The 44,481-nt window shown below is 58.8% G+C and carries 37 protein-coding genes, 1 other RNA gene and 4 pseudogenes (1 of these 42 cut by a window edge); 18 read left to right on the forward strand and 24 right to left on the reverse strand.

The features are described from left to right. Together ACIQV9_RS19385 and ACIQV9_RS19390 are read right to left on the reverse strand one after the other, a co-directional pair. On the reverse strand, window positions 1-534 hold the beginning of the coding sequence (locus ACIQV9_RS19385) for a Tc toxin subunit A (protein WP_403104569.1). It extends 2,886 nt beyond the left edge of the window; 534 of the gene's 3,420 nt are visible here — the first part of the coding sequence; its start codon is at window positions 532-534; its stop codon lies off the left edge, out of view. Between the two features lie 210 nt (window positions 535-744). Beyond that, the gene (locus ACIQV9_RS19390; RefSeq protein ID WP_403104571.1) at window positions 745-2,664 is read right to left on the reverse strand and encodes a methyl-accepting chemotaxis protein; all 1,920 of its coding nucleotides are present in this window, start codon (window positions 2,662-2,664) and stop codon (window positions 745-747) included. Window positions 2,665-2,926: 262 nt separating this feature from the next. On the opposite strand from ACIQV9_RS19390, the gene ACIQV9_RS19395 reads away from it, so the two are divergent. Together ACIQV9_RS19395 and ACIQV9_RS19400 are read left to right on the forward strand one after the other, a co-directional pair. Beyond that, on the forward strand, window positions 2,927-3,598 hold the full coding sequence (locus tag ACIQV9_RS19395) for a histidine phosphatase family protein (protein WP_403104573.1): 672 nt from the start codon (window positions 2,927-2,929) through the stop codon (window positions 3,596-3,598). A gap of 26 nt (window positions 3,599-3,624) precedes the next feature. Then, window positions 3,625-4,488 (forward strand): phosphatase PAP2 family protein, encoded by an 864-nt coding sequence (locus ACIQV9_RS19400; protein WP_403104575.1) that lies wholly within the window; start codon window positions 3,625-3,627, stop codon window positions 4,486-4,488. 220 nt (window positions 4,489-4,708) lie between these two features. On the opposite strand, the gene rimJ is transcribed toward ACIQV9_RS19400, so the two are convergent. From rimJ to ACIQV9_RS19440, 8 genes and pseudogenes are all read right to left on the reverse strand, one after another. Then, window positions 4,709-5,296 carry a ribosomal protein S5-alanine N-acetyltransferase gene (rimJ, locus tag ACIQV9_RS19405; RefSeq protein WP_403104577.1) on the reverse strand — a complete coding sequence of 196 codons (588 nt, stop codon included), beginning with the start codon at window positions 5,294-5,296 and terminating at the stop codon, window positions 4,709-4,711. Window positions 5,297-5,353: 57 nt separating this feature from the next. Beyond that, window positions 5,354-6,376, reverse strand: a complete 1,023-nt coding sequence (locus tag ACIQV9_RS19410; RefSeq protein ID WP_403104579.1) for a sensor histidine kinase — start codon at window positions 6,374-6,376, stop codon at window positions 5,354-5,356. Between the two features lie 9 nt (window positions 6,377-6,385). Then, the gene (locus ACIQV9_RS19415; RefSeq protein ID WP_403104581.1) at window positions 6,386-7,846 is read right to left on the reverse strand and encodes an RAD55 family ATPase; all 1,461 of its coding nucleotides are present in this window, start codon (window positions 7,844-7,846) and stop codon (window positions 6,386-6,388) included. Continuing rightward, window positions 7,843-8,277 (reverse strand): hypothetical protein, encoded by a 435-nt coding sequence (locus ACIQV9_RS19420; RefSeq protein WP_403104583.1) that lies wholly within the window; start codon window positions 8,275-8,277, stop codon window positions 7,843-7,845. Before ACIQV9_RS19420 ends, ACIQV9_RS19415 begins: the two co-directional genes overlap by 4 nt. Window positions 8,278-8,518: 241 nt before the next feature. Next, window positions 8,519-8,796 (reverse strand): annotated as a pseudogene (locus ACIQV9_RS19425) (TonB-dependent siderophore receptor); the annotation flags it as partial. Window positions 8,797-8,829: 33 nt separating this feature from the next. Further along, window positions 8,830-10,236 (reverse strand): DUF2252 domain-containing protein, encoded by a 1,407-nt coding sequence (locus ACIQV9_RS19430; protein WP_403104585.1) that lies wholly within the window; start codon window positions 10,234-10,236, stop codon window positions 8,830-8,832. A 134-nt stretch (window positions 10,237-10,370) separates the two neighbouring features. Then, a pseudogene (locus ACIQV9_RS19435) lies at window positions 10,371-10,595 on the reverse strand (DUF433 domain-containing protein); the annotation flags it as partial. Then, window positions 10,561-10,854 (reverse strand): DUF6124 family protein, encoded by a 294-nt coding sequence (locus tag ACIQV9_RS19440; protein ID WP_403104587.1) that lies wholly within the window; start codon window positions 10,852-10,854, stop codon window positions 10,561-10,563. The gene ACIQV9_RS19440 and the pseudogene ACIQV9_RS19435, both read right to left, overlap by 35 nt. Window positions 10,855-11,474: 620 nt before the next feature. On the opposite strand from ACIQV9_RS19440, the gene ACIQV9_RS19445 reads away from it, so the two are divergent. Together ACIQV9_RS19445 and ACIQV9_RS19450 are read left to right on the forward strand one after the other, a co-directional pair. Beyond that, window positions 11,475-13,091 (forward strand): anti-phage dCTP deaminase, encoded by a 1,617-nt coding sequence (locus ACIQV9_RS19445; protein WP_403104589.1) that lies wholly within the window; start codon window positions 11,475-11,477, stop codon window positions 13,089-13,091. Between the two features lie 2 nt (window positions 13,092-13,093). Further along, the gene (locus ACIQV9_RS19450; RefSeq protein ID WP_403104591.1) at window positions 13,094-13,330 is read left to right on the forward strand and encodes a hypothetical protein; all 237 of its coding nucleotides are present in this window, start codon (window positions 13,094-13,096) and stop codon (window positions 13,328-13,330) included. Between the two features lie 75 nt (window positions 13,331-13,405). Here ACIQV9_RS19450 and ACIQV9_RS19455 read toward each other — a convergent pair whose 3' ends face one another. Continuing rightward, window positions 13,406-14,329 carry a hypothetical protein gene (locus ACIQV9_RS19455; protein ID WP_403104593.1) on the reverse strand — a complete coding sequence of 308 codons (924 nt, stop codon included), beginning with the start codon at window positions 14,327-14,329 and terminating at the stop codon, window positions 13,406-13,408. 50 nt (window positions 14,330-14,379) lie between these two features. Next, window positions 14,380-14,472 (reverse strand): annotated as a pseudogene (locus tag ACIQV9_RS19460) (hydrolase); the annotation flags it as partial. Between the two features lie 296 nt (window positions 14,473-14,768). On the opposite strand from ACIQV9_RS19460, the gene ACIQV9_RS19465 reads away from it, so the two are divergent. From ACIQV9_RS19465 to ACIQV9_RS19510, 10 genes are all read left to right on the forward strand, one after another. After that, complete coding sequence (locus ACIQV9_RS19465; RefSeq protein ID WP_403104595.1) at window positions 14,769-15,701, forward strand: NAD-dependent epimerase/dehydratase family protein; 933 nt, start codon at window positions 14,769-14,771, stop codon at window positions 15,699-15,701. Between the two features lie 62 nt (window positions 15,702-15,763). Beyond that, the gene (locus ACIQV9_RS19470) at window positions 15,764-18,577 is read left to right on the forward strand and encodes an endo alpha-1,4 polygalactosaminidase (RefSeq protein ID WP_403104597.1); all 2,814 of its coding nucleotides are present in this window, start codon (window positions 15,764-15,766) and stop codon (window positions 18,575-18,577) included. Continuing rightward, entirely contained in the window at window positions 18,555-22,148 is a 3,594-nt protein-coding gene (locus ACIQV9_RS19475) for a tetratricopeptide repeat protein (RefSeq protein ID WP_403104599.1), read from the forward strand. The genes ACIQV9_RS19470 and ACIQV9_RS19475 overlap by 23 nt, the downstream gene beginning before the upstream one ends. 28 nt (window positions 22,149-22,176) lie before the next feature. Then, entirely contained in the window at window positions 22,177-22,695 is a 519-nt protein-coding gene (locus tag ACIQV9_RS19480; protein WP_403104601.1) for a penicillin-binding protein activator LpoB, read from the forward strand. A 5-nt stretch (window positions 22,696-22,700) separates the two neighbouring features. After that, window positions 22,701-24,068 carry a PelD GGDEF domain-containing protein gene (locus ACIQV9_RS19485; protein ID WP_403104603.1) on the forward strand — a complete coding sequence of 456 codons (1,368 nt, stop codon included), beginning with the start codon at window positions 22,701-22,703 and terminating at the stop codon, window positions 24,066-24,068. Further along, entirely contained in the window at window positions 24,046-25,035 is a 990-nt protein-coding gene (locus ACIQV9_RS19490) for a HEAT repeat domain-containing protein (RefSeq protein ID WP_403104605.1), read from the forward strand. The genes ACIQV9_RS19485 and ACIQV9_RS19490 overlap by 23 nt, the downstream gene beginning before the upstream one ends. After that, on the forward strand, window positions 25,032-26,546 hold the full coding sequence (gene pelF, locus ACIQV9_RS19495; protein ID WP_403104607.1) for a GT4 family glycosyltransferase PelF: 1,515 nt from the start codon (window positions 25,032-25,034) through the stop codon (window positions 26,544-26,546). Before ACIQV9_RS19490 ends, pelF begins: the two co-directional genes overlap by 4 nt. Next, a complete protein-coding gene (gene pelG, locus ACIQV9_RS19500; RefSeq protein WP_403104609.1) occupies window positions 26,547-27,917 on the forward strand; it encodes an exopolysaccharide Pel transporter PelG in 1,371 nt (456 codons plus the stop codon). Window positions 27,918-28,109: 192 nt separating this feature from the next. Beyond that, window positions 28,110-29,069: an enoyl-CoA hydratase/isomerase family protein gene (locus ACIQV9_RS19505; protein WP_403104611.1), complete on the forward strand. Its 960-nt coding sequence runs from the start codon at window positions 28,110-28,112 to the stop codon at window positions 29,067-29,069. 37 nt (window positions 29,070-29,106) lie between these two features. Further along, on the forward strand, window positions 29,107-29,529 hold the full coding sequence (locus tag ACIQV9_RS19510) for an organic hydroperoxide resistance protein (RefSeq protein WP_403104612.1): 423 nt from the start codon (window positions 29,107-29,109) through the stop codon (window positions 29,527-29,529). Window positions 29,530-29,662: 133 nt separating this feature from the next. Here the strand turns inward: ACIQV9_RS19510 and ACIQV9_RS19515 are convergent, their stop codons facing one another. From ACIQV9_RS19515 to ACIQV9_RS19560, 10 genes are all read right to left on the reverse strand, one after another. Next, window positions 29,663-30,028 (reverse strand): DUF6124 family protein, encoded by a 366-nt coding sequence (locus ACIQV9_RS19515; protein WP_403104614.1) that lies wholly within the window; start codon window positions 30,026-30,028, stop codon window positions 29,663-29,665. Window positions 30,029-30,416: 388 nt separating this feature from the next. Then, window positions 30,417-30,620 (reverse strand): hypothetical protein, encoded by a 204-nt coding sequence (locus tag ACIQV9_RS19520; RefSeq protein ID WP_403104616.1) that lies wholly within the window; start codon window positions 30,618-30,620, stop codon window positions 30,417-30,419. A gap of 114 nt (window positions 30,621-30,734) precedes the next feature. Further along, window positions 30,735-31,132, reverse strand: a transfer-messenger RNA (tmRNA) gene (gene ssrA / locus ACIQV9_RS19525). A 95-nt stretch (window positions 31,133-31,227) separates the two neighbouring features. Then, window positions 31,228-31,506 (reverse strand): hypothetical protein, encoded by a 279-nt coding sequence (locus ACIQV9_RS19530; protein ID WP_403104618.1) that lies wholly within the window; start codon window positions 31,504-31,506, stop codon window positions 31,228-31,230. Window positions 31,507-31,945: 439 nt separating this feature from the next. Then, complete coding sequence (locus ACIQV9_RS19535; protein WP_403104620.1) at window positions 31,946-32,221, reverse strand: hypothetical protein; 276 nt, start codon at window positions 32,219-32,221, stop codon at window positions 31,946-31,948. 119 nt (window positions 32,222-32,340) lie between these two features. Continuing rightward, a complete protein-coding gene (locus ACIQV9_RS19540; RefSeq protein WP_403104622.1) occupies window positions 32,341-35,160 on the reverse strand; it encodes an FAD-binding and (Fe-S)-binding domain-containing protein in 2,820 nt (939 codons plus the stop codon). Further along, window positions 35,157-35,828 carry a lactate utilization protein C gene (locus ACIQV9_RS19545; RefSeq protein ID WP_403104624.1) on the reverse strand — a complete coding sequence of 224 codons (672 nt, stop codon included), beginning with the start codon at window positions 35,826-35,828 and terminating at the stop codon, window positions 35,157-35,159. Before ACIQV9_RS19545 ends, ACIQV9_RS19540 begins: the two co-directional genes overlap by 4 nt. Then, window positions 35,828-37,282, reverse strand: a complete 1,455-nt coding sequence (locus tag ACIQV9_RS19550; protein ID WP_403104626.1) for a LutB/LldF family L-lactate oxidation iron-sulfur protein — start codon at window positions 37,280-37,282, stop codon at window positions 35,828-35,830. The genes ACIQV9_RS19545 and ACIQV9_RS19550 overlap by 1 nt, the downstream gene beginning before the upstream one ends. Then, the gene (locus ACIQV9_RS19555) at window positions 37,279-38,103 is read right to left on the reverse strand and encodes a (Fe-S)-binding protein (protein ID WP_403104628.1); all 825 of its coding nucleotides are present in this window, start codon (window positions 38,101-38,103) and stop codon (window positions 37,279-37,281) included. The genes ACIQV9_RS19550 and ACIQV9_RS19555 overlap by 4 nt, the downstream gene beginning before the upstream one ends. A gap of 151 nt (window positions 38,104-38,254) precedes the next feature. Next, the gene (locus tag ACIQV9_RS19560; protein ID WP_403104630.1) at window positions 38,255-39,949 is read right to left on the reverse strand and encodes a lactate permease LctP family transporter; all 1,695 of its coding nucleotides are present in this window, start codon (window positions 39,947-39,949) and stop codon (window positions 38,255-38,257) included. Between the two features lie 262 nt (window positions 39,950-40,211). On the opposite strand from ACIQV9_RS19560, the gene ACIQV9_RS19565 reads away from it, so the two are divergent. Beyond that, window positions 40,212-40,979: a GntR family transcriptional regulator gene (locus tag ACIQV9_RS19565; RefSeq protein ID WP_403104632.1), complete on the forward strand. Its 768-nt coding sequence runs from the start codon at window positions 40,212-40,214 to the stop codon at window positions 40,977-40,979. Between the two features lie 143 nt (window positions 40,980-41,122). Here ACIQV9_RS19565 and smpB read toward each other — a convergent pair whose 3' ends face one another. After that, entirely contained in the window at window positions 41,123-41,605 is a 483-nt protein-coding gene (gene smpB / locus ACIQV9_RS19570) for an SsrA-binding protein SmpB (protein WP_109627898.1), read from the reverse strand. A gap of 118 nt (window positions 41,606-41,723) precedes the next feature. Between smpB and ACIQV9_RS19575 the strand changes: the two genes are divergently transcribed. The 3 genes from ACIQV9_RS19575 to ACIQV9_RS19585 are packed head-to-tail and all read left to right on the forward strand — an operon-like array spanning window position 41,724 to window position 43,876. After that, complete coding sequence (locus ACIQV9_RS19575) at window positions 41,724-43,127, forward strand: sodium-dependent transporter (RefSeq protein WP_403104634.1); 1,404 nt, start codon at window positions 41,724-41,726, stop codon at window positions 43,125-43,127. 7 nt (window positions 43,128-43,134) lie between these two features. Continuing rightward, entirely contained in the window at window positions 43,135-43,569 is a 435-nt protein-coding gene (locus tag ACIQV9_RS19580; protein ID WP_403104636.1) for a type II toxin-antitoxin system RatA family toxin, read from the forward strand. Continuing rightward, window positions 43,562-43,876 (forward strand): RnfH family protein, encoded by a 315-nt coding sequence (locus ACIQV9_RS19585; RefSeq protein WP_403104638.1) that lies wholly within the window; start codon window positions 43,562-43,564, stop codon window positions 43,874-43,876. The genes ACIQV9_RS19580 and ACIQV9_RS19585 overlap by 8 nt, the downstream gene beginning before the upstream one ends. Before the next feature lie 61 nt (window positions 43,877-43,937). Here ACIQV9_RS19585 and ACIQV9_RS19590 read toward each other — a convergent pair. Next, window positions 43,938-44,452: pseudogene (locus tag ACIQV9_RS19590) on the reverse strand (outer membrane protein assembly factor BamE). Window positions 44,453-44,481 lie beyond the last annotated feature (29 nt).

A 44,481-nucleotide genomic window follows, 5' to 3' on the forward strand; every position in this document is an offset into this window, starting at 1 on the left:
GGCTTTTTCTTTCGCTGATGACGACGCGCTGGATTCCAGTTGCAAGGCAAACCGGTACAACGCTCGAAGGTAGGCGACCGGTGAATCGATGGCGGCGATCGAATCGTTCTTGCAAGCGTCGTCCCAGTTTTCTTTGAACAGATGGGTGTAGGTAGGGCCCTGTTTTTCGACGGCGCGAATGCCTAACGGATGCCACTGGTCCTGCGCCGTTCCGTCCGACGTCCGCTGTTCCCGGTAAAGGTGGCTGATCTGGGCGGCGTAACATTTGGCGTCTTTGTAAAGCGCCCCGGTGTCGATGCTGGCTCCGTGCGTTTTGAGGCTCTCGTCACCATTGATCGCGGTGTCCAGACGACCCTTGAATGCCGCTTTGGTCATCACGGTGATGTCGAACACCGAGGTGATTGCCGGTGCTGCCTTGAGTAGCTCCGCCCATTCTTTTGATTTGCCGTCCGGGGCGTAGGCCTCGATCAACGTATCGAGCAGGGATTTTTTTGTGTTATCGGCAGGTGTGCTGACGACGGAATTATCGACCATGTCGATGAGCCTCCAATGAGTGGAGATGTCGACATTACGTCTTAGGAGGCGGGGACGCTGTCAGCTCTTCCGTTCAGAGAAGGCTGGAAGTTTCGTCGCTGGGCAACGGAAGAGGGGCCGGAAGGCCGTAGGATTTTGAAGGGAGGTAATGGAATTGGCCGATAAACCCCTGACCCGCCAGAAAGGCACTGGAGGGTCAGGATCGCGGCATTACACCCTGAAATGACTCACCATCATCTGCAACTGATTCCCCAACCGCGCCAGTTCAACACTGGACGCCGCGGTTTCGTCGCTGGCGGCGGCGGTCTGTTCCGACACGTCGCGCACGTTGATGATGCTGCGGCTGATTTCTTCGGCCACGGCGCTTTGTTGCTCGGCAGCGGCAGCGATCTGCTGGTTCATCGACTGGATGTTGGACACCGTGCGGGTGATGTTTTCCAGCGACACGCCAGCCTTGCGGGTCAGGGCGACGCTGCTGTCGGTCAGGGCGCGGCTGTTGTTCATCACGTTCGACACTTGTTGAGTGCCATTCTGCAGGCCGGCCACCAGGCCTTCGATTTCTTCGGTGGATTTCTGTGTGCGCTGGGCCAGGCCACGCACTTCGTCGGCGACCACGGCAAAACCACGACCGGCTTCACCGGCACGCGCGGCTTCGATCGCGGCGTTGAGGGCCAGCAGGTTGGTCTGTTCGGCGACAGCCTTGATCACGTCCATGACGCTGCCGATCTTGTCGCTTTCCTGTTGCAACACGCTCATGGCTTCGGTGGAACGCGCCACTTCGCTGGCCAGACGTTCGATCTGGGCGATGGCTTCGTTGACCACTTTGTCGCCTTCGCGGGCTTCGCCGTCAGCGGCGGCTGCGGCCTGGGAGGCTTCTTCGGCGTTGCGCGCGACTTCCTGCACGGTGGCGGTCATCTCGTGCATGGCGGTGGCCACCTGATCGGTCTCGATCTTCTGGCTGTTGACGCCGGCGCTGGTTTGCTCGGTGACGGCCGACAACTCTTCAGCGGCGCTGGCGATCTGGGTGACGCCATCGCGGATGCCGCTGATCAAGTCGCGCAGGGTCACGCCCATGCGCGCGATGCCTTGCTGCAACACGCCGAGTTCGTCGCGGCGAGTCACTTTGACGTCCTGGGACAGGTCGCCGCTGGCGATGCGTTCAACCACGGCCAAGGTGTCGCGCAATGGGCCGGTGATCTGACGAGTGATGATCACGGCAGCAATGATGCCCACCAACAACGCCAGCAATGTGCTGATCAACTGCAGCGTGCGCGCCTGGGCGCTTTCGGCGTCACGGCGATCGAGCTGTATCTGATACAACTGATCGCTCAGGGTCACGATCGCGGCGCCCTGGTCGGTCATTTCCTTGCGGGCCTGCACGGCATCGGTGTTGGCGGCTTTATAGGCGGTCAACGCGCTGCGGTAATTGCCAAGTGCGGTTTCCAGCTGACGCAGGGCGTCTTGCTGGGTGTCGGCAAACTGCACGTTGAGTGGTTTCAGGCTGGCAATCGCTGAATCCAGTTGGACGACGGCTTTTTGCTCGGTCTCGGCATTGGTGGTGGCGGTGTAGCCGCGCACTTCGTAGCGGGCCAGGATGAAGGCTTCCTTGGCGGCGGTGACGGCCTGGAACTGTTCGAAACGCTGGTCGCTCAGGGGCATTTGCTGCACGCGGGTGCTGATGGCTTCGATCAGTGTGCTGGCCGTTTCAGCATTGACGCCCATGGCGTCGCGGGCGCTGTTACCGGTTCGGTAAGCGCTGCGCATTTTATTCAGCGACGTCTTATAGGCATCGATGTAGGTGCCTTGCTCTTTGAGCAGCTTGAGGTTTTCCGGGCTCTTGAACTTCGACAACAGCGATTGTTGCTGAGCGGAAAAGGCGTCAAGGGTGGTCTGTACGTTCTGGGCGGCGGTTTCATCGCCGTTGGTCAGCATGTATTGCAGGCGCACCACGCGAAGCTTGGTCAGGCCGGAGTTGAGCTGGGTGATGTCGCTCATCCAGTTGCTGCGGTCAATCAACCCGCCCAGGCTCGTCCAGCCAGTCAGGGCCAGTACGCAGGTCAGTGCCAGGACCAGGCCGAACCCCAGGCCCAGTTTCATGTTCACGCTGATGTTGCCGAACCAGCTATTCATCAAATTCCTCCAGGAACGTTGCGCTTTCGATCGTCGGTTGGCTGGAAGATTGTTGTTTTTAGGTGCCAGCAAGGGTAGGTAGCAGGTCTGTATCGGCAGCAATCGCGAGAGCTGAAAGGATTTTGTCGGACGGATTCTGTAACAAGGTTTTTGTAGGTGGGCTTAAGCTTTTTTTCACATGGGTTTCACCGGCCGCCGACGCTCGCCTCTCTACCCTCGCGGCATCGAATGACAATGGTGCATGCCGGCGAGGCGGCTTGATGTGGAATTGAGACTGAGTCTGTTCGGGATAAAACGCTCAATTAACCTGAGCCGTTTGACCCGCTATCGAAACACTGCCGTGGTGCTGGCCTCGGCGCTGCTGGTGATTCCATTGACCCTATGGCTGTTGCAGCCAGCCGCCGTACCGGACCTGGCGCATGGCAATGTGGCGGGCGCACGAGCGTTGGCCGCCGGCTGGGCCAAAGGCGATGTGATTGTGCTGATACGCCATGTCGAGCGCTGTGATCACTCGAATGCCGCGTGCCTGAGCGGCAACGATGGGATTACCGATCGTTCGCGCAGCGTCGCGGTCAGTGTCGGTGCGCGGTTCGAACAATTGGGGTTGGACAAGACCGATATCTACAACAGCCCGATGGTTCGTACCTCACAGACAGCCAGCTACATGTTCAACAAGGTCGGTGTGGGCGAAGACTGGCTGATCAGCTGTAGGGGCACGATGCTGCGTGATGCCCTGGCGCATAAAGTTGCGGGTCGCAATCTGATTCTGGTGACCCACAGCGAATGCATGGCGCAACTCGAAAAAGACCTCAAGTTGTCGACCTCCACGTTCGGTTACGGCGCCTCGTTGTTTATCTCCGCCCAAACTTCTCAAGCGCCGCGCATGCTCGGTTTCATTGAAGCTTCCGACTGGCGCTCGGTGACCACCGAATGAGTTTTTCCTCTGGATCTGGACATACGATGCTGACTTCTTCCCGCAACCGCTTCTACTGGGCGAACTTCGGTATTCCGCTGGCCTGCGCGGCCGTGGTTTTCCTGATGTTCGACATGACCCAAATCGACATCGCCTTCAGTAATCTTCTGTTTGATCCGGTCGCCCAGATCTTTCCGCTCGACAAGGTTCACTTCTTTGAAAAGCTCACCCACAAGTGGGCGCGCATCATTCCCAACTGGACCGCCGAGATTGCCTTGATCGGCGCAATGCTGTCGTTTGTCTGGCCGCTGATCAACAGCTCAAAGCATCCGCGCCTCGGTAGTTTTCTGGAGCGGAGCAAGGCGGCACCTGTGCTGCGATTTGCTTATGAGCATCGTCGGGATTTTCTGTTCGTCGTCTTCGCATTTGCCATTTGCACCGGCGTGATCCATTTCCTCAAGGCGCACACCAGCGTGTATTGCCCGATTGAAACGACCCTCTACGGTGGGAAATTGGCCCACGTGGAGTGGTACAACAACTTCCAGTTGTTCAGGGAAGCCGGTGATGGCCGTTGCTGGCCGGGTGGCCTTGCTTCCGGCGGCTTCACCATGCTCGCGCTGTACTTCGTGGCTCGCCGCTACTGCTGGCGCTACTCCAAGGCGCTGATGTACGGCGCGTTGCTGCTTGGGTTCGTCTACGGCACGACACGTGTCCTGCAAGGCTGGCACTACATGTCCCACACTTTCTGGGCCGGGATCTTCGTGTGGCTGGCCTGTTTGCTGACGGCGTTGGCATTCTATGGAAGAGCGCGGCTGGAGATGCCGGTGCTGCAAAAGGCTGAAGTGCCAACCGCTGAGCCTCTTACTGGTTTACAAAGTAGTAAGCCTGACGCCCCACCTTCATGGTCTTGAGCACTTTCAATGGCGCGGGCGGTTCGGTTTCAGCTCACACCCGGGCCTCCGTGGAACCTTGCAGTTAATGATTGCCCAAGGCAAAGAAAAACAGCAGGGCGGTCAGCAGAAGCAGGGAAGTGGCAGGGCGCGACATAGGCTTCTGGCTACCCAGCGGGTGGACCGGGAGGCCCGAGCATACGGGGCGAATGCTTAATGAATTGTGAACGGCCGCGAAGTATTACGAGAGGCGTCTGGACCAGCGCTGTTCCGGGGCTTCAAAGCGATCATTGATCAACGCGGTCAACACGTGATCCTGCCAGCGCCCGGCGATACTCAGGTAGGCCTTGGCGTAGCCCTCACGTTCAAATCCCAGACGCTCCAGCAGCCGCGCACTGCGTTCATTGCCGGGGATGTAATTGGCCATGATCCGGTGCAGTTTCTGCTCATCGAACATGTAGCCGATGCCTGCTTCCAGTGCTTCCTGCATCAAGCCCTGGCCCTGACGGGATTCGTCGATGTGGTACCCGAGATAACACGCCTGAAACGCTCCGCGAGTGATGCCGCTGAAGTTGCAGGCGCCGATCATCTGGCCGTTGTCCGGGTCCAGCAGCGCGAAATGCACCGCCAGGCCAGCCTCGAACGCACTCGCTTGCACTTCAAGGCGCGGACGGATGTTTTCAGGGCTGTGGTAATCGGTGGAGCGAATCGGCGACCACCGGGCGAGATGCCTTTGGTTGCGCCGGTAGAAATCGCTTTCCAGTGCGGCCTGTTCAGGGTCGAGCACCGCCAGCGTCAAGCGTTTACAGGGCAGGGACAACAGCGGCATTGGGCGCTCCGGTTCGTGGGGATCGTCGCGCAAGCATCGCGTGGCCAGCGGAAAAACTCAAACCTCCAGCGGCAACGTCACGATGAAGGTGCTGCCTTTGCTGTCGCCGTCGCTCAGGCCGATCACCGTGCCACCATGGGCTTCGACCAGCTCGCGAACGACCGTCAGGCCAATGCCGAGGCCCGCGCCATTAAAGCCGACGGCGTGAACGTCCTGAACAAAAGGGTCGAAGATAAAGGGCAGCGCTTTGGCGGAAATACCGATGCCGTCATCGCAAATACTCATCTCAAGCACGTTGGCTTCAGCGCTGACCAACAGCGTGACAGTACCGCCCGATGGCGTGTACTTGGCCGCATTGCCCAGCAGGTTGCCGAGAATCTGCGTGAGTCGCACCGGATCGCCGTTCACCGCCAATGCACATTTGGGCAACTCAGCCGTGAAATGCAGGTGCTGAGCGATCATCACCGGGCTGCACACGGCGATGGCGTCCTGAATGATCTGCGCCATGTCGACGATGCGGCAGTCGAGGCGCAACTTGCCGGTGCTGGCGCGGGATACATCGAGTAAATCTTCCACCAGCCGCGACATGTGCTGCACCTGACCTTCGATCAGCGCCTGCATACGCGGCAGTTCCTCACTGGGCACGCGCACCAGACGCCCGGCGATCATGCTGATGGGCGTTAGCGGATTGCGCAGTTCGTGGGCCACCAGGGTAAGAATGTTTCGTTGTTGTTCCAGAGTGTGTTCGGCGGATGCTTGCAGGTCTTGCGCGCTCAGGGCAGCGATCACCAATTGCGCGTTGGCTTCACGCATCTCCAGGAACAGTCGCTGTTCTTCCTGCGTGCGCTTTGGTTTTTCTGCATCTGACTGCGCCAACAGAATCGCCAGGACCAATTGCTGATTGGCCTCGATCAGTTGGTCAATCTGCTGGTGATCGGTGAGCTGGGTGTTGGCCTCGCTCAGTTCCTTGTTCAGCGCCGCCAGGACCGCGCGCGCTTCGACGGTTTTCTGGCCGAGCAGGAACAGTTCGCGAGCGGCAGTGGCCATCGCTTGCTCGTTCTTGCCATTGGCCTCATTCATGTTTTTTGCTCATCCATTGTCTTTGCCCAAACGCTGCCGGGTGGGCCGGCCTCCGAGCAAACCTTCCTGATCCGGCAACATTTCACCGACCTGCAGGCCTTTATCGTCGATGCTGTAAAGCCTCAACTCATCGGAGTGGGTGCTGGCCCGCAACTTGACCACGGCCATGATGCGCAACAAGCGACTCTGCACTTCAATGTAGCGCTGAACGATGATCGCGTCGGTAAGAAAAGCAGTTCCGTAAGGGCTGAAACGCAAATCGGTGTAGCGGTCTTCCAGCTCCGAGGTCATCAATACACTGACCCCGGCACTGGTCAGAGCCGTGACCATGCGCGACAGCGACTCACGAAAGTCTTCGCGGAAGGTCGGCGCCAGCGCCAGTTCGAACCCGGACAGCGAATCAATGACCACGCGGGTCGCTTTCAATCGGGCGATCTCGCTCAACAGCAACTGCACGACTTCGTCGATGGACAGATCTGGTGCACGGCTGTCCACCAGACCGATCTGTCCATTCTTAATCAGGTCCGCAAGGGTCGTGTTCTGGGAGTGACTAGGCCGTTGTTCGAACACCGCGATCACGCCGGTTTCGCCATTGCGCGCGCCCTCGGCGAGGAATGTCGCCGCCAGAATGCTTTTGCCCGAACCTGACGGTCCGGCCACCAGCAAGGAATAGCCACGAGGCAGGCCTCCGCCGAGCATCTCATCGAGTTGCGGCACGCCCATTTTCAGGCGCTTGATCGGGAACTCCAGCGGTGCTTCAACCGCGTCGAACGTCGCTGGCGCAAACACCTTGATCCCTGAGGTGGCGATGCGGAAGGTGTGCAGTCCTGGCAATGTTGGCTGGCCGCGCATCTTCATGATTTCCATCTTGCGCACCATGGAATTGCGCTGAACGCTCTGGCGCAGCCAGATCAGGCCATCGGCCACGGTGAAAATCGGGTTGGTGTCGGTTTCGGTGAAATACTCGCCAATCAGGAAGGTCGTTGCCTGCCAGGTGGTCATCAACATGCCCAGATGCTGAACGAACTGCGGCAGATTGTTGTTGGGGTTGTCCTGAGTCTGGCTCGCCAGCACCACGGAGCGGAACGAGTCGACGAATACCAGCGCCGGGGAGTGAGTCTCGACCTCGCTGACGATACGTCGCAGCACTTCGTCCAGATTACCGGCCAGGGTGTCGTCGGCCAGGTTGATATAGCGAATCGAATGGTTGATCGCTTCGCTGTCGAAAAAATCGAACTGTTGCTGATAGCGCAGCATCTTCAGCGGCGGCTCGCCCAGCACGGTAAAGAACAGCGCCGGACGCTCAGGCGTCGCCAGGGCGAACATCATCTGATGCGCCAGGGTAGTCTTGCCGCAGCCGGGAGGACCGGCGATCAGGTTGAACGAAAACTCCGGCAAACCTCCGCCCAGCACCTCGTCCATTCCTGGCACGCCGGTAGCCAGTCGGTTGATAGTCACTTTGGTGCTCATGGCGAATTTTCCTGCGAAGGGGTGTCGCTCAAAGAAGGTTCCCACACGTCACGAAGTAAACGTGCGGTGAGCAAGGGCCCAATCAGCGTGGTCAGCAGCTCGTAAAAAGTGGTTAGCAGCACTTCGCCGAAAAACAGCGCATCGGCTTCGCTTTGCTCAACGAGTAATGATGTGAGGGCTGTCAGGTCCATGCCGGCCGGCACTCTGTCGCAGGTGTCGGCCAAACGCGAATGAGTGGAGGCGCACAGGTGCAGGCTGCGGCGATAAAGCGCGACAACCCCTTGATGGCCGATGATGGGCGTGAGGGCTGCGTCCATGGCCCGCAAGGTTGAAACGATCGCGTGGGCGGTCTTTGCAATGTCAGCGTTGGGGCCAACGCGGTGCGTCAGAGAAGCTACGATCTGACGGCTCTCTTCGCTAAGCGTGGACATGGCTAACTGATATCTGATGGACAGCCTTTGATGGTACACCCTATGGCGTCATAGGGAGTGATTTGCGTCAATCGGGGCAAAAAGCAGACAAAAAAAAGCCCGCGGGAGGGCGGGCAAACTGTAGTTTCTTGAATGAGCGAGCGCAATGTACCGGTTGGAGAGGGCCGGTGGGGTGAAGAAAAATTCATCTGCGCGGTGCACCTATAGCCCGGTGCGCTTGGCCCTCTGCGTTTCTGTGGCGTCAGAAGTTGTACTTGAAGTTGGTCATGACCTTGCGCGGGGCCCCGTAATTGGCGAAAAGGGCGGGTGAGCTGTAGTACTCGCGATCGAACACGTTATTGAGGTTCACCGAAGTACTCAGGTTGCGGCTGATGTCATAGCGTGCCAGAAGATTGGCGATAGCGTAGCTGCCTTGGCTGAAGGTATGCAGGTCGTTGCCGGTTTTACTTTGCCAGTGACGCCGCCATCGGCATCAGTGGTGACTGAATACGCGTACCCCGCAGCCGTTTGCCAGCCTTCGGTTGGGTAAGGCAGCAGGAGGAGAGTATGGGGCTATGGTAAATGGTCCGCGGCGAAATCTGCCTCCGAGCGTGCCTGCAACCGGCCCTTGCGGCAGGCCTGCTGGAAGCGTTCGAAGTCGCGCTCATTCTGTGCGGCATAGTTTTTCGCATACTTGAACAGCGCGTCGGCCAGTGCATCGCTCTTGCCAATGTAGCCGCTGATCTGCGCGGCCTGCCCGGACGACTTGGCATGTGCGCGGGCGAGGGCGCGACCACAGACGCGACCATACTCGGCGAAGGTGTCCGCATCGAAGGTTTCAAGCTCTGCCGAGATTTTCATGTCGCGCAACTGCCGCACGTAGAAGTGTCGACCACTGGGGCCGGTGGTCCAGCCGAGAAACAGGTCACTGGCCGACTGCATCAATCGTTGACCCTCGACCACCCGCTGACCGTTATGCCGCAATGTTGATTTTGTCTTCGCGTAGTCGGCCAGCACCGAACGCCGTGCTTCCTTGAATTGCAGGAACAGCGGGAACTCCTGATCGTCAGTCAGCAAGGTCACCAGGCAACGGGTGCCAACACTGCCGACGCCCACCACTTTGAACGCCATGTCCTGAACGTGGAAACGTGAAAACAACGCTCGACGGTCAGCCTGCAGCGTGCCTGGATACTCGCGCATGAAGGCGTCGTAGATCGGCCGCCAATCCGAGTGGCGCAGCCAGTCATCGTCGGCATCCAGCAATGTGGTTTTTTTATGCAGGTGGAAAATTTCCGGCAGGTCATCGCGAATAATCAGATGGCCATGGGCGTCACGCTCGCTGATTTTCGGCAGCAGTTCGGCGTGGGAGCGGCCCTCGGCTTTTTCGATGGCACGCTCGATATGCTCGAGCGTTTTTTTGTTCGCCTGCTTGCGCAAGTCGTCGTAACGGATGGACTCGTACCAGGTTTCCAGCGAGCTTTGTTCGGCGCACTCGAGCATGGTTTCTTCATAGGCGGCGACCACTTCGCGGCAAACCGCTTCTTCGACCGTTTCGCCATGACGCAGATCGCGGGCGGCCACCACGATACTCGCCACCAGCCGTTTAACATCCCACTCCCAAGGGCCGGGATGGACCTCGTCGAAGTCGTGGACACCAAACAACAGATTGCGTTCGGGCGTGGCGAAACCGCCGAAGTTCATCAGGTGGCAATCGCCGCAGATCGGCGACGTCAGGCCCATGTTCGGCGTGGTGGCCAGGTCGTGGGCCTGCAAAAGCGCGGTGCCGCGATAGAAGGTGAAAGGGGAGACGAGCATGCGGCCGTAGCGGAGTTCGATCAGGGATTTGATTCGGCCTTCGCTGGACGCTTTGATCAGCGGGAGTGGGTCGCGGTTAGTTTTTCCCGTAGACGCTTGAGCGTTGCGGGGGCAGTTCTTGCGAGCGTCCTTGCCTTGCTTCAAGCGGGCTTTGAGGGTGGTCATGGGGGGGCCGTTTGGTGGGTTTTTGAGGTGTTTGCGGATTGATTGTAGAAGGAGAGCCGAAAGACGACGGGTAGCTAGATGATGTAAAGGCGCGGCGGTTGCCAGGGCGTCAAATTTTTGAAGCGAGAAGAGGTTTAAACCGAGTTTCTTTGCTCGAATCTGACCGCCTCTTCAACTGCGGCCGGAGGAATCTCATAGAGACGGGCCACACGTGCAAGATCTTTCCTCTCCGCTTGGTAGGCGTTGAAAATTGCAGCGGTATCGATTCCTTCATCAGAGAGAACTGGTTTACCAAAATTTCTAGATGGGTCGAGAACAATGGCTTTACTGCCCTTGACCGGATACCAGCGTAGTGCGGCGCGAGCCTTCTAGATCGCAGGCCAGGTCGGTGGTCATGACGTTGAGTGAGGCGAGGGTTTCGCAGGCATGAGCGAGCAGGGTTGGCGTGTCGACGTCGGGGAGGAGGGTGAAGACGTGGCTGATGGGATCGGGGTGATTTGGGTTGCGGAGGCGGGCGCTGATGGTTCGTTCGGTGGTTTCGGAGAGTTGGCTTAAATCGGGCGCGTCAGCATCTGAAAGTGCCGCAGATTCGGGCGGATTTGGGGTGATCTTTTTCACGATGGAACTCCTTGCGTTGGTGGAAGCTGCCAGTCCCCTGCTGTCAAACAGGATTGGGTGGCGGCTGTACGCGGGTTGACAGACCGGAAACGCAAGCATCCAGTGCATCCGAAGATGCCCCACGCACAGCCACCAGAACGAAACTGCACACGTGAAAGGATGCCGTTTTATCCGGAGGAGTGAAAGCTTGCGGTTCTTCAGCCTGTCAAAGCCGATCGCTGATTTGCAGCGACACCTGAAGGCTATCGATGCGGAACACCTTCCGCCAGTTCATGAAAGCCGATACGAGTTGCGGGAAGTTTCCTAGGACGAGGACTACGTTCTTACAAGTTAAAGCGTTCGCTAGGTCTTGCGAAGGTTTTGAGTTCCGAAAGCTGCTCTGTCAGAAACGAATTACGCTCCCAAGGTTCAATTCCTACAGATTCTGGCGGTTGACCGTGAGGAAGTGGACGGGCCAAAGTTTGCAAATCAGCTCAGTACAGCGTGTAGTCAATTGTTAGCTCTGCCCTGCAGTGCTGCGTTTTTCGAATTGTCTTTTGCCGCATTCGGTTTGCTGAAGCACAAGATCATCGATGGTTGATTCGCTGGGCTATACCTTCTTTAAAATAATGGGGTTATGAATGGCTAATACAAAACTCGCGTCTGTACCCACCCTAGGAGGGCGAATTCAAATTGGGGAGTTTGACGATCAGGCGGCAATTGATAAAACGTTGACGGCGGAGATTGTCATTGCTCTATGTGGTCCCATGGGCACGCCACTGCATGAGGTGGCCAAAACGTTTAAGGAACTGCTGGAAGGGGCAGATTATAATTATGATGATGTTGTAATAATCACCCTGAGTGATGAGATACGAGAAAAAACTAATCTGCAGAGCGAAAAGTCTATAGTCAAACTAATAGAGGCGGGTAATGACCTGAGAGAGCGATACGGGAACGCAATTCTTGCTCGCTTGGCTATAAGAAAAATTACTTTGTCTCGAGAGAGAGTACAAGTTTCTAATGATATTCAACAAAAAGGTCTTTTTGATGAGGTCCCTGACGGAGATATATTGCTGCCAAGAGCTACTCGCCGATGCTGTCATGTCATCGACTCCATAAAGCATGTTGATGAGCTACGTCTGTTACGCTCAGTTTATGGCGACATGTTACAGGTTGTGGGGGTTTACTCTCCTATTGAACTTAGAATAGAAAGGTTGGAGCGCCGAAAGGGACCTGGTGACGACATTCACAAACTCATAGACCGAGACTCTGGAGAAGAGGTCTCGCATGGCCAGAGGGTGGGAGACACATTTCCCCAGTCGGATTTCTTTTTGCGGGTGGACTCCACAACAGATACACATAGGCAGGCACGAGTTCGTCGGTTTCTTGATCTGCTTTTGGGTGCGAAGATAGTCACCCCTACGATCAATGAACGAGCTATGTATGCGGCGTTTTCTGCCGCTAGAAACTCTGCATGTTTATCTCGTCAAGTTGGCGCTGCTATTACTAGTGATGAGGGCGAGTTGATTTCCACTGGCTGGAATGATGTACCTAGAGCATTCGGCGGGTTATATGGTACTGCTGATCAGAACTCCTCATCGGATAATGATAGGCGTTGTTGGAATATGGATGGTGGAAAGTGCTTTAATGATGAGGAGAAAACCTTAATAGCTAATACTTTGGTAGATAAGCTTTTAGTAAAAGGGCTGATTAGTCCTGAGCTGCGTGGCGAAGTGTTTGAGCTTGTTCGCCATGACTCTCAATTAAAAAGTCTAATTGAGTTTTCGCGGGCCGTTCATGCAGAAATGCATGCGTTGTTGAGTGCTGGAGAGTCAAGCGGAAATAAAATTCGTGGAGGTAAATTATTTGTAACTACTTATCCTTGTCATTCCTGTGCTAGACATTTGGTTGCAGCAGGTGTGCGGGAGGTTTACTTCCTTGAACCTTACCGAAAAAGTCTTGCGACAAAGCTTCATGCAGACTCAATAACGGAGCGGGAAGGGGATATCGATAAGGTGCGGCTAATGCCCTTCGATGGAGTTGCGCCGTCTAGGTTTTTGAAGTTTTTTTCGGCCCATCCCGGTGGTCGGAAAAACGAGCAAGGTCAGATGCAGGTCAGGCAAGCTTCGCCCGTCACGGCTATAACATTGGAGGCTATCCCAACTCTTGAGGCATTGGCGGTGAATGCATTAGACTCTCGCGGCCTGCAAGACGGGCCTGCTCCCATTTTTTTGACCAACGGTAAGCAAGGAGAATAGCTGTGAAAAATGACGACCAGCTTTCTTTTCCTTTCGAGACTCGTGACGAGTTCAATTCAGGTCGCGGTGACTTAAAACATGCAATCCATGTCGCTGCTGCTTTAGACGCTAGCCTGTCTGTAACTTCAGGTAAAATACTTGCCTTTCCGCCGAGTACCCGGCTACCGCAAGGTGAGCATGCTGTAAGTGATCAAGCTTTGATCGAGAGGATTTTGAGCCGAGCTCGATTTTTTAGCTAATGTCGGCCGGTATGTCTCAGAAAACGCCCTATTCAGCGCAAAGCTAATGGGGGCGATTGCCTGCCACGACGCACCTCAATACTCCATAACCTCACCCCCCCGCAAAACCCACCCCGCCTCCCAAGGCACCAACCTGTACTGAATCTGCCGCATCTTCCCCGTTCTCCCGGCCCCGGCGTCCGCACTCTCATAAACCGGAAACCGCCGCACCAACGCGTTCTCTACCACCGCAAACTCATCCTCGCCCTGATAGCCCTCCGCTGCTTTTGCGTCCTCACTCACCGGCGGAAGATAAATCTCGCTAAGCGATTTTTTGCGATTCGCCGAATACGCCACGAGCTCACCTGGCAATCCGCGTCCCGGTGATCGGGCGAAGACGTAAATCTCTGGCGAACCATCCCGATCAAGGTCCGCCACCTCTGCCCGGACGATGTTTCCCATCAATGGTCGTGTGATGTCTGAATTATCGGTCTCCAGCCCTTGAGGCGAAATGCGCAGCACGCGATTGTCAATGATTCCCTCGGTCGCTACATGAAACCGAATCCCCTGCAATTCCAGGGTTTGGTCGAACGGCCGATTGCTATAGGTGGCATCAGCGGGGCTGAGGTTCAAAGAAAGGTTGTAGTTCGCCACTTCATTGCGCCGTGCAGCATTGCGCATGAGGTACACCTGAACCGTGTACTGGCCATCGACGGGCAACGGCCCCATAAAGTGATTGCCCATGATCGAGCCGTTGAACAGCGCATAGTCCGCGCCTTTGGCGGTGATGTTGAAGTAAGCCGATGCATTGGAGGGCTTGAGGTCGACGGTCAGTATCTGGCCTGCCTTCGCGCTCACACGGTATTGCGCGGTGAGCGGGCCCTGGATGGACTGGTTGAACTCGACGGCTTCGACGCCTTTATCGAAAGTGACGCGTTCGACACGAGGTGTAACCTTTGTGGCCGCGTGTGCGGACAGGGAAATCATGGCCGCAAGGGCGGTGGCAATCCAGATGTTCATGTTTGTTTTCCTGCAAGAGCGCCAGCGCTCAACGACCCGACCAAGATTGATTACAGCTCATCTGATCGAATCGTGTGCTTGAAATGATGCTCCCAAAGCATTACTCCCAACGCCCCGGTACGATCCAGCGATGACCCCACCGTGGAGGCGAAGCTCGGCTGGACGTCGACGATGTGGAGAGCTTGAAGCAATGGTGGGAGTTCCGCTCTAGACGTAGTTTGACGGTCTGGAGTGGCAATTGTATGACAGCTTGTAGCTAATAAATGTCGTCAAATAAGTGACGTTTTTAGAGGAAAAATACCGCTAGGCGATAAGTTAGACAAAGTATTGACAGTGCCAATCCGATCTCCCATTATCGGCCGCGTTTTGATGGCCTTGCGCCATAGAATCGGCGGACTTTAACCACTCGTATCCGCTCTAATGTTCAGGGAGAGATTTCATGTTTGTTGAGCGAATACTGGTGACTGGCGGTGCCGGGTTTATTGGCTCGCACCTCGTAGAAGCGTTGCTTGGCAAAGGCTACAAGGTTCGCGTGCTGGATAATTTGTCGACCGGCAAGGTCAGCAATCTACCGATGGATAATGCCAATCTGAACCTGGTCATCGGAGATGTCGCGGACGGCGCCGTCGTGGCGCAGGCCATGCGAGATTGCGGTGCTGTCGTTCACCTGGCGGCGGTGGCCTCGGTGCAAGCGTCGGTGGATGATCCGGTCAGCACCCATCAAAGCAACTTCGTCGGCACCCTCAACGTGTGTGAAAGCATGGTGAAGGCCGGGATCAAGCGCATGGTATTCGCGTCCAGCGCGGCCATCTACGGCAACAACGGCGAAGGCACGGCGATTCATGAAGACACGCCAAAATCCCCGCTCACGCCGTATGCCAGCGACAAACTGGCCAGCGAGCAATACCTCGATTTCTATCGCCGCGAGCATGGCCTGGAACCGATGATCTTTCGGTTCTTCAACATCTTCGGCCCGCGTCAGGATCCGTCATCGCCGTACTCCGGCGTGATCAGCATCTTTACCAAGCTGGCCATGGCCGAGCAGTCGGTGGCGATTTTCGGTGACGGTGCGCAGACCCGCGACTTCGTCTATGTCCAGGACCTCGTGAGCATCCTCGTGCAATCCCTGGAAGTCAGTGAGCCGAGCCCCGGCGCGGTGAACGTTGGCCTGAGTCGTTCCACCAGCCTCAACGACCTGATCGCTGAGTTGGGCGCCGTTACCGGCAGCCCGTTGAAGGTGATTCATCACGCGCCACGTCAAGGCGACATTCGCCATTCGCGCGCCAATAACAATCGCCTGCTCGAGCGTTTCAAGCTTCCGGAACCGACCGCCATCGGCAAGGGCCTGGCGCAGCTTATCCGCAGCCTCTAACCCGGCCGGTTCTTCTGTCCGACATCCAAGCAGTATCGGTTCAGTCAATTCAAGAGTGAGTTATGGAAATCGTTTTTCGCAGGACGCGTGTCCGCGCGGCCGCTAAACGGCTGCTCGCCGCTTTAGCGTTGTTCGTGAGCGGGCCCACCGTCCAGGCCGCAGCATTACCGCAACCCGCCAGCGTGGTTTTCTGGTACGCCGATCAACCACCCATTTCCGAGTTGGCGCAGTTCGACTGGTCGGTGGTCGAGCCGGGGCATATGACCGCGGGCGACGTCAAAACCCTGCGCAAGTTGGGCAGCCAGCCGTTCGCCTACCTGTCGGTGGGCGAGTTCCATGGTGGCAAGGCCGAGCTCGAAAAGGCATCCCTCACGGGAGCGGTCAGCCCGGTGCGCAACGGCGCGTGGGACAGCCAGGTCATGGACCTTGCGGCGCCCGCCTGGCGTGAACATTTGTTCGGCCGAGCCAAGGCGTTGCAGGCCGAAGGCTATGCCGGGTTGTTCCTCGACACCCTCGATAGCTTCCAGTTGCTGCCGGAGTCATCGCGAGAAACACAGCGTGTGGCACTCGCCGGTTTCCTGCGGGAATTGCACCAGCGTCAGCCGAACCTGAAGCTGTTTTTCAACCGTGGCTTCGAAGTGTTGCCCGACCTCGATGGCGTGGCCGCCGCCGTGGCGATCGAATCGATTCACGCCGGCTGGGACGCCTCCACCAAGCGCTATCGTCCGGTGCCTGAAGCAGACCGCGAGTGGCTGGAAACCCAGATCCAACCGTTGCGCGCCAAAGGCATCCCGCTGGTCGCCATCGACTACTTGCCGCCAGAACGCCGCGATGAAGCGCGCAAACTGGCCAAGCGTCTGCGCGATGAGGGCTTCATTCCCTACATCGGCACGCCTGAGCTGGACTCGATGGGCATCAGCAGCATCGAAATCCAGCCGCGCCGAATCGCGCTGCTTTACGATCCGCGCGAAGGTGACCTGGTGCGTAATGCCGGGCACACCTTGCTTGGCGGTTTGCTCGAATACCTCGGCTACCGGGTCGACTACCTGCCCGCCGACAGCTCCCTGCCGGAGCATCGTTTCAGCGGTTTGTACGCCGGGATCGTGACCTGGATGACCAGCGGCCCGCCGCAGGACGCGTCGGCGTTCAATAGCTGGATCGGCAAGCGGCTGGACGAACAGGTACCGGTGGTGTTCTTTTCCGGCCTGCCGATTCAAGACCCGCTGCTGCTCAAGCGTCTGGGCCTGAATCGCTCGGCGCCGATCGGCACTCAAGCGTTGACCATCAGCTATCAGGACAAGGCGCTGATCGGCGCCTTCGAAGCGCCGGTGCAGCCCCGATCCCGTGACCTGACCGCGATCTCCCTGCTGCCCAAAGGTCCGAAAGCCGCGTTGCTGCTGACCGCTGCCGACGGCCAGACATTTGCCCCGGTGGCGACGGCCGAGTGGGGCGGTGTTGCCCTTGCGCCGTACATTCTCGAAACGAACAACGAGCGCAGCCGCTGGATTCTCGATCCGTTCGCTTTCCTCCAGGCCAGCTTGCGCTTGCCGGTTCAGCCGCGTCCGGACACCACCACTGAAAACGGCCGTCGCATCGCGACCGTGCACATCGATGGCGATGGTTTTCCGTCGCGCGCCGAAGTGCGCGGCACGCCCTATGCCGGCAAGCAAGTGCTCGACGATTTCATTCGACCCAACCCGTTCCTGACCTCGGTTTCGATCGTCGAAGGCGAGATTTCTCCGCGCGGCATGTTCCCGTTCCTGGCCCGCGAACTGGAACCCATTGCCCGTGAGTTGTTTGCCAACCCGAAAGTCGAAGTCGCCAGTCACACCTTCAGCCATCCGTTTTTCATGCAGCCGGAAGTGGCGCAGAAACGTGAGAATTTCAACCCGGAATACGGTTTGAAAATGGCCATCCCGGGCTACGACAAAATCGATTTCCGTCGCGAGATTTTTGGCTCGCGCGATTACATCAACCAGCAGCTCACCACCCCGGAAAAACCGGTGAAGCTGATCTTCTGGCCGGGCGATGCATTGCCCTCGGCAGCCACCCTCAAGCTGGCCTACGACGCGGGCCTGAAAAACGTCAACGGCGCCGAGACCCTGCTGACCAAGGCCAACCCGTCGCTGACCGGCCTCAACCCCTTGCTGCGCCCCACCGAAGGCGGCTTGCAGTACTACGCGCCGATCATCAACGAGAACCTCTACACCAACCTGTGGAAGGGGCCGTATTACGGTTTCCGCGATGTGATCGACACCTTCGAACTCACCGACAGCCCACGACGCTTGCGTGGCCTGCACCTGTATTACCACTTCTATTCGAGCACCAAGCAGGCCTCGATCAAGGCGATGAACGAGATCTACGGCTACATGAAGGACCAGCAGCCGATGTCGCTGTGGATGAGCGACTACCTCGATCGTGTGCACGGTTTGTATCAGGCCAGTCTGGCGCGTACCGCCGAGGGCAACTGGCAGGTTCGTGGGATGGATGCGCTGCGCACCCTTCGACTCGACCCGCAAATGGGCTGGCCGGACCTGCTGCGTTCGCAAGGCGTTGCCGGTGTTCGCGACTTGCCGCAAGGCCGGTATGTGGCGTTGAGCAGTGACCAGGCATTGCTGGTGTTGCGTCCCGATCGGGATCAACGACCGGCGCTGGAGGAGGCCAATCTGCCGTTGCTGGACTGGAAATATGTGGATGAAAAACACGTGACCTTTTCGTTTGCCGGGCAGGTCGACCTGACCTTCTCTGTGCGTTCGGCGAGCAGCTGCCGGGTGGAAGTGGACGGGCAACCTTTTGCAGGCAAGGCATCCGCCGGCCTGTGGACTTTTCAATTACCAATGAAGCAGGTGAGTCATGGTCAGCTCTACTGCATCTAACTCCTCAGCAACTAAAAGCAGCCGCCTGCTCAATCCCTGGGCATTGGCGGTGGTGGCGGTGGCCGTGGGCGGCCTGTTGTGGCTGACGTTCCAGCGCGAAGAAGTGTTCCAGCCGGACGGCCGTGAGCCGGATGCGGTCTCGGCCAATTACGCCGAACTGCTGCTGGCGGCGCACCCGGATGACGATCACCTGCGCTTGCAACTGGTCGATCTGTTGATCCGTCTCGGCGACTACCCGAAGGCGCGCCAGCACCTTGAGAACTGGCCGAAACCGGTCGTCGAGTTGCAGGCCTATTACCGACTGGAACTCGACGCGTTGGAAGCGGCGAAAGCCAATGATCCGATCGCACAGAAAGTCTTGATCGAACGCCTGCAAAGCTTCGATCACCGCCTGTTGCCGCTGCCACAATTGCAGAACCTGGCCAAGCTGGCGTTGACCTTACAGGCGCCGGCCTTCGCTGCCAGCGTCTACGAAGAAATCGCCGATCGTGATCCGGCCCAGCGCATTGCTGCACTCAAGTCCGCCGCGCAGTGGTACCTGGCCGGTGAGCAACCGGGTCGCGCCGCCGACATTTATTTGCTGCTCAAACAGGACAGCCGACAAGCGTCCGAGCGTCGTGAATACGCGCAGCTGGCATTCAACAGTCTGTTGGCTGCCGGTCGCGGTGAACAGGCCGCGCGCGTACTGGCCGATGAACTGGACCAGCTAAAGGATCCGCAAACCGATTCGCCGTGGCTGGAGCAGGGCGTCGACGTTGCCGTCGGCAGCAAGCGCTTTGATCTGGCGCAGCGCTTTCTGGATCAGTGGCGCGTGTTGCAGCCGGACAACCCGCAAATCCTGCGCAAGGAATTCAGCATGCGCCTGGCCCTCGGTGAGCTGGCCGGAGCCTGGGACAGTGGTCAGCAGCTGGTGGCTGAGCACCCGGATGACTTGGCGTTGCTCGAGCAAATGGCGCATCTGGGCGAATGGCGTGGCGACAGTCAGGCCGCGCTGGGCTACTGGATTCGCCTGCTGAAACTGCACGAAGACCCGCAAACCCGTGAACACGCCTGGCGTCTGGCCAGTCAGCAGTACGACTTCGACCGGGCGATTCCGTTGCTCGCCGAGATCATGGAGCAGCGTGCGCTGACTGACGTTGAACTCGATGCGCTGAACTACGCTCACGAATCCCGCGGCACGCCGACCCAAGCCGAAGCCTGGTTGCACGCTTACTTGCGCAAGTACCCGGCGCATCGCCTGGCCTGGACACGCCTGCTGCAAAACCTCGAAAACACCGGGCAGTTCGCGAAGAAAACCGAGGTCTACCAGCGTTACTCGAAACGTTTCGCACTGACCACGACCGAGCGCGTGGATTGGGCCAGTACCGACCTGAAGCTGTTTGATAACCAGGCAGCGTGGGACGTGTTGCAGGTCGATAACCGCAAGATCACCGATGCGGGTTACTGGCGCTTGCGCGCGGCACTGGCCTGGGACCTGGAACTCGACGACGAGTTGCAGGTGTCCCTGGAACGACTCCTCGCGCTCAAGGGTTCGCTCAACAGCGGCGACGAGAGTCAGCTGATCACCATGTATCGCACCAGCGATCCAAAGCGGGCGCTGACCATGATGGTCGGCAGCTGGCACCGCACCCGTGATCCGCAGCGTCTGGTTGAATCGTTGCAGCAAGCCCAGGAATTGCAGGACTGGCCGCAAGTGGTCGCGCTGCTCAAAGACGCCGAGCAATACCCGGAGGCTAACGAGCAAGCACAAGTGCTGGCGATTCGCGGTGCGTTGGCAGTGCAGCAGGGCAATATCGACGAGGCGCAGCGTTTGTACCTGTTGGGTCTGTCGCGTTTCCCGGATGACAACTTGTTCCGCGAGCGCCTGATGTGGCTTTACGTCGACCAAGGCAACACCGCCGCGCTCAAGCCTTTGCTGACGGAATGGAAACCCCAGGCGCGCCAGGACCGAATCCTCTGGCTGCCGTTCGCCAGTGCCAGTCAGATGCTCGGTCGCGATGCCGAAGCGTTGGCCTGGTATCGCATGTACCTCAAGACCAGTCCGCAGGATTGGCTGGTGCGTGCGGCCTACGCCGATGCCCTCGAAAGTGCCGGTTATCAGGACGCGGCCCAACGGTTGCGCCTGAAGCTGCTGCGCAGCCCCGAAGGCGAAAACATTCAGCCATCGTCCCAGCGTTATGCGATCTGGTTGCGCTTGATGACCAGCAGTTACTCGCCGGCCAAGGCTCAGCAGGAAGTGGCGAAGTGGAAGGACGGCTCGCCGGCGATGCTGCAATTGTGGTTCGAACGGTTGCTGGCGCGTCTCGACGCAACCAACCAGGAATCGCAGAAAGACCAGTGGCTGGAGTGGGCGCGCAGCCAGGGCTTGAAAGTCCAGCGTTACGAAGAAATCCAGCAAGCCTTGCGCAGCCGAAACAAGGCGCAGGTCGAAACGCTGTTGGCCAGTAGCGACCTCAACCCGGCGCAACGCGCCCAGGCCTTGAGTCGTCTCGGCCGCTTCGACGAAGCCCTCGACCTCAGCCAGTCCGCACTGGGTGACGATCAACCGGCCGCCGTGCGCGAGCAATTGCGCCGTCAGGCTGTTGAGCTCCAGGAACTGACGCCGCAAGGCGCGCAGCTGTCCTGGCATCAACAGGATTTCGGTGGCCTGGAATTCAACGCACCGCGTCTGCAAATCGCGCACAACCTCGGCGCTCAGTGGTACGCCAACCTTGAGCTGGAGAACGGCACCTACAACAGCGATCAGCTGATCGAATCGCGCATGGGCGATGAGCGCAACGCCGCGCTGACCCTGCAACGTTCGGTGGAAGACGGCGGCTACAAACTGTTCGCCGACACCAGCCAGCGCAAGGACGATGACCGTACCGGTCTGGGCCTGTCCCGGACCTGGCAGTTGAGCGCCAGCGACCAGATCGAGACCGGTGTGGACTGGCATCGCAAAAGCGAAGACAGCGGCCTGATGCGCGCTTTCGGCCAGCACGACAGCGTGTGGGTCGGCGGTCGTCACGGGCTCTCGGCGCGGGATCAGATCAGCTGGGAAGTGGCGCAGAAATCGTTCTCGACGCGTGCGGGCGATTCCCTGGGCAACGGCCAGGCGCTGAAGATGGAATACAACCACACGCTGGAATTCGCCGGACCTAACTGGACCGTGCGCAGCGGTGTCGATTATCAGCACAACAACGTCAAGGACCGCACCCTGGAAGACCTGTCCAGCGCCAACGACGGTCCGGTGAAAAGCGTTGATGACTCGGACGATCCTGCGGTCGTGACGGCCAACGATCTGCTGCAAAGCCGTTATGGCCAACTGTATGTCGGCAGTTCATGGCGTCGCGGTTTGCCGGGCGCCCTTGTACGCACACGCCCGCAATACACCTGGCTGGTGGACGTGACGGCGGGCTGGCAATGGCTGGATCAAACCTTCAACTACGGCATCAACACCGGGATCGGCGTCGAGGTGCTGGGCGGTGACGAATTGGCCCTCACCGTCGGCTACCAATCCGCGCCACAAGGCGGAGATGGTCAGGCAGGCGGAACACTGGGTGTGAGCTACGGCGTGCGATTCGGACGCTGATCATGAAATGTTTACAGGAGAAAAACTGATGCAAGCAATTCGTAATCTGAGCCTGGCTCTGGCAGTCCTGTTCGTCGCCGGATGCGCCAGCTTCACCGGTGACACCAGCCCGAACCTTCCGCGCACTGCGAAGTGGGGCACCGTGCCGATGATCAACTATTCGCAAACCCCGCAAGCCGGTGAACGCGCCGAGCAGATTTTGCTCAGCGTGCTCAGCAGTCACGGTCTGCAACCACGGGTTTACCCGGTCGGCACTCAGGGCGAACAAGCGCTGATGGACGACAACGAACGCCTGGCCGGTGCCCTCGACTGGGCACGGGATCAGAAGCTTGATTACGTGGTCGCCGGCAGCGTTGAAGAGTGGCAGTACAAGAACGGTCTGGACGGCGAACCGGCCGTGGGCATCAGCCTGCGCGTGCTCGAAGCCAGCAGCGGTCGTGTGCTCTGGAGCAAAAGCGGCGCGCGTGCGGGCTGGTCCCGTGAAAGCCTCGCCGGCACCGCGCAAACGGTGCTCGACACACTTGTTGGCGCCCTTCGGTTCGAGTGAATGCAATGAATTCTCCTCACATGGATTACAGCCTCGCGCCGCGTGCCAGCGGCCCGGTGTCTTGGCTGGAAACGCTGTTGGTCACCGGCGCGGCGATCGGCCTGGGTTTGTGGCTGACCCCGCAAGACCCGTTGCAAATGCACGCCGGTTTCCCCTGGCCGGTGCTGGCGCCGCTGCTGTTGGGCGTGCGTTATGGTTTCGTGCGCGGCTTGCTCAGCGCCAGCCTGTTGGTGGCGGCACTGTTTGCGCTGCGCTATATCGGGCATGAAGCCTACGCGCAGCTGGATCCGTCGTTCATTGTCGGCGTGCTGGTCAGCGGCATGCTGGTGGGCGAGGTTCGCGATCTGTGGGAACGGCGCTTGCAGCGTCTGCAGATGGCCAACGATTACCGCCAGTATCGACTCGACGAATTCACCCGAGCGCACCAGATTCTGCGGGTCTCCCACGACCTGCTGGAGCAGCGCGTAGCGGGCAGCGATCAAAGTTTGCGCAGCTCCTTGCTGGGCTTGCGCGACAAATTGCGGGTGATGCCGGACGAAGGCGATGCCCTGGCCGCCCTGGCCGACCCGATCGTGGCCATGCTTGGTCAGTACGGCGCGTTGCGCGTGGCCGGGTTGTATCGCGTCGATGAGCGCGAAGAAAACGTGTTGCCCGAAGCCTTGGCGACCATCGGCGTCATGGGGCCGTTGGGCACCGAAGACGGTCTGGTCAAGCTGTGCCTGGAGCGCGGAGAACTGGTCAGCGTGCGTCAGGAGCTGATTGATGCCGGCAGCTCGGCGCAGTTCTCGTCGTTGCAGGCGTGCATTCCGCTGATCGATGCCGAAGGTCGTTTGCTGGCGATCCTGGCGGTGCGGCAGATGCCGTTCTTCGCGTTCCAGGATCGCACCCTGAGCCTGCTGGCGTTGCTCGCCGGGCACATCGCCGACCTGCTGCGCCGCGACCCGCAAGTGCTGCAACTGGCCGATGCCGATGCGCAGCAGTTCACCCTGCAACTCAAGCGTTCGCTGGTGGATGTCGAGCAGCACAAACTGGCGGCCGGTCTTTTCGCCTTTGAAATGACCCGTCCCAACGATGAGTTGTCGCGTCTGTTCGAACGCAGCCAGCGTGGCCTCGACCTGCAATTGCCGTTGCGTAACAACCGCGATCATCAGCTGTTGCTGGTGCTGTTGCCGTTGACCAGTCCGCAAGGCACCGAAGGTTATCTGGCGCGGATGAACCTGATGCTGCACGAACACTTTGGCATCGAAAGCAGCCTCGACAGCCTCGGCGTGCGCGTGTTGCCGTTCAACCTGGAGCCTGGCTGTGAACGCAACGGGCTGCGTAATTTCCTGTTCAACGAGTGTGGCCTGAATGATCAGCAAGTGGCTGTTTAGCGGAGCCTTGTTGTTAGAGGCGGGCAGTTGGGCCAGCTTATGGCTCGCGGCGCCCGAGTTACAACAATTGCTGGTGTTCACCCTCAGCCACGGTTTGGCGTGCGTGATGTTGTGCGCGGCCGTGTGGCTGTTGCTGCCGGCGCGCTACCGTTCGCCGCTGCCGTGGAGCCCGCTGTTTATCTTCAGCCTGGCGTTCTTCGTGCCGGTGCTCGGTGCGGTCGGCGTGGTGGCGGCGATCTTCCCGGCGCTGTACCTGCCGCGCAAACGCGACAAGCAAGCGTGGCAAGCCGTTGGCATTCCGAGCCTGCCGTACCGGGCGCAGTTGCAATCGCACTCGCCGATCTTTGCCGATGGTGGTTTGCAGGACGTGTTGCGTCATGCGCCGGACCCGGATCAGCGTCTGGCCGCCCTGTTGGCGACACGCCGCATGCCCGGCAAAGAAGCGGTTCCGATCCTCAAACTGGCCCTCGGTGATCCGAGTGACGATGTGCGCCTGCTCGCGTATTCGATGCTCGACAAGCAGGAAAGCGACATCAACCTGCACATCCAGATCGCGCTCGGCGAATTGGCCGGTGCCACTGCCAAAGCGGCGGGTGCGCTGCACGGCCGACTGGCGCGCTGGTATTGGGAGCTGGCGTATCTGGGTCTGGCGCAAGGCAGTGTGCTCGATCACGTGCTCACCCAGGCCAGCGAACATGCCGAGCAAGGCTTGAAAGCGGGCGAGGGCGGTGAGCTGTTTTTGCTGGCCGGGCGCATCGCGCTGGAACGTGGTGACGTCGAGCGTGCCGAAGTGCTGCTCAGTCAGGCGCAAGAGAACGGCATGGGCGCTGCACAAGTGCTGCCATTCCGCGCCGAGTTGGCCTTCGAGGCCGGTCGTTACCACGAAATTCCCGGACTGCTCGCACGCCTTCCCGAGGAAACCCGTCAGCGGCCGCCGTTCGCCGCATTGGTCAGGAGCTGGACATGAGTCACAAGGAACAGGCACCGGTTGCCGACATCTGTCTGCTGCTCGAAGGCACCTGGCCTTACGTGCGCGGCGGCGTTTCCAGCTGGATTCACCAGATGATCCTCGGCCTGCCGGAACTGACCTTTTCGGTGATGTTCATCGGCGGCCAGCGCCAGGCCTATCCGGCCCGGCGCTACGAAGTGCCGGCGAACGTGCTGCACATCGAAGAAGTGTTCCTCGAAGATGCGACCCATCCAACCGACAGACTGGTGGTGCCTCGCGAGGCCGACGAACAGCAATTGCAGGATTTGTATCGCTTCCTGCATCACCCGGATGCGCCGGACCCAGCCCTGGGCGAACGCTTGCTCGACTGCATCGCCCAGGGCCGCATGACCCTCGACGACGTGCTGCGCAGCCGCGCCAGTTGGGAGTCGTTGAGCGAAGGTTATCGCCAGCATTGCGCCGACCCGTCCTTCGTCAATTATTTCTGGACCCTGCGCGCGATGCAGTCGCCGTTGCTGATGCTCGCCGAAGCCGCGCAACGGATGCCGAAAGCGCGGGTGCTGCATTCGATTTCCACGGGGTATGCGGGCTTTCTGGGTTGCATCCTCAAGCAGCGCTGGAACTGCACTTACTTGCTCAGCGAGCACGGGATCTACACCAAGGAACGCAAGATCGACCTGGCCCAGGCCAGCTGGATCGCCGAGAGTTCCGGCCAGGCGCTGAACCGCAGCCTCGATGCCGGCTCAGGTTACATCCGTACCTTGTGGGTCCGCTTCTTCGAGCGCATCGGCCAGCTGACGTACAACAGCGCCGACAACATCATCGCGCTCTACGACGGCAACCGTCAGCGGCAGATCAAGGACGGCGCCCTTGCGGCCCGCACCCAAGTCATTCCGAACGGCATCGACCTGCCGGTATGGACCGCAGCGCTGGAATCCCGCGCCCACGGCATCGCGCCCGTGGTCGGTTTGATCGGCCGTGTGGTGCCGATCAAGGACGTGAAAACCTTTCTGCGGGCGATGCGCGGCGTAATCAGCGCCATGCCGCACGCCGAAGGCTGGATTGTCGGCCCGGAAGAGGAAGACCCGGAATACGTCAGCGAATGCCGCAGCCTGATGGCCAGCCTGGGCCTGGAGGGCAAGGTGCATTTCCTTGGCTTCCAGCGCATCCAGGACATCCTGCCGAAACTCGGCCTGATGGTGCTGACCTCGATCAGTGAAGCGCAGCCGCTGGTGATCCTCGAAGCCTGGGCCGCCGGTACGCCGGTGGTCAGCAGCGACGTGGGGTCGTGTCGCGAGTTGATCGAAGGCGGCAGCGCCGAAGACCGTGACCTCGGCCACGCCGGCAAAGTGGTGGCGATTGCCGATCCACAAGCCACGTGCGCCGCGATCCTTGAACTGTTGCGCAGCCCGCGACGCTGGCAGGCCGCCCAGGCCAGCGGCTTGTTGCGGGTTACTCGTTATTACACCGAAGCCTTGATGCTGCAGCGTTACCGCGACCTGTATCAAGCCGCCATGGAGAACAGCTAAATGGCCGGTATTGGCTTTGAACTGCGAAAAATCCTTTCCCGCGATTCCTATACGGCGACCTTGCACGCCTACGTCTACGCCGGGTTGATCAGCTCCGGACCGTGGGTGTTGTCGATCATCAGCGTGATGCTGGTGGGCATCATCAGCATCGGCCTGCTGCTGCCGAACATGCTGGTCGGCCAGTTCCTGGTGACGGTGACGTACCTGATGGCCACCTCGTTGATCCTGACGGGCGGCTTGCAGTTGTTCTTCACCCGCTTCGTCTCCGACCGCTTGTTCGAGCACAAGTACGATCAGATCCTGCCCAACCTGTTGGGCGTGTTGTTGCTGGTCACGCTCGGCGCCGGGTTGCTGGGCATTGTCGTGTTGGGCTTGCTGTTCGACGAGCCGCTGATTTACCGCGTGCTGGTGTTGGCGAACTTCGTGGTGCTGTGCAACTTGTGGCTGGTGATCATCTTCCTCTCGGGGATGAAGGCCTATAACCGCATTCTGCTGGTGATGCTGGTGGGGTACACGCTGATGGTCGCGAGCGCCTATCTGCTGAGCTTTTTGCAGATGCCGGGCTTGCTGCTGGCGCTGTTGATCGGGCACAGCACGCTGCTGTTTCTGTTCCTCTACGACATCCTGCGCGAGTACCGCGCCGAGAAACTGATCGCCTTCGATTTCCTCGATCGGCGCAACGTTTTCCTCAGCCTGCTGGCCACCGGTTTCTTCTACAACCTGGGGATCTGGATCGACAAATTCCTGTTCTGGTTCAACCCCGGCACCTCCAACGAAATCGTCGGCCCGCTGCGCGCTTCGATCCTTTACGACTTGCCGATCTTCCTCGCGTATCTGGCGATCATCCCCGGCATGGCGGTGTTTCTGGTGCGCATCGAGACCGACTTTGCCGAGTGGTACGACCGACTGTTCCGGGCGATCCGCGAGGGCGAAACCCTGCAGCACATCGGGCAGCTGAAAACCGAAATGACCTTGTCGATCCGCCAGGGTCTGCTGGAAATCTGCAAGGTCCAGGGGCTGACGGCGGTGCTGTTGTTCCTGTTCGCGCCGCGCCTGCTGGACTGGCTGGGCATCTCCAGTTACTACCTGCCGCTGTTCTACATCGACCTGATCGGTGTGAGCATTCAAGTGGTGTTCATGGCGTTGCTCAACGTGTTCTTCTACCTCGACAAACGTACCGTGGTGCTTGAACTGTGTGTGTTGTTTGCGGTGTTGAACGCGATGCTGACGCTGTTCAGCATGTACCTGGGGCCAAGCTTCTTCGGGTACGGGTTTACGCTGTCGTTGTTGATTTGTGTATTGCTGGGTTTACACAGGCTTTCGACGGCGCTGGAAGATTTGGAGTACGACACCTTCATGTTGTCTCGCTGACGTTACGGTCGGACAAAAAAGGCACTGGCGATGACCGCCAGTGCCTTTTTTTTCGTCCGACTGACGTCACTTGTGAGTCGAATTTACGCTGCTAGGCTTGTTCAGTCGGTCCATTCCGGCATGCCCAACATCTGCTTCAGACTGTAGAACGTTGTACGCGGGAATCCATGTTTTTCTACTGGAGGTTTTCCCATGAGACTGCAGCTATTCAACGCAGCGATCATTGTCGCCAGCATAGCGGCCACCGGCTCGTCTCTCGCCGGTGAAGCATCGCCCACATCCGCTTCACAACCCGAAAAGACACAAGCCGCCAGCGCGGTAAAACAGGAGATCAAGCTTACCCGCATCACCCCCGAGTATTGGCGCGTTACCTTCCACAATCCGCCGTACAACATCTACGGCCCCGAGACCATGCCGCAGCTGAACGAGGTCGTCACGGCTATCGAGACCGATCCGAAGGTGGTGGTCGTGGTCTTCGACAGCGACGTCCCGGACTTCTTCCTCACCCACTACGACTTCGTCCCGCCGCTGACCGACACCACCAGCCTGCCCAACGGCCCGACCGGCCTCCCGCCATTGCCCGACATGCTGGTTCGTTTGAGCAAAGCGCCGGTGGTCTCGATTGTGTCGATTCGTGGTCGTGCCACCGGTGTCGGCAGCGAACTGGCGCTAGCCAGCGACATGCGCTTCGCCAGCCGCGAAAAAGCCATCCTCTCGCAATGGGAAATCGGCGCCGCCCTGGTGCCCGGCGGTGGCCCGATGGCGCGCCTGCCACGGCTGATGGGTCGTGGGCGCGCGCTGGAAGTGCTGCTCACCGGCAACGACATCAATGGCGAACTCGCCGAGCGTTATGGCTACGTCAATCGCGCGCTGCCCGACGCCGAACTCGATAAATTCGTCGACACCATGGCCCGGCGCATCGCCCGGTTCGACAAGCAGTCGATCACCGACATCAAACGCCTGGTCGACGCCGCCAGCCTGCCACCGAACGAAGCCATCGCCGCCGAATGGGAGGGTTTCATCGGCTCGGTCAAACGCCCGGCAGCGCAGCAACGCATCACCCAACTGATGGAGCTTGGCCTGCAGAAAAAAGCCGACGTCGAAAAACGCCTGGCGCACTACACCGGCACCTTGGGCGAGGCCTCGAAATAACCTCGCGGTTGTTCAATCCTGATCAGGAGTCACTGTCATGAGTGCAGCACTGGAAACGGTTCTCTACACCGCCAAAACCCACACCGTCGGCGGCCGCACCGGCACCGGCAAATCCAGCGACGGCGAGCTGGACGTCAAATTCAGCTCACCGGGATCGGGCAAGCCCGGCACCAATCCGGAGCAACTGTTTGCACTGGGCTATTCAGCGTGTTTCATCGGCGCGATACAGGTCGCGGCGGGCAAGATGAAGATCAAATTGCCGGAAGACACGTCGGTGGATGCCGAAGTGGATCTGGGTAAAACCGCCAGGGGGGACTTTCAATTGGCGGTCAGGTTGAACGTCAACTTTCCCGGGCTGGAGGAGGGCGTGAAACGGGAACTGGCCGACGCGGCGCATCAGCTCTGCCCGTATTCGCGGATGACGCGGGGGCATGTGTCGGTGGATTTGAAAGTGCTTTAACTCCCAGCCACGCACCGGATTGCTTTTGTAGGAGTGAGCCTGCTCGCGATAGCGATTGTTCATTCAACATGGATGTCGACTGATGCACCGTCATCGCGGGCAGGCTCGCTCCCACAATGGATCAGCTGTGCGACTAAGTTTTCGGCACTTCAACGTTATCGAGCATCCGATTCACCGCCAATTCCGCCAGCATTACCACCTGCTGGATCGCCATCGCTCTATGTCTATGCGGGCCCTCCAAATACCCGGCAAAATCACTCGCCATCACACTGGCCTGGGCCAGCGATTCACAGGTATGGGCCAACAGGTCTTCGTCCTTCAAATCCGGCGCAACGAAAAACATCGTGCTCGGTTTGCGGGAAACGGGGGATTTCAGGGCGGAGGGATTGAGGTAGTGATCGAGCGCGCGGTCGGCGGCGTCGTGGAGTTTTTTGGAATCGAGGGATTCGTAGGGGGAAACGTCGTCCGGGGCGGGCGGGTTTGGGGTTTCTTTGATCATGGCAATCGTCCTTTTAAGTCATTGGAGCTGCCACTCTTCCGATTCCACTCGAATAGGTGGCAGCTGTGCGCGGGGTGGAAAAACCGAGATAAACGGACAAAACCCGGCAGACCCGAAGGTCTCCCACGCACAGCCGCCATAACTTGAACCTGCGGCCGAAAAAAAGCGCCACAGTATGCCATGGGGGCATGTTTGTTTATCTTCGGGTTTCCACACCCGATCGCTGATGTGCAGCGACCCCCAAAGACTATCTACTCAGCTTCCTACCCGACAACCGCCGGGACTTGTCGGAAACCTCCCCGAAAATCACAGCGTTTGTAGGATCAGGGCGAGATTTTTTGTTTAAGAAAACGCCTTCAATCCCGGCGGTTTCCTACAAGACCAGAATCTAGTTCGAAGCCCCAACCCCAAACTTCAACCCACCCCAATTCCAACCCTTCGACTGCTTCGTATAGCAGCCAGCCTGATTCTTGGGCTCGGCATCACAGGTAATCCGCCCTTTCTTGTTGGTGTCGGTGGTGCGGTCGTTGTAGTGCGCACAACCGGACGTCAGGAACAGGGTAAACGCGACACCCAGTGCTTTGAATTTCATGGCGGCATCCTTGCGGGTAGATCGCCAGCATAGGCCTGTTGTGTTTAACCACAAATCCCCAACCCCCAGATGCAACAAAACCCGCACTTGGCGGGTTTTGTCTTGCTTCGTATTTGGTGGAGCCGGGGGGATTTGAACCCCCGTCCGCCAGTACTCCGCTGTCGGTACTACATGCGTAGCCGTTTCTATTAAGTTAACCCTCAGCGACCCGAAGGGCAGGGTGCTTTGGGCGAGTTGTGTAAGTTTTAGCCGCTTCGTCCACAACGTACTGCACGGCGATTCTGTTCTATATGACAATCACTTTGGGTTTACAGACATCCCCTGGTGATTGCTGGACCCGAAGGTACCAGAAGCTCAGGATCTAAAGCTGCTTACGCAGCGAGAGAGAATTCCTGGCCGTAGGTTTCGTCATTGGCAACTATAAGTAGTTGCAACAGTGGATTTACGAGTTCTGTTACCAACTCGGCATGCACCTAAAGTTTCGCAACCGGCGTCGAATCCTAAACGGCCCCGAGCCTGTTGCTCTGTGAATCAAAGTGAGCAACAAGCCTGCGCAGTGTACGCCAACACGCGGGAGAAGGCCAACCCGAAGGTTAGTCACCACAGATTATGGCGTGGTTTGGTTGCTCAGGTTGTTAGCGAGGGCTAATCCCTGAGTGGCCTCGGTGGCGCATTTCTTGTCGTCCCCGGAGGCTTTTGAAGCTTCGGCGCTGGCCAACAGTCTTTTGATCTCCATTGTGGTGTTGTCGGAGCTCGCCGGCAGTGAACTCACTTTGTTTTTGAGTTCCTGCAGCTTGCTCGTACAAAGGTCGTTGTCCGCAGCAAATACGGGAGAGGCCAACATTGCAGCAGAAATGAACAGACCAGCGAGTGCGGTACGTTTCATGGATATCTCCTTGTACTGATGGTCTCGGTGCTGCCGTATGAGCAGGCGGCTCGGCCGAGGTCGCAACATAAGCCACGATTGATGGGGCCTACTTAAAAGACTGCGACATTGCACCGGAATTCGGTTTTCGCAAAAAAGGCTATGAGAAAACTGTTCTATAGAAGCAATGGCAGTAAATATAGGCGGGATTACGACGAAAATCCTGTAGGAGCGAGGCTTGCCCGCGAAGAATCCACCGCGGTTTTTCACGTATTACGCGTCATCGTTCTTCGCGGGCAAGCCTCGCTCCCACAGAGTGATGCATTACCAATGCCCCCGATGCAACAAAACCCGCACTTGGCGGGTTTTGGTTCACTTTGAATCTTGCTAAGCAACAAGCCTGCGCGGTGTACACCAACAAGGCCCAGAAGGCCAACCCGAAGGCTGGCCTTTGCGGGGACTATTGTTTGCCACCGTCACTTAACTTCTGAATTTCCTGAATGGTCTGGTTAGTCTCGGCGATGCAATCATCAGTCCCTTTCTTTGTACCCAAGGCGTGATCGTCTTTGGCTTTTTTGACGGAGGCCGCCACCTGTTCAGTCATCTCCGGAGGAATCTGTGTCTTGGCATTTTCGATGGTTTTCAAGTTGACCGCACAGAGGTCTTCGGCGGCAAACGAGGTGGACGCCATCAGCGAGGCAGTAACGAACAGACCTAACAGTACAGAACGTTTCATGTTTATCTCCTTGAACTGAGGGTCCAGGCATTGCTGGCCGTCAGGACGGGCTGCCGAGTTTGGGTAAAAGCCCGGTACGTCCGGGCTTATTCTGTGGACTACGCCAGCGCATCAGGGTTCTATTTTTCTTGCATGACCCTCGCCTGCGTTACCCGATCCACCAGATAGACCAGCCCGTGGTAGTCAATTCCCCCGTGCTGCGTCAAACCGATCTCACAAGTGCGGCTGGTAGAAATCCCCTCGCTGCACTGCTGCACCGCATCCTTCAATGTCCTTAAAGAATGAGCATTCAACTCCGGCGTGGTGAAGCCTTTGTCGCCAGCGAATCCACAACAGTGAATGCCCTCGGGAATGACCACGTTGTTGCTGCATTTGCGCGCCAGGTCGATCAGCGCCTGGCTCTCGCCAAGGTGCTGGGTGCTGCAGGTGACATGCACGGCGATCGGCGCTTCCTGCGGTGTGAAATCCAGGCGATCCATCAAGTGGGTGCGGATGAATCGCACCGGGTCGTACAGGTCCAGTCGAACTTCGCCCAGATCCTGAACCAGCCGTAGCGTACAAGGACTGGTGTCGCAATAGATCGGATCGAGCCCACCACGACTGGCGTGCAGCAACGCGCCGATCAGTTCCTGGCGTTTGTGTTCGGCCTGTTCGGCGTAACCTTTTGACGCGAACGGCTGGCCACAGCAGAGGCTGTCCTGGTTGTCCGGAAAGACGACCTGGTAACCGGCCTTTTCCAGCAGCCCACGGGTTTTGTCGTACAGCGACATCTGCTCTTTATCACCCGCCGCCGGTCCCATGACCCGCGAGACGCACGCTGCCAGATACACCACCCGAGGGCGCTCATCCGACACGACCGGGCTGAAGCGAATGGCTTTTTCCGGCTGCGGCATGGCGTTGGTCCATTGCGGGACCTGACCTTTGGACAACTTGGTCAACGTCGCCGAAATCTTCGCCAGTCGCGGTGCCCCCAGCAGCATCCGCGCGCCGTTGGCGACATGCAGGGTGAAGCGCGCACCTTGCAGCGCGGTGGCGAAATTTCCTTCAAGCCAGTTGGCGGTTTTCGTATGCGTCGCCTTGCGGCTGCGAAGCTTTTTCACCAGCTCGCCGGTGTTGATGCCTACAGGGCAACGCTGCGCACACAAACCGGTGGCGGCGCAGGTGTCGATGCCTTGGTATTCGTAGGCAGCTTCAAGTTCGGAGGTGTCGACGCCTGCGCGCTTCTTCGCCTGAATGTCCCGCCAGATCACGATGCGCTGGCGCGGGCTCAGGGTCAGGCCTTTCGACGGGCAGACCGGTTCGCAGAAGCCGCACTCGATGCACTTATCCACAATCTCGTCGGCGGCCGGCAGCGGTTTCAGGTGCTTGAGGTGGATCTGCGGGTCTTCGCTGAGCACCACGTCCGGGTTGAGAATGCCGTTGGGATCGAGCAGCCGTTTGAGTTGCCACATCAGTTGATAAGCATCGCTGCCCCATTCCAGCTCGACGAAGGGCGCCATGTTGCGGCCGGTGCCGTGTTCGGCTTTCAGCGAACCACCGAACTCCACTGCCACCAACTGCGCCACGTTGTCCATGAACGCCTCGTAGCGTGCGACTTCTTCCGGATTGTTGAAGCCTTGGGTGAAGACGAAGTGCAGATTGCCTTCCAGGGCGTGTCCGAAAAGGATCGCTTCGTCGTAGTGATGTTTGTCGAACAGCTCGATCAGGCGGTTCACACCGATGGCCAGTTGTTCCACCGGGAAGGTCACGTCTTCGATGATCACCGTGGTGCCGGTTTTGCGCACAGCGCCGACGGCAGGGAAAGTGTCTTTGCGGATCGCCCAGAGCCGAGCGTTTTCCACTGGATCCTCGGTGAAGTCGACTTGTTTTTCCACCGGGAACGAGGTCAACGACGCCATGATGTGCGCCAATTGTTCCTGTAGCAAAGTGGACGAGGCGGCGCGGGATTCAATCAACAGCGCGCAGGCATTGTTCGACAGCTGTTGTACGAAAGCGGGCATGCCGGGTTTGTCCTGCACCGAACGCAGGCTGCGACGGTCCAGTAACTCCACGGCCGACACCGGTTGGCTTTTCAGCACGGTGACGGCGTTGCAGCAGGTTTCCACGTCCGGGAACACGATCAGCGCCGAAGCCTTGTTCGGGTGGTCGATGACCGTGTCGTAGGTCACTGCGCTGATGAAGCCGAGCGTGCCTTCGGAGCCCACCAGCAAGTGGCTCAAGATATCCACAGGCTCGTCGAAATCCACCAGCGCATTGAGTGACAGGCCGGTGGTATTTTTCAGACGGTATTTGTGGCGGATTCTCGCGGCCAATTCGGCATTGGCGCGGGTCTCGCGGCCCAAGGTTGCCAGACGCTCGAGCAGCGAAGCATGGCTCTGGCGGAACGCCGCCACACTTGCCGCATCTTCGGTATCGAGACGGCTGCCGTCGGCCAGCACCAGACGAATACCGGCCAGCGTGTGGTAGGTGTTCTGCGCCGTGCCGCAGCACATGCCGCTGGCGTTGTTGGCGACGATGCCGCCGATTTTGCAGGCGTTGATCGAGGCCGGGTCGGGGCCGATCTTGCGTCCGAACGGTGCCAGCCAGGCGTTGGCCTGCGCGCCGATCACACCCGGTTGCAGACGGATTTGCGTACCTTGGCCGCGGATTTCGCGACCGTTCCAGTTATCCCCAAGCACGATCAGCACCGAATCGCTGATGGCCTGGCCGGACAGGCTGGTGCCGGCGGCGCGGAAGGTCACCGGGACCTGATCCCGTTGCGCCAGTTTGAGCAACGCGACCACTTCGTCTTCGGACTCGACACGGATGACCAATTTCGGAATCAGCCGGTAGAAACTGGCGTCGGTGCCGAAGGCCAATGTCGACAGCGGATCGTCGAAACGTCGCTCTTGAGGGATCAGTTGCTGCGCATCTCGCAGGAAAGCCGCGGGTAGACTCATTGGTCCTCCAGAATCAAAACCACCAGGTCTTTCGGGCCGTGCGCGCCGTAGGCCAGAACTTGCTCGATGTCAGCGGTTTTCGACGGGCCGGACACCAGCAGGGCGTTGGTGGGCATGCCTTGGGCCCAGTTGAATTCCTGCTGGACCTGATAGAAATTGTCGCGGATTTCACTGGCTTTGAGCAGGGCGAAATGCACCGGCGGTACCAGGCTCATCAAGCGCGGTTCTTCCCGCGTCGGCCAGAGAATCAGGCTACCTGTCGCGGCGATTGCACCGAGGGTGGTGGTCAGGCTGGCCGGGGTGTCGTTGAACAGCTCGGCTTTCCACTCTTCAACCGGGCGGTCGTAGGACTTGAGTGTCGGCAGACCTGGATTGTTCGCCCAGTGTTGAGTGACACGTTGACCGTGAGGCGTAGTCGGCGCGATCAACAGGCTCGGCAATTGGCGGTCCCGCAGCAACTGAGCAAGCAATGAAGGCCAGCCCTCGCCGGAGGTCAGGTGGATTTCGGTGTGCACCGCTTCCATCAGTTTGCGCAGTTGCGGGATACGTTGCTCGGCGGTGTAGGTGTAAGGCACAGTCACCAGTTCGACGTCGAACTCGTCGGACACGGGTGTGGTACCGGTCAGACTTTTCCGTAACTTGGCGAGGATATTTTGCTTGGCGCTCATCAACGATCTCCCTGTTTGGCCAGATGCTCGCGGGCCATGTCATGCAGTGAGCGGGCAGCGGGTTTCGGTGCGCTGTGGTTTTGCGTCCACGGGCCAACATTACTCGGTGCCAGGGCGCGCAGCCGTGTGGCGAAAAAGCCGAACAGACGATACAGCGTAGGCGAGCTGTTGAGTCTGGCCCAAGCGTTCCAGATAAAACGTTCCTTGCGCGAATACTTGCTGCCCTGGCCGCGCATGACTTGATGCTGACTGTCCGGGGCTTTGACGTTCTCTTCCCGCAGGCGACGCAGCAGTGCAGGGATCGGAATTTTTACCGGGCACACTTCACCGCAGGCGCCACACAATGACGAAGCACTCGGATGGTCCGGGACTTTCGCCAGGCCGACCATGTGCGGGGTGATGATTTTTCCGATAGGCCCCGGGTAAACCTCCCCATAGGCGTGACCGCCGATTCGGGTGTAGACCGGGCAATGATTCATACAAGCGCCGCAGCGAATGCAGTTCAGGGTCTGGCGCAATTCGCTGTCGGCGAAGGCCTGGCTGCGACCGTTGTCGAGCAGGACCAGATGCACTTCTTGCGGGCCGTCGAGTTCAAGTTCCTTGCGCGGGCCGGAGATCATGTTGACGTAGGTGGTGATCGGTTGGCCGAGGGCCGAGCGAGTCAGCAGCGACAAGAGTGGCACCACGTCGCGCAGGTTTTCCACGACTTTTTCGATGCCAGTGACGGCGATGTGTACCGGCGGCACCGTGGTGGTCATGCGGCCGTTGCCTTCGTTTTCCACCAGCAGCAAGGTGCCGGTTTCCGCCACGGCGAAGTTGACGCCGGAGACGCCGATGTCCGCTTCGAAGAATTTCTGCCGCAAGACTTTGCGACCGATCTGAATGAGTTGGTCAACGTCCTTGGTGTACTCCACGCCAAGTTTGTCGTGGAACAAGGACGCGACCTGACCGGCGTTCTTGTGGATCGCCGGCATAATAATGTGTGAAGGCTTCTCGTGGTCGAGCTGGACGATGTACTCGCCCATGTCCGATTCCAGGCATTCAATGCCCTGTTCAGCGAGGAGGTGATTCATCTCCATCTCTTCGCTGACCATCGATTTGCCCTTGATCACTTGCCGCCCCTCGTGAGCGCGGATGATCGATAAGACGATGCCATTGGCTTCGTCCACCGTTTCCGCCCAGTGCACTGTCACACCGTTGCGGGTCAGGTTCTGTTCAAGCTGCTCGAGCAGGTCGGGCAGCTTGGATAACGCTCGGGCGCGGACAGCATTGCCCAGCGCGCGCAAATGTTCTCTTTCGTGGGCATCGCTGAAGGACGCTGCCCGTTTGGTCATCAGAGAGTCCATCGCAGTGCGAAAGTTATTTCGCAGCTGCTTGTCACCCAATGCCTTGTGGGCCCGGGTGCGAAAATCTTCTTCCACGGCAACCGTAGGAATAATCGCGGAAGCGTTCATAGAACACCTCCGGTTCGCTGCCAAAGGAAACTGGCCAGGTGTTGGCCGCGCAACGCTTCCTTCTGTTTCTCAAGCGAGCCGTTGATGTTCATCAGGCAACCGCAATCGGCACTGAGTACCTTGTGTGCGCCGGATTCCTTCAACGACCGGGTCTTGTCAGCCACCATCGCGCCGGAAATGTCTGGCATACGGACGCTGAAAGTCCCACCGAAGCCACAGCATTCACTTTCGTGGCTATGGTCGACTCGCTCCACATTGCTCAGTTGCGACAACAACGCGCGACCGTGCAGGTGGGTGTTCATCTCACGACGTGCCGAACACGAGGTGTGCAACGCCACTTTTACCGGCGCACCGCTGTCCTTGAGCTGCACTTTGCAGACAAACAGCAGGAACTCGGCCAGTTCATACGTCCGGGCCGCCAGTGCCTGAACCTGCTTCAACGTCTGCGGTTCATCCTTGAACAAGTCGGCGTAGTGTTCACGCAACATCCCGGCACAGGATCCCGACGGAACCACCACCGGGTAATCCCCGGCGAACAGCGCCAGTTGCGAGCGCGCCACGGTCCTTGCCTGCTCGGTGTAACCCGAGGTGTAGGCCGGTTGTCCGCAGCAGCTTTGCCCTTGCGGGTACTCGACACGAATACCTTCGCGTTCCAGCAAGTGGATCGCATCCATCCCGGCTTCCGGGTAGAACAAGTCCACCACACAGGTCCCGAACAGGTAGACCCGTGCCGGTTTCTCGCTGGGGTATTGCCGAGGCTCGGGCAGTGGCGGGGCGACGCGGGTCGCATTCGGCACGGCATTGTAAAAAAGCTCGCTCATCAGGCGTGTCTCCGGGTGGGCCCGGTTATCCGTCTGTTGAGGCTGCTGAATATAGAGAGGGAAGCTTTCAGCAGCCTTACAGACCGGGTTGTGAATAGCTGACGCCGGAATCGTCGTCCGGCGTCGGTTTTTTCGATGCTGCTTGTAGGTCTTAGTGCACCAGCATGCCGGTGAGCCAGTAGGCCTGGACGTAGGTGATCAGGCCGACGATCGTTGCAAAGAACAGGCTGTGCTTGAGGGTGAAGCGGAACAGATCCGATTCCTTGCCCACCAGGCCGGTCGCGGCGCAGGCCACGGCGATCGATTGCGGCGAGATCATCTTGCCGGTCACGCCGCCGCTGGTGTTGGCCGCTACCAGCAGCACATCGCTCACGCCGATCTGGTGCGCGGTGGTCGCTTGCAACGAACTGAACAGCGCGTTGGATGAGGTATCGGAACCGGTCAGGAACACGCCCAGCCAGCCGAGGAACGGCGAGAAGAACGGGAACGCCGCGCCGGTGCCTGCCAATACCAGTGCCATGGTCGAAGACATGCCCGAGTAGTTGGTGACGAAGGCAAATGCCAAGACCATGCCGATGGACAGAATCGGCCAGCGCAGTTCGTAGAAGGTCTCTTTAAAAGTGGTCAGACCAGTTTTGAAATTGATCTTAAGTACCAGCATCGAGATCAGTGCGGAGAAGAAAATCGCCGTGCCGGTCGCGGAAATCGGGTCGAGCTTGAACACCGCTGGAATGGCGGTTGGCGCAGTCACGATCGGTGCGACCTTGATCACCATTTGGTCCAGGTGCGGAATCGCGAAGTTGAACACCCAGCTGTACATCGAACCGCCGGCGGCAAACATGGCCTTGAACGGTTTCAGGGTCCAGATGGTGACCAGCACGGTGAGAATCAGGAACGGCGACCAGGCTTTGACGATTTCGAACAGGCTGTAAGGCGACGCCACGCTGGTGCGCGGCTGGCCGAAACCACCGGCGCTGGCGGTCACCACCGAGGCCGAGACGGCGCCGACGATGTGTTGGCCTGCGGCGCGCTTTGGCTGCCAGACTTTCAGGAACAGCGTCAGGGAAATCAGGCTGGCCAGGGCCGAGGTGATGTCCGGCAGTTCCGGGCCGATGAAGTTCGACGTGAAATATTGGGTGATGGCGAAGCTCAATCCGGCCACCAGTGCTGCCGGCCAGGTTTCGCGAACGCCGCGCAGGCCATCCATCATGAACACCAGCCAGAACGGCACGAACAGCGACAGCAGCGGCAGTTGGCGGCCGGTCATGGCGCCGATCTTGAACGCGTCGATGCCGGTCACTTGCCCGGCCACGATGATCGGAATCCCCAGAGCACCGAAGGCGACTGGCGCGGTGTTGGCGATCAGGCACAGGCCTGCGGCGTACAGCGGGTTGAAGCCGAGCCCTACCAGCAATGCGGCAGTAATCGCTACCGGCGCACCGAAACCGGCGGCACCTTCCAGGAATGCACCGAAGCAGAAGCCGATCAGCAGAACCTGCAAACGCTGGTCGTCGGTGATCGACAGGACCGAGCTGCGGATCACTTCAAACTGGCCACTCTTGACCGTCAGTTTGTAGAGGAACACGGCTGCGACAATGATCCAGGCAATCGGCCACAGACCGTAGGCAAAGCCATAACCTGCGGCGGCGAAGGCCATGTCGACCGGCATCTGGAAGGCAAAGATTGCAACGGCGATGGACAACGCCAGGGTGATGCTGCCGGCCACATGGCCTTTGAGGCGGAACACCGCCAACGCCAGGAAGAAAAACACGATGGGGATAACGGCCGCGAGCGCGGAGACGCCAAGGCTGCCGAGCGGGGTATAGAGCTGTTGCCAGGTTTGCATATGGGGTGGCCCCTAATTGTTGTTGGTCAAGCACTGGTCAGCGTTCTTGGATAATTGGTAATACCAATTTACAATCGCTGTTGGCTAGGGTAAAAGCCTTGTATGCGGTGTGTCAATTTGTCGCCCTAAAACTTTTGTCGAATAAGCGCTGTGGCGCGTGCTTGATCCGCTTTAACAAATGCCGTCTGGTAGGTGCTGGCACAGCGCCGATAGGCCAGAATAGAGAGCCCGGCGAGCCGTCGGGACCGTGGAGAATTGAGTTATGGGGTTTGATCAGATTCGTCAGCGCCGTTTGTCTGACGATATTGTCGAGCAGCTTGAGGGCATGATCCTCGAAGGCACGTTGAAGTCTGGTGAACGCTTGCCGGCCGAACGCGCGCTGGCCGAGCAGTTCGGGGTGTCACGCCCTTCGTTGCGCGAGGCGATTCAGAAACTGGCGGCCAAGGGGTTGCTGGTCAGTCGCCAGGGGGGCGGCAATTATGTGGTGGAGTCGCTGGGTTCGACCTTCAGCGATCCGCTGTTGCATCTGTTGGAAAGCAACCCGGAAGCCCAGCGCGATCTGCTGGAGTTTCGCCATACGCTGGAAGCGTCCTGCGCCTATTACGCGGCACTGCGCGCCACGGATGTTGATCGCGAGCGACTGACGGCGGCTTTCAATGAATTACAGGACTGCTATACGCGTCACGACGAGGTAAGTCGGGCGGAAGAGGGGGCGGCGGATGCGAAATTCCACCTGGCAATTGCTGAAGCCAGTCACAACGCTGTGTTGCTGCACACCATTCGTGGGCTGTTCGATCTGCTCAAGCGCAACGTGGTGACCAACATTGGCGGCATGTACAAGCAGCGCACGGAAACCCGCGACATGCTGATCACGCAGCACCGGGAGTTGTACCTGGCGATTATCGAGGGGCGGGCCGAGCAGGCGCGGGAAGTCTCCAGCCGACACATTTTGTATGTGCAGGAAGTGCTGGAAGAGGTGCGTCAGGAAGTGCAGCGCGTGGCCCGGGCGGAGCGGCGCAAGGGGATGTAGCCAGTCAGTTTTGTATCGTTTTTGCGATTGCATTCGCGGGCAAGCCTCGCTCCTACAGATTCCGGAATTGCCACAAAATGTTGGCATTCACAAATTCTGTAGGAGCGAGGCTTGCCCGCGAAAGCGATCTTAAGGCTAAGGAATTATTCTTCCTTGCCCTTGTTTCGCACAGCGCGCTGCAACTCGCGACCAGCATCGCGTTCGCGTTCGGTATCACGCTTGTCGTATTCCTTCTTGCCCTTGCCCAGAGCGATCTCGCACTTGACCATGTGCTTGCTCCAGTACCAGGACAGGCACACGCAGGCGTAACCTTTTTGCTGCACAGCGGCGGCCAGCTTTTCCAGCTCGCGGCGGTTGAGCAGCAATTTGCGGGTGCGGGTCGGATCGGCGATGACGTGGGTGCTGGCGGTCATCAGCGGCGTAATGTGGCTGCCGAGCAGCCAGGCTTCGCCATCCTTGAGCAGCACGTAACTGTCAACCAGTTGCAGCTTGCTTGCCCGCAGACTTTTTACTTCCCAGCCGGCCAGGACCAGACCAGCCTCGAACTTATGTTCGATGAAGTAATCGTGTCGCGCCTTTTTGTTTTGCGCGATGGTCCCTGTTGGGTGTTTCTTCTGTTTAGCCATAGGGGCGGCATTATAGGGAGTTGCACGCAAGTCGGCTACGGTATCGCTACGTGCTTGAGCAGGTTGATTGAATCCCGGACAATGCGGCCTCTTTTTTGAACGCTTGGGCGTGATAACGATGTCGACAGACAAGGTTTCTGTCCACGGCAGTTGGGCTAGCCGCTGGGTCTTCATACTCGCCGCGACCGGTTCGGCCGTGGGCCTGGGTAGTATCTGGAAATTCCCGTACATGGTCGGCGTCTATGGCGGCGGCGCCTTCGTGCTGATGTTCCTGGCCTGTATCGCGCTGATCGGTGTGCCGGTCATGCTGGCCGAAACCCTGATTGGCCGCCGCGCGCGGCAGAGCCCGGCCAACGCCTTGAAGGTGCTGGCGGTGGAAGCGGGGCATTCGGGCAAGTGGTCCTGGGGCGCGTTCGCCGGGATGATCACTGCGTTACTGATCCTGTCTTTCTATAGCGTGGTCGGCGGCTGGTCGCTGGATTACATCATCGACATGGGCCGTGGCGACTTCCAGGGGGCAACGCCCGATCAGGTCGGCGCGTACTTTGGCAATGTGATCGCCGATCCGTGGCGTCTGACACTTTGGCACACGATTTTCATGCTGCTTTCGGCTGTGGTGATCGCCAAGGGTGTGGTTGCCGGGCTGGAGCGCAGCCTGCGAATCATGATGCCGCTGCTCTTTGTAATGATTCTGGTGCTGCTGGGCTACAGCATGACCACCGGGCATTTCATGGAAGGCGTGCATTTCATGTTCGACTTTCACCCGGAAAAAGTCCTCGACGGCTTGTTGCCGGCCATGGGGCACGCGTTTTTCTCCCTGAGCGTGGGCGTTGGTTCGATCATGATCTACGGCGCCTACATGCCGAAGAGCTCTTCGATTTCCGGCACCATCGTAGGCGTGGCGTTGCTCGATACCTTCGTTTCGCTGGTGGCCGGTCTGGCATTGTTTCCGATTGTGTTCGCGGCGGGATTGAACCCGAGCGAAGGCCCGGGCCTGATGTTTGTCAGCCTGCCATTTGCCTTTGGTAACGTAGCGTTCGGCCAGTTGATGGGCGTAGTGTTCTTCGTACTGGTCGCGGTGGCGGCCTGGAGTTCGGCGATTTCCCTCCTTGAGCCAATGGTGGCTTACCTGGTTGAGCGCACGAAAATCAGCCGTGCCTGGGTGACCTTTTGGCTGGCATTTATCTGCTGGTTCGTGGGCCTGGGTACGGTGTTTTCCTTCAATATCTGGAAGGAAGCCAAATTTTTCGTGAACGAAGGCGGGATGTTCCATCTCTATCAATGGGGTGCGGCCAGTGGCCTGGACTTCTTTGGCGTGATCGACTTCTTCACGTCGCGGATCATGTTGCCACTCGGTGGTTTGTGTTTCGTGGTGTTTGCGGGCTGGGTGATGGGGCGTGAAGCGGTGCGCGACGAATTGTCGATGCGCAACCCTGCGTTGTTCGCCCTGTCCTTGTTCTTGATGCGCTATGTGGCGCCCCTCGGCATTCTCGTAGTGTTTGCCGCACAGCTGTGGAAGTGACGCTGACATGACGACACACATTCAACGTTCGGCTCTGCTGCCCTATCCGGCGCAAGCGCTTTATGACCTGGTCAACGACGTGGCGCGTTACCCGGAATTTCTGCCGTGGTGCTCCACCGCCGAAGTGCTGGAAAGCACGCCCGAGCACATGCGTGCCAGCGTCGGCGTGGCCAAGGGTGGTTTGAGTCAGCATTTCGTCACCAGAAACACGTTGGTGCACGGCCATTCGATCGAGATGAACCTCGAAGAAGGCCCGTTCAATCAATTGCATGGCGTCTGGGTGTTCAAGCCGTTGGGCGAGAAAGCCTGCAAAATCAGCCTGGACCTGTCGTTCGATTATGCCGGGCCGATTGTCCGCGCGACCTTGGGGCCGTTGTTCAATCAGGCGGCGAATACGCTGGTAGATGCCTTCTGCCAGCGCGCCAAACAAATGCATGGTTGAGTCGATGGTTGACGTCGAGGTGGTGTATGCCGCTGTTGATCGTCAGGTGCTGCTCTCGGTGACGGTGCTGGCGGGAACGACAGTACGCGCGGCTTTGCTGGCGTCAGGTGTTGGCGAGGCTTTTGCGGAGCTGGATCTGGCCAGTTGTCCGGTAGGAATCTTCGGTAAAGTGATCGCTGATGCTGACAGTCGACCTGTCCAGGCGGGTGATCGCATCGAGATTTACCGGCCATTGCTGGCGGATCCGAAAGAAGTTCGTCGGCTGCGTGCCGCCAAGGCCGCCGAGGCCAAAGCCCGGAATCAGTGAGCCGCCCAAGTGCCAGACAATAAAAAACCCGGACATGCCGGGTTTTTTATTGCGTCGCAAATTATTGCGGCGAGGTTTCCAGCGGTTCTGGCGTCGGGACCGGAACGGTTTCTACACCGTCTACGTCCTTCTGGATCTGGTCCAGCAACGAACCTGGCTTGACCGGTTTTTCCGGTTTCGGCTTCTCGGTGTTTTCTGCAGGGGCGGTCACGTTTGTGTCGCTGTCCTTGCCGAGAATGGCTTCGTCGCGGCTCACGCCTGGCATGAAATCACCAGAGAGGCTGACAAGTTGGTCATTTGGGTTGAAGATAACGCTAATGCGTTCCTGTTGGCGTTCACCGCCACCCGGTTGCAGGCTGTACAGATAATCCCAGCGATCGGCATGGAACGTGTCGGTCAGCAGGGGGTTGCCCATGATAAACCGTACTTGCTTACGGGTCATTCCCGGGCGTAACTGGTTTATCATGTCCTGCGTGACGACATTGCCCTGCTGGATGTCGATTTTGTAAACCCCGGGGAATGAACAACCGGCGAGTGCGAGCAGTCCACAAAGGTGAAACTGGTTAGCAAGTGCATGGTTGTTTGCCTCGGTTGGGGACATACAC

This window comes from Pseudomonas sp. NPDC099000, from assembly GCF_044759925.1.
GTDB lineage: Bacteria > Pseudomonadota > Gammaproteobacteria > Pseudomonadales > Pseudomonadaceae > Aquipseudomonas.

Excerpts from the sequence above, each read along its gene's own strand:
- ACIQV9_RS19390 (WP_403104571.1), bottom strand. The coding sequence starts at position 2,664 with ATGAATAGCTGGTTCGGCAACATCAGCGTGAACATGAAACTGGGCCTG.
- ACIQV9_RS19400 (WP_403104575.1), top strand. The coding sequence starts at position 3,625 with ATGCTGACTTCTTCCCGCAACCGCTTCTACTGGGCGAACTTCGGTATT.
- rimJ (WP_403104577.1), bottom strand. The coding sequence starts at position 5,296 with ATGCCGCTGTTGTCCCTGCCCTGTAAACGCTTGACGCTGGCGGTGCTC.
- ACIQV9_RS19410 (WP_403104579.1), bottom strand. The coding sequence starts at position 6,376 with ATGAATGAGGCCAATGGCAAGAACGAGCAAGCGATGGCCACTGCCGCT.
- ACIQV9_RS19415 (WP_403104581.1), bottom strand. The coding sequence starts at position 7,846 with ATGAGCACCAAAGTGACTATCAACCGACTGGCTACCGGCGTGCCAGGA.
- ACIQV9_RS19420 (WP_403104583.1), bottom strand. The coding sequence starts at position 8,277 with ATGTCCACGCTTAGCGAAGAGAGCCGTCAGATCGTAGCTTCTCTGACG.
- ACIQV9_RS19430 (WP_403104585.1), bottom strand. The coding sequence starts at position 10,236 with ATGACCACCCTCAAAGCCCGCTTGAAGCAAGGCAAGGACGCTCGCAAG.
- ACIQV9_RS19445 (WP_403104589.1), top strand. The coding sequence starts at position 11,475 with ATGGCTAATACAAAACTCGCGTCTGTACCCACCCTAGGAGGGCGAATT.
- ACIQV9_RS19455 (WP_403104593.1), bottom strand. The coding sequence starts at position 14,329 with ATGAACATCTGGATTGCCACCGCCCTTGCGGCCATGATTTCCCTGTCC.
- ACIQV9_RS19465 (WP_403104595.1), top strand. The coding sequence starts at position 14,769 with ATGTTTGTTGAGCGAATACTGGTGACTGGCGGTGCCGGGTTTATTGGC.
- ACIQV9_RS19470 (WP_403104597.1), top strand. The coding sequence starts at position 15,764 with ATGGAAATCGTTTTTCGCAGGACGCGTGTCCGCGCGGCCGCTAAACGG.
- ACIQV9_RS19475 (WP_403104599.1), top strand. The coding sequence starts at position 18,555 with ATGGTCAGCTCTACTGCATCTAACTCCTCAGCAACTAAAAGCAGCCGC.
- ACIQV9_RS19480 (WP_403104601.1), top strand. The coding sequence starts at position 22,177 with ATGCAAGCAATTCGTAATCTGAGCCTGGCTCTGGCAGTCCTGTTCGTC.
- ACIQV9_RS19485 (WP_403104603.1), top strand. The coding sequence starts at position 22,701 with ATGAATTCTCCTCACATGGATTACAGCCTCGCGCCGCGTGCCAGCGGC.
- ACIQV9_RS19490 (WP_403104605.1), top strand. The coding sequence starts at position 24,046 with ATGATCAGCAAGTGGCTGTTTAGCGGAGCCTTGTTGTTAGAGGCGGGC.
- pelF (WP_403104607.1), top strand. The coding sequence starts at position 25,032 with ATGAGTCACAAGGAACAGGCACCGGTTGCCGACATCTGTCTGCTGCTC.
- pelG (WP_403104609.1), top strand. The coding sequence starts at position 26,547 with ATGGCCGGTATTGGCTTTGAACTGCGAAAAATCCTTTCCCGCGATTCC.
- ACIQV9_RS19505 (WP_403104611.1), top strand. The coding sequence starts at position 28,110 with ATGAGACTGCAGCTATTCAACGCAGCGATCATTGTCGCCAGCATAGCG.
- ACIQV9_RS19510 (WP_403104612.1), top strand. The coding sequence starts at position 29,107 with ATGAGTGCAGCACTGGAAACGGTTCTCTACACCGCCAAAACCCACACC.
- ACIQV9_RS19515 (WP_403104614.1), bottom strand. The coding sequence starts at position 30,028 with ATGATCAAAGAAACCCCAAACCCGCCCGCCCCGGACGACGTTTCCCCC.
- ACIQV9_RS19520 (WP_403104616.1), bottom strand. The coding sequence starts at position 30,620 with ATGAAATTCAAAGCACTGGGTGTCGCGTTTACCCTGTTCCTGACGTCC.
- ACIQV9_RS19530 (WP_403104618.1), bottom strand. The coding sequence starts at position 31,506 with ATGAAACGTACCGCACTCGCTGGTCTGTTCATTTCTGCTGCAATGTTG.
- ACIQV9_RS19535 (WP_403104620.1), bottom strand. The coding sequence starts at position 32,221 with ATGAAACGTTCTGTACTGTTAGGTCTGTTCGTTACTGCCTCGCTGATG.
- ACIQV9_RS19540 (WP_403104622.1), bottom strand. The coding sequence starts at position 35,160 with ATGAGTCTACCCGCGGCTTTCCTGCGAGATGCGCAGCAACTGATCCCT.
- ACIQV9_RS19545 (WP_403104624.1), bottom strand. The coding sequence starts at position 35,828 with ATGAGCGCCAAGCAAAATATCCTCGCCAAGTTACGGAAAAGTCTGACC.
- ACIQV9_RS19550 (WP_403104626.1), bottom strand. The coding sequence starts at position 37,282 with ATGAACGCTTCCGCGATTATTCCTACGGTTGCCGTGGAAGAAGATTTT.
- ACIQV9_RS19555 (WP_403104628.1), bottom strand. The coding sequence starts at position 38,103 with ATGAGCGAGCTTTTTTACAATGCCGTGCCGAATGCGACCCGCGTCGCC.
- ACIQV9_RS19560 (WP_403104630.1), bottom strand. The coding sequence starts at position 39,949 with ATGCAAACCTGGCAACAGCTCTATACCCCGCTCGGCAGCCTTGGCGTC.
- ACIQV9_RS19565 (WP_403104632.1), top strand. The coding sequence starts at position 40,212 with ATGGGGTTTGATCAGATTCGTCAGCGCCGTTTGTCTGACGATATTGTC.
- smpB (WP_109627898.1), bottom strand. The coding sequence starts at position 41,605 with ATGGCTAAACAGAAGAAACACCCAACAGGGACCATCGCGCAAAACAAA.
- ACIQV9_RS19575 (WP_403104634.1), top strand. The coding sequence starts at position 41,724 with ATGTCGACAGACAAGGTTTCTGTCCACGGCAGTTGGGCTAGCCGCTGG.
- ACIQV9_RS19580 (WP_403104636.1), top strand. The coding sequence starts at position 43,135 with ATGACGACACACATTCAACGTTCGGCTCTGCTGCCCTATCCGGCGCAA.
- ACIQV9_RS19585 (WP_403104638.1), top strand. The coding sequence starts at position 43,562 with ATGGTTGAGTCGATGGTTGACGTCGAGGTGGTGTATGCCGCTGTTGAT.